General features: G+C 62.2%; 46 protein-coding genes, 1 tRNA gene and 2 pseudogenes (1 of these 49 running past the window's edge). 34 read left to right on the forward strand and 15 right to left on the reverse strand.

The window, feature by feature from the left end; translation table 11 throughout:
* The 4 genes from DWG20_RS00005 to DWG20_RS00020 all read left to right on the forward strand — a co-directional run.
* Positions 1-855: thiamine pyrophosphate-dependent enzyme (locus DWG20_RS00005; protein WP_245944738.1), on the forward strand; the 855-nt coding region annotated here is incomplete at its 5' end.
* 108 nt (positions 856-963) lie between these two features.
* The gene (pta, locus tag DWG20_RS00010) at positions 964-1,992 is read left to right on the forward strand and encodes a phosphate acetyltransferase (RefSeq protein ID WP_115431826.1); all 1,029 of its coding nucleotides are present in this window, start codon (positions 964-966) and stop codon (positions 1,990-1,992) included.
* Positions 1,989-2,768, forward strand: a complete 780-nt coding sequence (locus DWG20_RS00015; protein WP_115431827.1) for a sulfite exporter TauE/SafE family protein — start codon at positions 1,989-1,991, stop codon at positions 2,766-2,768. Before pta ends, DWG20_RS00015 begins: the two co-directional genes overlap by 4 nt.
* A gap of 105 nt (positions 2,769-2,873) precedes the next feature.
* Positions 2,874-4,754, forward strand: a complete 1,881-nt coding sequence (locus DWG20_RS00020) for a methyl-accepting chemotaxis protein (RefSeq protein WP_115431828.1) — start codon at positions 2,874-2,876, stop codon at positions 4,752-4,754.
* A gap of 167 nt (positions 4,755-4,921) precedes the next feature.
* Here DWG20_RS00020 and DWG20_RS00025 read toward each other — a convergent pair whose 3' ends face one another.
* The 3 genes from DWG20_RS00025 to DWG20_RS00035 form a co-directional block, all read right to left on the reverse strand.
* Entirely contained in the window at positions 4,922-6,643 is a 1,722-nt protein-coding gene (locus DWG20_RS00025; RefSeq protein WP_115431829.1) for a cobaltochelatase CobT-related protein, read from the reverse strand.
* Positions 6,643-7,623 (reverse strand): AAA family ATPase, encoded by a 981-nt coding sequence (locus DWG20_RS00030; protein WP_115431830.1) that lies wholly within the window; start codon positions 7,621-7,623, stop codon positions 6,643-6,645. Before DWG20_RS00030 ends, DWG20_RS00025 begins: the two co-directional genes overlap by 1 nt.
* 165 nt (positions 7,624-7,788) lie before the next feature.
* Positions 7,789-8,613 carry an IclR family transcriptional regulator gene (locus DWG20_RS00035; RefSeq protein WP_115431831.1) on the reverse strand — a complete coding sequence of 275 codons (825 nt, stop codon included), beginning with the start codon at positions 8,611-8,613 and terminating at the stop codon, positions 7,789-7,791.
* 167 nt (positions 8,614-8,780) lie between these two features.
* Between DWG20_RS00035 and xsc the strand changes: the two genes are divergently transcribed.
* The 17 genes from xsc (at position 8,781) to DWG20_RS00120 (ending at position 27,698) form a co-directional block, all read left to right on the forward strand.
* Positions 8,781-10,601, forward strand: coding sequence for a sulfoacetaldehyde acetyltransferase (gene xsc / locus DWG20_RS00040; protein WP_115431832.1), 1,821 nt, complete (start codon positions 8,781-8,783; stop codon positions 10,599-10,601).
* Positions 10,602-10,819: 218 nt separating this feature from the next.
* A complete protein-coding gene (locus DWG20_RS00045; RefSeq protein WP_115431833.1) occupies positions 10,820-12,193 on the forward strand; it encodes an amino acid permease in 1,374 nt (457 codons plus the stop codon).
* Positions 12,194-12,465: 272 nt separating this feature from the next.
* Positions 12,466-13,503, forward strand: a complete 1,038-nt coding sequence (locus DWG20_RS00050; RefSeq protein WP_115431834.1) for a YeiH family protein — start codon at positions 12,466-12,468, stop codon at positions 13,501-13,503.
* Between the two features lie 135 nt (positions 13,504-13,638).
* Positions 13,639-15,555: a phosphomethylpyrimidine synthase ThiC gene (gene thiC / locus DWG20_RS00055; protein WP_115431835.1), complete on the forward strand. Its 1,917-nt coding sequence runs from the start codon at positions 13,639-13,641 to the stop codon at positions 15,553-15,555.
* Between the two features lie 85 nt (positions 15,556-15,640).
* Positions 15,641-15,844, forward strand: coding sequence for a sulfur carrier protein ThiS (gene thiS, locus DWG20_RS00060; RefSeq protein WP_115431836.1), 204 nt, complete (start codon positions 15,641-15,643; stop codon positions 15,842-15,844).
* Positions 15,845-15,888: 44 nt separating this feature from the next.
* Positions 15,889-16,686 (forward strand): thiazole synthase, encoded by a 798-nt coding sequence (locus DWG20_RS00065; RefSeq protein WP_115431837.1) that lies wholly within the window; start codon positions 15,889-15,891, stop codon positions 16,684-16,686.
* 49 nt (positions 16,687-16,735) lie between these two features.
* Positions 16,736-17,443 carry a thiamine phosphate synthase gene (thiE, locus tag DWG20_RS00070; RefSeq protein WP_115431838.1) on the forward strand — a complete coding sequence of 236 codons (708 nt, stop codon included), beginning with the start codon at positions 16,736-16,738 and terminating at the stop codon, positions 17,441-17,443.
* A gap of 64 nt (positions 17,444-17,507) precedes the next feature.
* Positions 17,508-17,645: a putative Na+/H+ antiporter gene (locus tag DWG20_RS16660; RefSeq protein ID WP_281269968.1), complete on the forward strand. Its 138-nt coding sequence runs from the start codon at positions 17,508-17,510 to the stop codon at positions 17,643-17,645.
* A gap of 173 nt (positions 17,646-17,818) precedes the next feature.
* Positions 17,819-19,327: a MocR-like pyridoxine biosynthesis transcription factor PdxR gene (gene pdxR / locus DWG20_RS00080; RefSeq protein WP_115431839.1), complete on the forward strand. Its 1,509-nt coding sequence runs from the start codon at positions 17,819-17,821 to the stop codon at positions 19,325-19,327.
* Positions 19,328-19,795: 468 nt separating this feature from the next.
* Positions 19,796-20,194 (forward strand): nuclear transport factor 2 family protein, encoded by a 399-nt coding sequence (locus DWG20_RS00085; protein WP_115431840.1) that lies wholly within the window; start codon positions 19,796-19,798, stop codon positions 20,192-20,194.
* A 38-nt stretch (positions 20,195-20,232) separates the two neighbouring features.
* Positions 20,233-21,672 (forward strand): NAD(P)/FAD-dependent oxidoreductase, encoded by a 1,440-nt coding sequence (locus tag DWG20_RS00090; RefSeq protein WP_115431841.1) that lies wholly within the window; start codon positions 20,233-20,235, stop codon positions 21,670-21,672.
* Positions 21,673-21,748: 76 nt separating this feature from the next.
* Entirely contained in the window at positions 21,749-22,777 is a 1,029-nt protein-coding gene (gene tauA, locus DWG20_RS00095; RefSeq protein ID WP_115431842.1) for a taurine ABC transporter substrate-binding protein, read from the forward strand.
* Between the two features lie 91 nt (positions 22,778-22,868).
* Positions 22,869-23,681, forward strand: a complete 813-nt coding sequence (locus tag DWG20_RS00100) for a taurine ABC transporter ATP-binding protein (protein WP_115431843.1) — start codon at positions 22,869-22,871, stop codon at positions 23,679-23,681.
* Positions 23,674-24,603 (forward strand): ABC transporter permease subunit, encoded by a 930-nt coding sequence (locus tag DWG20_RS00105; protein WP_115431844.1) that lies wholly within the window; start codon positions 23,674-23,676, stop codon positions 24,601-24,603. Before DWG20_RS00100 ends, DWG20_RS00105 begins: the two co-directional genes overlap by 8 nt.
* Positions 24,604-24,763: 160 nt before the next feature.
* Positions 24,764-26,218, forward strand: coding sequence for an NAD-dependent succinate-semialdehyde dehydrogenase (locus DWG20_RS00110; protein ID WP_115431845.1), 1,455 nt, complete (start codon positions 24,764-24,766; stop codon positions 26,216-26,218).
* A gap of 91 nt (positions 26,219-26,309) precedes the next feature.
* A complete protein-coding gene (locus tag DWG20_RS00115) occupies positions 26,310-26,684 on the forward strand; it encodes a COG4315 family predicted lipoprotein (protein WP_245944739.1) in 375 nt (124 codons plus the stop codon).
* 39 nt (positions 26,685-26,723) lie between these two features.
* Positions 26,724-27,698, forward strand: coding sequence for a YncE family protein (locus tag DWG20_RS00120; RefSeq protein WP_115431846.1), 975 nt, complete (start codon positions 26,724-26,726; stop codon positions 27,696-27,698).
* A gap of 196 nt (positions 27,699-27,894) precedes the next feature.
* Here DWG20_RS00120 and DWG20_RS00125 read toward each other — a convergent pair.
* The 5 genes and pseudogenes from DWG20_RS00125 to DWG20_RS00145 form a co-directional block, all read right to left on the reverse strand.
* A pseudogene (locus DWG20_RS00125) lies at positions 27,895-28,834 on the reverse strand (IS481 family transposase); the annotation flags it as partial.
* A 153-nt stretch (positions 28,835-28,987) separates the two neighbouring features.
* Entirely contained in the window at positions 28,988-31,153 is a 2,166-nt protein-coding gene (locus tag DWG20_RS00130; protein WP_115431847.1) for an adenylate/guanylate cyclase domain-containing protein, read from the reverse strand.
* A 201-nt stretch (positions 31,154-31,354) separates the two neighbouring features.
* Positions 31,355-32,386, reverse strand: coding sequence for a patatin-like phospholipase family protein (locus tag DWG20_RS00135; RefSeq protein ID WP_115431848.1), 1,032 nt, complete (start codon positions 32,384-32,386; stop codon positions 31,355-31,357).
* A gap of 126 nt (positions 32,387-32,512) precedes the next feature.
* Positions 32,513-33,118 (reverse strand): HD domain-containing protein, encoded by a 606-nt coding sequence (locus tag DWG20_RS00140; protein ID WP_220271978.1) that lies wholly within the window; start codon positions 33,116-33,118, stop codon positions 32,513-32,515.
* Between the two features lie 74 nt (positions 33,119-33,192).
* Positions 33,193-33,447, reverse strand: a pseudogene (locus DWG20_RS00145) (integrase core domain-containing protein); the annotation flags it as partial.
* 169 nt (positions 33,448-33,616) lie between these two features.
* Here DWG20_RS00145 and DWG20_RS00150 point away from each other — a divergent pair.
* Together DWG20_RS00150 and DWG20_RS00155 are read left to right on the forward strand one after the other, a co-directional pair.
* On the forward strand, positions 33,617-34,516 hold the full coding sequence (locus tag DWG20_RS00150; RefSeq protein WP_220271979.1) for an aldo/keto reductase: 900 nt from the start codon (positions 33,617-33,619) through the stop codon (positions 34,514-34,516).
* A complete protein-coding gene (locus DWG20_RS00155) occupies positions 34,516-35,202 on the forward strand; it encodes a DUF6064 family protein (protein ID WP_115431851.1) in 687 nt (228 codons plus the stop codon). Before DWG20_RS00150 ends, DWG20_RS00155 begins: the two co-directional genes overlap by 1 nt.
* Positions 35,203-35,281: 79 nt before the next feature.
* Here the strand turns inward: DWG20_RS00155 and DWG20_RS00160 are convergent, their stop codons facing one another.
* Positions 35,282-36,247, reverse strand: coding sequence for an endonuclease/exonuclease/phosphatase family protein (locus DWG20_RS00160; RefSeq protein WP_115431852.1), 966 nt, complete (start codon positions 36,245-36,247; stop codon positions 35,282-35,284).
* 307 nt (positions 36,248-36,554) lie between these two features.
* Between DWG20_RS00160 and DWG20_RS16665 the strand changes: the two genes are divergently transcribed.
* Complete coding sequence (locus DWG20_RS16665) at positions 36,555-36,821, forward strand: hypothetical protein (protein WP_425451616.1); 267 nt, start codon at positions 36,555-36,557, stop codon at positions 36,819-36,821.
* 287 nt (positions 36,822-37,108) lie between these two features.
* Here DWG20_RS16665 and DWG20_RS16045 read toward each other — a convergent pair.
* Positions 37,109-37,181 (reverse strand) — tRNA-OTHER (locus DWG20_RS16045).
* A 373-nt stretch (positions 37,182-37,554) separates the two neighbouring features.
* Between DWG20_RS16045 and DWG20_RS00170 the strand changes: the two genes are divergently transcribed.
* Positions 37,555-38,046 carry a hypothetical protein gene (locus tag DWG20_RS00170; protein ID WP_147289887.1) on the forward strand — a complete coding sequence of 164 codons (492 nt, stop codon included), beginning with the start codon at positions 37,555-37,557 and terminating at the stop codon, positions 38,044-38,046.
* Positions 38,047-38,239: 193 nt separating this feature from the next.
* On the opposite strand, the gene DWG20_RS00175 is transcribed toward DWG20_RS00170, so the two are convergent.
* The 4 genes from DWG20_RS00175 to DWG20_RS16220 all read right to left on the reverse strand — a co-directional run bounded on the left by DWG20_RS00175 (position 38,240) and on the right by DWG20_RS16220 (position 44,539).
* Entirely contained in the window at positions 38,240-38,815 is a 576-nt protein-coding gene (locus DWG20_RS00175) for a recombinase family protein (RefSeq protein ID WP_115431854.1), read from the reverse strand.
* Positions 38,816-38,963: 148 nt separating this feature from the next.
* The gene (locus DWG20_RS00180) at positions 38,964-39,296 is read right to left on the reverse strand and encodes a helix-turn-helix transcriptional regulator (RefSeq protein WP_220271981.1); all 333 of its coding nucleotides are present in this window, start codon (positions 39,294-39,296) and stop codon (positions 38,964-38,966) included.
* Positions 39,297-39,965: 669 nt separating this feature from the next.
* Positions 39,966-40,031, reverse strand: a complete 66-nt coding sequence (locus DWG20_RS16670; RefSeq protein WP_425451617.1) for a DUF4113 domain-containing protein — start codon at positions 40,029-40,031, stop codon at positions 39,966-39,968.
* 8 nt (positions 40,032-40,039) lie between these two features.
* Positions 40,040-44,539, reverse strand: coding sequence for an H-NS histone family protein (locus DWG20_RS16220; RefSeq protein WP_220271982.1), 4,500 nt, complete (start codon positions 44,537-44,539; stop codon positions 40,040-40,042).
* Positions 44,540-44,962: 423 nt separating this feature from the next.
* Here DWG20_RS16220 and DWG20_RS00195 point away from each other — a divergent pair, with 423 nt between their 5' ends.
* The 7 genes from DWG20_RS00195 to DWG20_RS00225 all read left to right on the forward strand — a co-directional run bounded on the left by DWG20_RS00195 (position 44,963) and on the right by DWG20_RS00225 (position 55,819).
* Positions 44,963-45,235 carry a helix-turn-helix transcriptional regulator gene (locus tag DWG20_RS00195; protein ID WP_115431857.1) on the forward strand — a complete coding sequence of 91 codons (273 nt, stop codon included), beginning with the start codon at positions 44,963-44,965 and terminating at the stop codon, positions 45,233-45,235.
* Positions 45,236-45,437: 202 nt separating this feature from the next.
* Complete coding sequence (locus DWG20_RS00200; protein ID WP_220271983.1) at positions 45,438-46,175, forward strand: rolling circle replication-associated protein; 738 nt, start codon at positions 45,438-45,440, stop codon at positions 46,173-46,175.
* Between the two features lie 83 nt (positions 46,176-46,258).
* Positions 46,259-47,812 carry a class I SAM-dependent DNA methyltransferase gene (locus tag DWG20_RS00205; protein WP_115431858.1) on the forward strand — a complete coding sequence of 518 codons (1,554 nt, stop codon included), beginning with the start codon at positions 46,259-46,261 and terminating at the stop codon, positions 47,810-47,812.
* The gene (locus DWG20_RS00210) at positions 47,802-49,043 is read left to right on the forward strand and encodes a restriction endonuclease subunit S (RefSeq protein ID WP_115431859.1); all 1,242 of its coding nucleotides are present in this window, start codon (positions 47,802-47,804) and stop codon (positions 49,041-49,043) included. Before DWG20_RS00205 ends, DWG20_RS00210 begins: the two co-directional genes overlap by 11 nt.
* A gap of 14 nt (positions 49,044-49,057) precedes the next feature.
* Positions 49,058-50,467 (forward strand): ATP-binding protein, encoded by a 1,410-nt coding sequence (locus DWG20_RS00215; RefSeq protein WP_115431860.1) that lies wholly within the window; start codon positions 49,058-49,060, stop codon positions 50,465-50,467.
* Positions 50,468-50,577: 110 nt separating this feature from the next.
* The gene (locus tag DWG20_RS00220) at positions 50,578-53,664 is read left to right on the forward strand and encodes a type I restriction endonuclease subunit R (RefSeq protein WP_115431861.1); all 3,087 of its coding nucleotides are present in this window, start codon (positions 50,578-50,580) and stop codon (positions 53,662-53,664) included.
* Positions 53,665-53,701: 37 nt separating this feature from the next.
* Positions 53,702-55,819: a DUF4357 domain-containing protein gene (locus DWG20_RS00225; protein ID WP_115431862.1), complete on the forward strand. Its 2,118-nt coding sequence runs from the start codon at positions 53,702-53,704 to the stop codon at positions 55,817-55,819.
* 404 nt (positions 55,820-56,223) lie between these two features.
* Here the strand turns inward: DWG20_RS00225 and DWG20_RS00230 are convergent, their stop codons facing one another.
* Entirely contained in the window at positions 56,224-56,559 is a 336-nt protein-coding gene (locus tag DWG20_RS00230) for a helix-turn-helix domain-containing protein (protein ID WP_115431863.1), read from the reverse strand.
* A gap of 157 nt (positions 56,560-56,716) precedes the next feature.
* On the opposite strand from DWG20_RS00230, the gene DWG20_RS00235 reads away from it, so the two are divergent.
* Together DWG20_RS00235 and DWG20_RS00240 are read left to right on the forward strand one after the other, a co-directional pair.
* Entirely contained in the window at positions 56,717-57,553 is an 837-nt protein-coding gene (locus DWG20_RS00235) for a hypothetical protein (protein ID WP_147289888.1), read from the forward strand.
* Between the two features lie 97 nt (positions 57,554-57,650).
* Positions 57,651-57,671 carry the beginning of an LptM family lipoprotein gene (locus DWG20_RS00240; RefSeq protein ID WP_147289889.1) on the forward strand. Its footprint extends 651 nt past the window's final position, so the window shows 21 of its 672 coding nt (coding positions 1-21); the start codon lies at positions 57,651-57,653; the stop codon falls past the right edge of the window.

A 57,671-nucleotide genomic window follows, 5' to 3' on the forward strand; every position in this document is an offset into this window, starting at 1 on the left:
GTGAAGAAGATCTCGGTCGGCATCTGCGGCGACGCCAAGGCCGCCGCGATCGCGCTGACCGCACGCCTGGCGAACCGCACGCTCGCCTGCGACGCGTCGCGCGAGCAGCGCGCCGATGCGATCGCCACCGAGAAGGCGGCCTGGGAGAAGGAGCTCGACGACTGGACCCACGAGCGCGATCCGTTCAGCCTCGACATGATCGACGAGAACGCCAATGAAAGGACCTTCAACGGCGGCGAGTATTTGCACCCGCGCCAGGTGCTGCGCGAGCTCGAGAAGGCGATGCCGGACGATGTGATGGTGTCGACCGATATCGGCAACATCAACTCGGTCGCCAACAGCTATCTGCGCTTCGACAAGCCGCGCAGCTTCTTCGCCGCGATGAGCTGGGGCAACTGCGGCTACGCGTTCCCGACCATCATCGGCGCCAAGGTCGCCGCGCCGCACCGCCCGGCCGTCTCCTACGCCGGCGACGGCGCCTGGGGCATGAGCCTGATGGAAACCATGACCTGCGTCCGGCACCAGATCCCGGTCACCGCGGTGGTGTTCCACAACCGCCAGTGGGGCGCCGAGAAGAAGAACCAGGTCGACTTCTACAACCGCCGCTTCGTCGCCGGCGAACTCGACAACCAGAGCTTCGCCGCCATCGCCCAAGCGATGGGCGCCGAAGGCATCGTGGTCGACCGGCTCGAGGACGTCGGCCCGGCGCTGAAGAAGGCGATCGACCTGCAGATGAACCACGGCAAGACCTGCATCATCGAGATCCTGTGCACCCGCGAGCTCGGCGACCCGTTCCGTCGCGACGCGCTCGCCAAACCGGTGCGCCTGCTCGACAAGTACAAGGACTACGTCTAAGCGCCAAGCGGGCCGGACATGGGGCTTCCTCCCTGTTTCCGGCCCGAGCCGCGATCGACCCGAAGAGGTCGAGCGGTCCCGCATCACGACTTCGAGGAGCGAATCACCATGAAAGCGATCAACCGCATCATCGACAGCGCCCGCGCGGCCCCCAAGCGCATCGTGCTGTGCGAAGGCGACGATGCGCGCATCCTGAAGGCGGCGCAACGCGCCACCCGCGAAGGCACTGCCCGCATCCTGCTGGTGGGGGACGCCGGCCGCATCCGCCGAATCGCCGCCGACGAAGGCGTCGACCTTGCCGGCATGGAGCTGGTCGACCCGGCCACCTCTGCGCTCACGCCGTCCTTTGCGCAGAAGCTGTTCGCGCTGCGCCAGAAGAAGGGCATGACGCTGGAGGAAGCGAAACGCGAGGTGCTCAAGCCGCTGTGCTTCGCCAACCTGATGGTGCGCCTCGACCACGCGGACGGCTCGGTCGCCGGCGCGGTCCACACCACCGCCGACGTGGTGCGCCACGCGATCCAGATCATCGGCGTCGACCCGTCGTTCAAGCTGGTTTCGAGCTTCTTTTTAATGATGCTCTGCGAGCCCTTCCACACGCTGAAGGGCGGGCTGATCTTTTCCGACTGCGGACTGGTGGTCGACCCCGACGCACACGAACTGTCCGAGATCGCGATGGCTGCGGCCGACAGCGCCCGCAGCCTGCTGATGGACGAGCCGCGCGTCGCGATGCTGTCGTTCTCGACCAGCGGCAGCGCCAAGCACGCGGCGGTCGACAAGGTGGTCGAGGCGGCGCGCCGGGTCAGGGAACTGCGCCCCGGCCTCGCGATCGACGGCGACGTGCAGCTCGACGCGGCGATCGTCGCGGAGATCGCGAACCGCAAGGTCGATAACTCGGCGGTGAAGGGCCGCGCCAACGTGCTCGTTTTTCCCAGCCTCGAGGCCGGCAATATCGGCTACAAGTTGGCCGAGCGCGTCGGCGGCGCGAAGGCGATCGGTCCTCTGCTGCAGGGCCTGCAAAAACCGGCCAACGACCTGTCGCGCGGCTGTAGCGCCGACGACGTCTTCTACGTCATCGCCGTGACCGTGGTCCAGGCGCAGACCGCCGCCGAACGACTGCCGGACGAAAAGCGATCATGACCGGCGAGATGCTGCTGCCCTTTCTCGCGCTGATGGGCGTCGCGAGCTACTTCCAGACCGTCACCGGCTTTGGCCTCGGCATGATCGTGATGGGCGCGACCAGCGGCCTAAACCTCGCGCCGGTGGCCTCGGTCGCGGCCGTCGTCAGCCTGGTGACGCTGGCCAACAGCGCGGTCGCGCTGCCCGGCAAGCTGCACCACATCGACTGGCGCGCGGTGCGCGCGGCCACCTTCGGCATCCTGCCGTCCATCGTCGCCGGCGTCCTGTTGCTCGACTACCTCTCCAGCGCCGCCTCCGACCTGCTGCAGCTCTTGCTCGGCGCGGTGATCCTGTACGGCGGGCTCGGCTCCGCGCTGCGCCCCGCGCCGCTCAAAGAGCGCTCGGGCGACGGCAGCTTCTTCGTCAGCGGCGTGTTCGGCGGGCTGCTCAGCGGAATGTTCGGCGTCTCCGGCCCGCCGCTGATCTTCCAGTTCTACCGCCAGCCGATGACCCTGGTCGAGATCCGATGCGTGCTGATCCTGGTCTTCACGGTGACCTCGAGCACCCGCACGCTGTTCACCGCCTACCAGGGACAGCTGACCGCCGACATCTGGATGCAAAGCGCGCTCGCCGTGCCGGTGGTCGCGCTGGCGACGATCGCCGCGCGGCGCTACCCGCCGCCGCTCTCTGCGACGACGACGCGACGCGTCGCGTTCATCGTTTTGATGCTGATCGGGTGTCACCTCATGTTTCCTGCCTTGCTCCAATTGATAGGCGAAGCCACGGGAGGCAGATGACAACACCTAAACCCTGAGAACGTCCCCTACAGGGGAAGGCAATCACCGAACGATGCCCCCACGACCTCAGGGCGATTTCGCATGACTCGGGAGGCAACGATAAAAATGAAAATTTCGCACAAGGTTGGTTTTGCCGCCGCGGCGGTCCTGCTCGTGACGACCGGCCTCTTGTCGCTGCTACAGGTTCACCAGGTGCGCGACAGCCTTCGCAGTCAGGCAGAGTCGAACATCAAGGAGACCAGCAACGCGCTGGCGCGACAGATAGAAAACTGGCTGAACGCCAAGCTGCGGCTGATCGACATGGTGTCGCAACACATCGACGGCGATTTCGGCGCCGCGCAGATCCAGCGGGCTTTCGACCGGCCGCTACTCAAGAACGAGTTTCTGCTCGTCTTCGGCGGGCTGGACAGCGATGGCGCGAGGATCACCAACAACCCGGACTGGAATCCCCCGGGCTGGGATGCGCGGACACGCCCATGGTTTCGGCTGGCCAAAAACGCCGAGCACGCCGTGTTGGCCGAGCCCTACCGCGACGTCGCCAGCGGCGAAGTGCTGATTTCCGCCGTCGGGAAACTCAGCGACAAGGGGCGCTTCATGGGGGCATTTGGCGGCGACCTGAGCCTGAAGACCATCTCCGACGCGGTCAATACCTTGAATTTCAACGGCGCCGGCTATGCGTTCCTGATGACGCGCTCCGGCAACATCATCGCCCACCCGGATGCCAAACTGGTTGGCAAACCCTACAGCCAGCTATTCGGCGGCCAAAGCCCCGCCTTGGAAAGCGCGCTGCGACCGGCAGACGACGGCGATCGATCGCTGCTGGTCTCGTTCGTGCCGCTTGCCGGGATCGAGGGCGTCGATTGGTATATCGGCGTGGTACTTAAAGACGACGCGGTGATGCGGGAAGCCGACGCGCTCAGTTTGCGCGCGGTCATCGGCACCGTTGCCGGCGTCCTGGTCAGCCTGCTGATTCTGGTGACGCTCGTGTCCCGCCTGCTCAAGCCCTTGTCGCGACTCTATGATTCGCTGCAGGACATCAACCGGGGCGAGGGCGATTTGACCCAGCGCCTGCCCGTCGAGGGCAAGGATGAAATCGCCTTGCTGTCCCGTGAGTTCAACAGGCTATTGCAGACGCTGCAGTCGCTGATCGGTGACATTGTGGAACGCTCGTACCAGGTTCGCGAGACCAGCGAACTGACATCGCAGCACGCCAGCCATGCGGCCAGCCGGCTTCATCGCCAGATGATCGAGCTGGACCGACTGGCCAACGCCATGGGCGCCATGACCGTGACCGCCGAGGACGTCGCGCAACACGCCCAGTCGGCAGCGGACGCGGCCATCTCGGCCAACGTTGAAACTGCAAAAGGCGTCGGCGTCGTTTCGCGCTCGACCAAGGCCATCAAGCAGCTGGCGGCTGACATGGATGAAACCCGCCATTCGATCATCCTGTTGGCCAAGCAGAGTCAGGGCATCGAATCGATCCTGTCCGTCATCACGAGCATCGCCGACCAGACCAATCTGCTCGCCCTGAACGCGTCGATCGAAGCCGCGCGGGCCGGCGACGCCGGCCGTGGCTTCGCGGTGGTCGCCGACGAAGTCCGCGCGCTGGCGTCGCTCACTCAGGAATCGACCCACGAGATCCGCGCGATGATCGAGCAGCTGCAGAACGGGGTCAAACTGGCGGAAACGCGCATGCAGGAAAACAGCGACGCGGCCAGCAGGACCGCGGCGGAGGCGAGCTCGGCCAAGGACATCCTCGGCCGGACCCGTCAGGCGATGACCCGGATCAACGATATGAATTTGCACATCGCCGACGTCGCCAGACGGCAAAGCACGGCCACCTGCGAGATCAACCTCAATACGAAGCTCATTCGCGACATCAGCCATGAAGTGGCGGAAGGGGCGGAACTGCAAGCCGGTCATTGCGCATCGGTGGCGGAACAGTTGTGCCAGCAGGACGAACGGCTCCGGCACTTCAAAGTGTGACCCCGAACCGGGGCGATCGAGACCGAAGAGCGCATCCGACGAAACGCAGATCGCCGACCGGCTGGCTGACACCAACCGGTCGGCGATCTCTTTGCCGCGTCTGGCCTACCACCCCAGGAAAGCCGCGCCCCGCTGCGACTTCTGCACGCAAACAGTCTTGCCCCGGATCAGCGCCGACCGCGACCGCCGATCAATTGCACGATCTCGGAGAACAGCGGCGTATCGAGCGGTCGGGACAGGTCCGTCGCCAGACAGCGGCGGTAATAGGGGCTGAGGTCGAGCCCGACGCCGATGCCGAGCACCTCGACGTCGCGCATGGCCTCGTGACGCGCGACCACTTCCTTCAGGTGATTGTCGAGATAATAAGGATCGTTGGCCTGGCCGGTCGCGCCGTCCATCGGGCTGCCGTCGGAGACGACGATCAATATCCGCCGCGCCTCGCCGCGGGCGAGCAGTCGCGAGCAAGCCCAGTCGACCGCCTCACCGTCCACCCCCTCGCGGAACAGGTCGGCCTTGAAGAGCGCCGCGATGTCGGCACGTGCGCGCCGCCAGCTCCGGTCCGCATCCTTGAACACCATGTGGCAGACTTCGTTGAGCCGCCCCGGATTTCTGGGACGGCCACGGGCCAGCCAGTCGAGCCGGGCGCGGCCGCCGTTCCAGGCGCCGGTGGTGAAGCCCAGCACCTCGGTCGCCACACCGGCCATTTCGAGCGCGCGCACCAGGATGTCGATCATCATGGTCACCGCTTCGATATGCGCCTTCATCGAGCCCGAACAGTCGACGAGGAAACTCACGACGCAGTCGGCCTCCATCTTGTACTGCTCGAGACGAAACAGCCGCCGCTCCGCCGGCGAACTGATCAATTGCGCCAGGCGACGGCCGTCGATCCGCCCCTGCTCTTCGCCGAAGGACCAGCCGTCCCGCCGCGGCACCGCGAGGACCGCCGTCAACTGATGCGCCAGCCTACCCAGGTTGACGCCTTGCTCGGCGATGCGCCTGTCGAGACGTTCGCGGTACTCGCGTAACAAGGCCTTGCGAACCAGCGTGCCGGCGTCGACCTTTCTGTCGTAGCGCGTGGTATAGACGCGGTAGCCGTGGCCGGATTCCTCCAGCACACGGCTGCGGCCGGTGGGCGCCGTGGCGATCGTGTCGGGCTCCTCGTCGTCGAAGTCGAGCAGCAGCGAGAACGCCGCGCTCGCGGCGTCCTCTTCGTCGGCCCCCTCTTCCGCCGCCTGCTCCGCGCGGGCCGAGCGGATCATCCCGCCGACGAGCCGCGCCATCTCGAGCGCATGGCCGGCGAAAGCGGCCTGGTCGTCGCGGTGCCGGCGCAGGCCGGCCAGCGCAAAGCCTATCGCCGGCACGATGGCCGCGCGCGTGACCTCGATCAGGTCTTCGGTTTCCTCGAGCACCGGCCAGCCCGTCAGCCGCGACCACGAGATCTGCGCCACCGTATATAGCAGGATGCCCAGATGACCCTCGGCCAACCCCGAGCGATGAAAGGCGCGCGACCATGCCTCGAAGCGGTGGCGAAGGTTTTGCGCCACACCCGGCATGCCGGGTGGCAGCCGGGTCTCGCAGCGCAGCTGTTCCAAGAGCTCGAAGAGTAGCCGCTCGACCGGGTCGCCGGGACAAAGCCTTCGGTGCAGCCCGGCGTCGGAATGGGCCAAGCGCAAGGCCGCGCCGTCGGCGGCGCCGCGGAACGACGTGAAGTCGTCCGACGCCGGGTCGGTGCGCAGGTGCGGGGCGTGAAGCGGCAGCGGCCTGAGGTCACGGCAAAGACGGCCTTGCCGGTAATGCAGCGCGGCGTCGCCGGTCAGCGCGCGCACCGCCGCCGCGCACAACTCCTCAAGCTTCTGCTGGCGGCGGGCCTTTTGCTGGGCGGACACCATCAGCGCGGCCCCGGCTCGTCGATCGGCGAGGCTTCGAGTTCCCGGCCAAAGCATCGCTGGAAGTATTCGGCCACGATAGGCCGCTCGGCTTCGTCGCATTTGTTGACGAAGGTCAGACGGAAGGCGAGCGCGTGATCGCGGAAGATCTGGCTGTTTTCCGCCCAGGTGATCACCGTTCGCGGCGACATCAGCGTCGAGAGGTCACCCGCCGCGAAACCTTTGCGCGTGAGCTCGGCCAAGCTCACCATCGCCTCGATCAGCGCGCGACCGGCCTCGTCGGCGAGTTCGGGCACGCGGGCGAGCACGATGCCGGCCTCTTCCTCGCGCGGCAGGTAGTTGAGCGTGGCGACGACGTTCCAGCGGTCGATCTGCGCGTGATTCAGCACCTGGGTGCCGTGGTACAGGCCGTTCAGGTTGCCCAAGCCCACGGTGTTGGACGTGGCGAACAGCCGGAAGTAAGGATGCGGGTGGATCACCCGGTTCTGGTCGAGCAGGGTGAACTTGCCGTCGCGCTCGAGGATGCGCTGGATGACGAACATCACGTCCGGGCGGCCGGCGTCGTACTCGTCGAAGATCAGCGCGACCGGCCGCTGCAGCGCCCACGGCACGATGCCTTCCTGGAATTCGGTGACCTGGCGGCCGTCGCGCACGACGATGGCGTCCTTGCCGACCAGGTCGAGACGACTGATATGACCGTCGAGGTTGACCCGCACGCAGGGCCAGTTGAGCCGGGCGGCGACCTGTTCGATGTGGGTCGACTTCCCGGTTCCATGCAGCCCCTGCACCATGACCCGCCTGTCGCGGGTGAAGCCGGCCAGGATCGCCAGTGTCACTTCCGGGTTGAAGCGGTAGGCGTCGTCGATTTCCGGCACATGGTCGTCGCGCTCGCCGAACGCGGGCACCATCAGGCCGGAATCGATGCCGAAAAGGCTGCGCACCGGGACCAGTCTGTCCGGTTTGCCAAGCACGATATCTGTCACGTTCCTCTCCTCTTACATCGTCAATCGGCCGGGGCGACGCCCCGGTTTTCATTGCCTCGGCGGGTCAGCCCGCCACTGCGGCATGGCCGCGCATGAAAGAGAGCCCTGCCCGGGCTTTCTTTCAGAGGGTTCGATCGGACGAAGAAGAGGGATCGTGGCTTCGGCTTACTCTGTCTCTTCCGTGTCCCCCCGCCCTGCCGCCGCCTCGGCCTCGATCGCCGCCAGCGCCGCCGCCGCCCGCTGCAACGCCGGCAGGAAGTGCACCGCCTTGTCCGGCGTCAGACGCATGATCGGCGCCTGCAGCGCCACCCCCAGGTTCGACTTCCCGCCGTCCGGTGCCGGCACCAGCACCCCGACGCACAACAGCCCCGGCAGGAACTCCTCGTCGTCCAGCGCGTAGCCGGCGCGCTTCACCCGCTCGATCTCCGCCTCCAGCCGCTCCAGGTCGGTCAGCGTGTTCTCGGTGTAGCGCGCCAACGGCACGTGCGCCAACAGCCGCCGCCGCTGCGCCGGGCTCAGCTGCGCCAGGAACAGTTTGCCGGTCGCCGAGCAGTGCGCCGGCACCCGCGAGCCCGGGTGCAGGTAGAAGCGCAGCGGCGCCGCCGTCTCCACCCGGTCCAGGTACAGCACCTCGCTGCCCGAGAACGCGGTCAGGTTGCAGCTCTCGCCCACTTCCTCGACCAGCTGACGCAGCACCGCGTGCCGCGCGCCGTGCGCGGTGTTGTTCAGCAGCAGGTTCTCCGCCAAGCGCCGCAGCCGCACGCCGGTGCTGTAGTGACGGCCGGCGCCGTCGCGCTGCAGCATGCCGGCCGCCTCCAGTTGCTGCAGCATCCGGTGCAGCGTCGGCTTGGGCAGCCCGGTCTCGTCCACCAGCCCCTGCAGCGTGAAGAACTGGTCCTTCTCGGCGATCACTTCCAGCAGCCCGAACAGCCGCAGCGTCGGCGTGTCGCCGTCGAGTTTCGCGTCGCCCTTGGTGCGCGTGTCGTTCATGGTCGTCCCATCATAGTTCAGTTTCGTTTATAGATACAAATTGTACCGTTTATTGAAATTTGTTGTTGACCGGCGCGCGGCTTCGCCCTACATTCCAATCACAAATCACTTTTCGGAACGTTTGGTTTCGTTTTTTGTTTTTCGTCCACCCACGGAGACAGCGCACCATGAGCGATCACTCGACCCAAGCCCAAGCGGCGACCCCCAGCGGCCCGCAAGCGATGACCCCTTCGGAAGCCTTCGTCGAAACCCTGGCCGCCAACGGCGTGACCGACATGTTCGGCATCATGGGCTCGGCCTTCATGGACGCGATGGACATCTTCGCGCCGGCCGGCATCCGCCTGATCCCGGTGGTGCACGAACAGGGCGCCGGCCACATGGCCGACGGCTACGCGCGCGTGTCCGGCCGCCACGGCGTGGTGATCGGCCAGAACGGCCCCGGCATCAGCAATTGCGTGACGTCGATCGCCGCCGCCTACTGGGCGCACAGCCCGGTGGTGATCGTCACCCCGGAGGCCGGCACCATGGGCATCGGCCTCGGCGGTTTCCAGGAGGCGAAGCAGCTGCCGATGTTCCAGGAGTTCACCAAGTACCAGGGCCACGTGACCCACCCGGCGCGGATGGCCGAGTTCACCGGCCGCTGCTTCGACCGCGCGATGGCCGAGATGGGGCCGACCCAACTCAACATCCCGCGCGACTATTTCTACGGCGAGATCAAGGCCGAGATCCCGCAACCGCGCCGGCTCGACCGCGGCCCGGGCGGCGAGCAGAGCCTGAACGAGGCGGCCGAGCTGCTGGCTAACGCCAAATTCCCGGTGATCATTTCCGGCGGCGGCGTGGTGATGGCCGACGCCATCGACGAGTGCAAGGCGTTGGCCGAGCGCCTCGGCGCGCCGGTGGTCAACAGCTATCTGCACAACGATTCGTTCCCGGCCAGCCACCCGTTGTGGTGCGGCCCGCTCGGCTACCAGGGCAGCAAGGCGGCGATGAAGCTGATCTCGCGCGCCGACGTGGTGGTGGCGCTCGGCTCGCGCCTCGGCCCGTTCGGCACGCTGCCGCAGCACGGCATGGACTACTGGCCGAAGGCCGCCAAGATCATCCAGATCGACGCCGACCACAAGATGCTCGGCCTGGTGAAGAAGATCTCGGTCGGCATCTGCGGCGACGCCAAGGCCGCCGCGATCGCGCTGACCGCACGCCTGGCGAACCGCACGCTCGCCTGCGACGCGTCGCGCGAGCAGCGCGCCGATGCGATCGCCACCGAGAAGGCGGCCTGGGAGAAGGAGCTCGACGACTGGACCCACGAGCGCGATCCGTTCAGCCTCGACATGATCGACGAGAACGCCAATGAAAGGACCTTCAACGGCGGCGAGTATTTGCACCCGCGCCAGGTGCTGCGCGAGCTCGAGAAGGCGATGCCGGACGATGTGATGGTGTCGACCGATATCGGCAACATCAACTCGGTCGCCAACAGCTATCTGCGCTTCGACAAGCCGCGCAGCTTCTTCGCCGCGATGAGCTGGGGCAACTGCGGCTACGCGTTCCCGACCATCATCGGCGCCAAGGTCGCCGCGCCGCACCGCCCGGCCGTCTCCTACGCCGGCGACGGCGCCTGGGGCATGAGCCTGATGGAAACCATGACCTGCGTCCGGCACCAGATCCCGGTCACCGCGGTGGTGTTCCACAACCGCCAGTGGGGCGCCGAGAAGAAGAACCAGGTCGACTTCTACAACCGCCGCTTCGTCGCCGGCGAACTCGACAACCAGAGCTTCGCCGCCATCGCCCAAGCGATGGGCGCCGAAGGCATCGTGGTCGACCGGCTCGAGGACGTCGGCCCGGCGCTGAAGAAGGCGATCGACCTGCAGATGAACCACGGCAAGACCTGCATCATCGAGATCCTGTGCACCCGCGAGCTCGGCGACCCGTTCCGTCGCGACGCGCTCGCCAAACCGGTGCGCCTGCTCGACAAGTATAAGGACTACGTTTGAAGCATGACCCCGGCCGTCGGCGCGGTGCATAGGCGCCGACGGCCACAAAGCCGAGCCCACCCGGAACGACCACGGATCCCAGGCTGCGCACGAACGCGGCCGGCATACACAACATACAAACCGTGGCGTCTACAACCGAGAAGCACAGGAGAAACAACAAGGTGATAAGCAAACCGCAGCATTCAACCGGGCTCCAGCACAGCCTGAAGCAGCGCCACATGACCATGATCGCGCTGGGCGGCGTGATCGGCGCCGGCCTGTTCGTCGGCAGTGGCGTGGTCATCAAGTCCGCCGGCCCAGCAGCCGTCCTCTCCTTCCTCATCACCGGACTGCTCGTCGTGCTGGTGATGCGCATGCTCGGCGAAATGGCCGTCGCGCTGCCTACGGTCGGCTCCTTTTACGAATACGCCCGCGAAGCCTGGCGCGACCGTCCGGCCGTGGGCGAGCTGGCCGGTTTCCTCACCGGCTGGATGTACTGGTACTTCTGGGTCATCGTCGTCGCGCTCGAGGCCGTCGCCGGCGCCGACCTGGTTCGCTTCTGGCTACCCGACGTCCCCACCTGGGCCATCAGCCTGGTCCTGCTGGTGCTGCTGACCCTGACCAACCTGATCTCGGTGAAGTCTTTCGGCGAATTCGAGTTCTGGTTCGCCTCGATCAAGGTCGCGGCCATCGTCGTGTTCCTGTTCCTCGCCGGCCTGTACGTGCTCGGCATGTGGCCGGGCGCCAGCGTCACCGTCAACAACCTCACCGCGCACGGCGGCTTTGCGCCACACGGCTTCGTGCCGGTGCTGACCGGCGCGGTAGCGGCGACCGGCTTCTATTTCGGCGCCGAGATCGTCACCATCGCCGCGGCGGAAACGGCCGAACCGCAAAAGGCCGTCGCCAAGGCGACCAACTCGGTCATCACGCGGGTACTGGTGTTCTACGTCGGCTCGGTGCTCTTGGTCGTCTGCCTGGTGCCGTGGAACTCGACCGCGATCTCGACGCCGTACGTCAGCGCGCTCAACGCGATGGGAATCCCGGCGGCGGCGCAGATCATGAACGCGGTGGTGCTGACCGCGGTGCTGTCGGCGCTGAATTCCGGCCTGTACGCCTCGTCGCGCATGCTGTTCGCCCTGACCAAGCGCGGTGACGCGCCCAAGTCGCTGGCCAAGCTGAGCCGCAACGGCGTGCCGGTCCGCGCCATCCTGTTCGCCACGCTGTTCGGCTACGCCGCAGTGGTGATGTCCTACGTCTCGCCGGACACGGTGTTCGCCTTCCTGGTCAACTCCTACGGCACGGTCGCCATCTTCGTCTACATCCTGATCGCGATCTCACAACTGCGCCTGCGCGCCCGGCTCGAGCGCGAGGCGCCCGAACGGCTGAAGGTGAGGATGTGGGCGTACCCGTACCTGACCTACGTCGCCATCGTCGGCATGATCGGCATCGTCGTCGCGATGGCCTTCATCCCCGACCAGCGCACCCCGCTTCTGCTCGGCGTGGCCAGCCTCGGCATCCTGCTTCTCGCCTACAGGGTGCGTCAGCACTTCCGCAAGCATTCCCCCTTAGTGCCACAGGCCGAAGACCCGCAAACCTCTTGCAACGAGCTATGACACAACTTCTCGTCCCCTAAGCCCTCCACGCAGGCCGCCAAAGGAAACGCTGGCGGCCTGCGGTCTTTCTGCCTCCCCGTCAGCTTCCCCTCCACCAAAATCAATCATTAATCGATACAAAAAGTATCGATTAATGAAATTTACTATTGATGTTTGCGCCGCCAGCCGATAGAGTTGGGTTTAAATTCCATTTATCGAAATGAATTGTACCGGTATTTGTATAAGCAATCACAGCACGGCATCCCGACGACCCTGACCCGGAGACCGACCCGATGATTTCCCAAAATACCCTCGCGCAGCCCGTGATGTTCGCGCAGACCCGCGCCCTGTTCCCCGGTTTCATGCTCTGTGGCGTGATCGGCCTCGCCGCCACCTTCGTCTCGGAACACTACGGCGGCCCGCAATTCCTCTACGCCCTGCTGATCGGCATCGCCTTCCATTTCCTGACCGAGAACGCCAAGTGCCTGCCCGGCATCGAGGCCTCGGCGAAAAAGCTGGTGCGTGTTGGCGTGGCCCTGCTCGGTGTGCGCATCGCCGCCAGCGACGTCAGCGACCTGGGCGTCGCCGGTGTCGCCGCGCTGGTCGGCGCCGTGATCCTGACCATCTCGTTCGGCGTCGTGTTCGCCCGCGTGCTGAAACTGCCGCCGATGCTCGGCCTGCTCTCCGGCGGCGGTACCGGCATCTGCGGCATCTCGGCCACGCTCGCCATCTCGTCGACGCTGCCGCAGACCCATGACAACGAACGCTACACCCTGCTGACCGCCATCGGCATCGCCGCCTTCTCCACCCTGGCCATGGTGCTGTATCCGCTGATCGTCACCCACTTAGGACTCGATACGCAGGAGGCAGGACTGTTCCTCGGCGGCTCGATCCACGACGTGTCGCAGGTGGTTGGCGCCGGCTACATCCTCTCGCCGGCCGTCGGTGACGCCGCCACACTGGCGAAGATGTTCCGTGTCGCCATGCTGATGCCGGTGGTGATGATCCTGGCGCTGGGGTTCCATTCCCGCCGCAAAGAGACTGCCGGTGCCAACAGCGCCAAGACGCCGCTGGTACCGGTGTTCCTGCTGGTGTTCGCCGCCCTGGTGGTGATCAACAGCCTGGGCTGGATCCCACACGCCGTCGTCACCGGCTGCTCGGAAATCTCGCGCTGGTGCCTGGTCATCTCGATCGCCGCGCTGGGGGTGAAGACCTCGTTCCAGAAGCTGGCCGAGCTGGGCTGGAAGCCGATCATCCTGCTGTCCGGCGAAACAGTTTTCGTCGCCGTGTACATGCTGGTGGTGGTCTACCTGCTGCGTACCTTCGGCTGACCCAGCTGCCGCCACTGCCGCTGCGGCGCCGTCCGGGCGCCAGCGGGGCGGTGGCCGGCCACGACGCTCTTTCTACTGCCGTATTTGAAGTTGCTACCGCGTGCCGGCCCTATCCGGCCGCGACCAGGAGAGCCCATGAACGCCGCTACCGAACAATTCCTCGCCGCGACCGCCCACGTCGACAGCGCCGCCATCCAGCCGCTGCCGAACTCGCGCAAAGTCTATGTAGAAGGCTCGCGCCCCGACCTCCGCGTGCCGATGCGCGAGATCTCGCAGGCCGACACCCCGACCCAGTTCGGCGGCGAGCCCAACCCGCCGATCTACGTCTACGACTGCAGCGGCCCGTATACCGACCCGGCCGCCAAGATCGACGTGCGCGACGGCCTGGCCGCGATCCGCGCCGCGTGGATCGAGGAGCGCAACGACACCGAACTGCTCGACGGCCTTTCCTCCGAGTACGGCCGCGCGCGCGAAGCCGACGAAAAGCTCGACCACCTGCGCTTCAACCTGACGCGCAAGCCGCGCCGCGCCAAGCCGGGCTGTAACGTCTCGCAGATGCACTACGCACGTCAGGGCATCATCACGCCGGAGATGGAATACATCGCCATCCGCGAGAACATGAACCGCGCGGCCTACATCGAGAGCGTGAAGGCGGCCGGCGGCAAGAACGAGCGCCTGCTCGAGCTGATGATCCGCCAGCACCCGGGCGAGAACTACGGCGCCGGCATGGTCGACACCATCACGCCGGAATTCGTCCGTCAGGAAGTCGCCAGCGGCCGCGCCATCATCCCGAACAACATCAACCACCCGGAATCCGAGCCGATGATCATCGGCCGCAACTTCCTGGTGAAGATCAACGGCAACATCGGCAACTCGGCGGTGACCTCGTCGATCAGCGAAGAAGTCGACAAGATGACCTGGGGCATCCGCTGGGGCGCCGACACCATCATGGACCTGTCGACCGGCAAGAACATCCACGAGACGCGTGAGTGGATCCTGCGCAACAGCCCGGTGCCGATCGGCACGGTGCCGATCTACCAGGCGCTGGAGAAGGTCAACGGCAAGGCCGAAGACCTGACCTGGGAGATCTTCAAGGACACGCTGATCGAGCAGGCCGAACAGGGCGTCGACTACTTCACCATCCACGCCGGCGTCTTGCTGCGCTACGTGCCGATGACCGCCAACCGCATGACCGGCATCGTCAGCCGCGGCGGCTCGATCATGGCCAAGTGGTGCCTCGCGCACCATAAAGAGAACTTCCTCTACACGCACTTCGAAGACATCTGCGAAATCATGAAGGCGTACGACGTGGCCTTCAGCCTCGGCGACGGCCTGCGCCCCGGTTCGGTGTGGGACGCCAACGACGCCGCGCAGCTGGGCGAACTGAAGACGCTCGGCGAACTGACGCAGATCGCCTGGCAGCACGACGTGCAGGTGATGATCGAAGGCCCGGGCCACGTGCCGATGCAGCTGATCAAGGAGAACATGGACAAGGAACTGGAGTGGTGCCACGAAGCGCCGTTCTACACCTTGGGCCCGTTGACCACCGACATCGCCCCCGGCTACGACCACATCACCAGCGCGATCGGCGCCGCGCAGATCGGCTGGTACGGCACCGCGATGCTGTGCTACGTGACCCCGAAAGAGCACCTGGGTCTGCCGAACAAGGACGACGTGAAAGAGGGCATCATCACCTACAAGCTGGCCGCGCACGCCGCCGACCTCGCCAAGGGCCATCCGGGCGCGCAGATCCGCGACAACGCGCTCAGTAAGGCGCGCTTCGAGTTCCGCTGGGAAGACCAGTTCAACCTCGGCCTCGACCCGGACCGCGCGCGCAGCTTCCACGACGAGACGCTGCCGAAGGATTCCGCCAAGGTCGCACACTTCTGCTCGATGTGCGGCCCGCACTTCTGCTCGATGAAGATCACCCAGGACGTGCGCGAATTCGCCGCCAGCCAGGGCGTGAGCGAGCAGGGCGCGCTGGCGAAGGGCATGGAAGTGAAGGCTATCGAGTTCGTGAAGGGCGGCGCCAAGCTGTACGACAAGGTGTAAGCGCTTTGTCAAAAGGTTGGCCGAGCTTTGCAGGAAAAGGCTCGGCCAACCTAGCCCACTAAGTCATCAACCCTCAGGAGCACGCATGCATACCGTACTAGTCAACGGCGAACAGACCGAGCTGGCCGCCCGCACCTCGGTCCGCGATCTACTGGAAAAGATGGACTTGCTGGAACGAAGGGTGGCCGTCGAACGCAACGGCGGCATCGTGCCGCGCAGCCGGCACGGCGAAACCTGGCTCATCGAGGGCGACCGAATCGAAATCATCGTCGCCGTCGGCGGCGGCTGAGCCGCGACGCACCTTAATACCAATTATTTTCGCAGGGAGTCGACATGCACGATCCGCTCATCATCGCCGGCAAGACCTATTCGTCCCGTTTGCTGGTCGGTACCGGCAAGTACAAGGACTTCGCCGAGACCAAAGAAGCCGTCGACGAGGCCGGCGCCGAGATCATCACGGTCGCGATCCGGCGCACCAATATCGGCCAGAACCCGGGCGAGCCCAGCCTGCTCGACGTACTGCCGCCGTCTCGATATACGCTGCTGCCGAACACCGCCGGCTGCTACACCGCCGAGGATGCCGTCCGCACGCTGCGCCTGGCGCGCGAACTGCTGGACGGGCACAGCCTCGTGAAGCTCGAGGTGCTGGGTAACGCCGACAACCTCTACCCGAACATGCCCGAGACGCTGAAGGCGGCAGAGATACTGGTCGGAGAAGGCTTCGATGTGATGGTCTACTGCTCGGACGACCCGATCCAGGCCAAGCGGCTCGAGGAAATCGGCTGCGTCGCGGTGATGCCGCTGGCGTCGATCATCGGCTCCGGCATGGGCATCCTGAATCCGTGGAACCTGCGGCTCATCATCGACAACGCAAAAGTGCCGGTACTGGTCGACGCGGGGGTAGGCACCGCGTCGGATGCTGCCATAGCGATGGAGCTCGGCTGCGATGCGGTGTTGATGAACTCGGCGATTGCGCACGCCAAGCAGCCGGTCTTGATGGCCGGCGCGATGAAGCACGCGGTCCAGGCCGGGCGCAAGGCCTTCCTCGCCGGCCGCATGCCGAGAAAACTCTACAGTGCATCGCCGTCCTCCCCTACCAGCGGAATGATCGCCCCCTCCGGGGGACAATGAATGCGACGGCCGCCGACTATCGGCGGCCACCAATAGAAGGGCCCTCGCCATGCTCTCCATAACGTCGGCCTCGGCGTCAACGCTGGACGGCCTGTATGCCATCACTCCCGACACCCCGGACAGCGACTGGCTTATGCCTCGGGTCTCGGCGGTACTGGCCGGCGGAGCACGCATCGTGCAATACCGCAGCAAATCGCAAGATACCGGCCTGCGGCGGGAACAGGCCACAGAAACTCAAGCCCTGTGCCGAGAACACCGTGCGCTTTTCATCGTCAACGACGACGTGAGGTTGGCCGAGCGACTGGGCGCCGACGGCGTACACGTCGGGCGCAGCGACACCAGCGTTACCGAAGCGCGCCGCCTGCTCGGACCGCAAGCGATCATCGGCGCGACCTGCCATGACCGGCCCGAGCTGGCCAGACAGGCGGTGAGCGCCGGCGCCAGCTACGTGGCCTTCGGCGCCGTCTTTCCCTCGGGCACCAAACCGGACGTGGTCTCCGCCCCGCTGACCCTGTTTGCTGACATCCCCCCACTGGGCGTCCCGGTCGCCGCCATCGGCGGAATCACCGTGGAGAACGCCGGCCTCGCGTGGGAAACGGGGACAAACATGCTGGCGGTGATAGGGGGGCTTTTCGATACGGCCGACCCTGCTGCGGCCGCTCGCGCCATCCTCGCCGCACGCCGATGGCCGATGCTCTCAAGGAGACTGCCGCAGCAGCACCAGCACGACTCGCTGGCCCGGCGAGGAAAGCCGTGAAGCCAGGCCAGGCCGAACGACAAGGCTCAAGAACCGGAAAGCAAGCAAACCGGACGACTCGGAGATCGCCAATGCGCCCAACCCCGCCGGCGCGGCGATTCTGCGCGGTCATTTCGAGGATGAGGCGATCCACCCTTTCGGCCTGCTGCTCGCCGCCCTGCCGCCCACGATCATCGCGATACTGGCTTTTCGACTGCTCTGAAATACACCGCTGAATGGACCGCTCGTCGAGGGACAGAGCGCAGCTTCCACGACGGCGCCTTGGTAAAGGCCCGGGACAGCCATTCTGCGGGAGGACCTGCATACCAATACGCCCGACAGATCGGTTAATCTGAAACAGCGTTTTGAACCGGCATTCGACACGGAAAGTGAGCAATGAGTACCAAGTTGATCGGCACGATGTGGGGCCAGCTTTTCCAGCAACACACCCAAAGCGGAATGAGCCTGCAGGGAAAGATTCGCCAGATGCTCGTTTCGGCCATCCTCGACGGGCAACTACCGGTGGGCGTCCCGCTGCCGTCCAGCCGCGAACTGTCCGGTCAGCTCGGTGTGGCCCGCAACACCGTGGTGCTCGCCTATCAACAGCTGGTCGACGAAGGCTATCTCGTCTCGCGCGAGCGCAGCGGCTACTTCGTCAACGCAGACATCCTCGCCGGTCGCATGGCGCCCAAAGTCGTACCGCAAGACAAACCCCATACCAACGAGCCCGACTGGGAAAGACGCTTCGTCTTCCGCCCCACCCGGCAACGCAACATCGTCAAGCGCGCAAACTGGCAGGACTATCCCTACCCCTTCATCTACGGACAGTACGACCCCATCCTGTTTCCCACCGCCGACTGGCGCGAATGCAGCCTGAAGGCGCTCAGCGTCCTCGACATCCACGAGTGGGCGCAGGACATGATCCTGCGCGACGACGAATCGCTGGTTCAGCAGATCCGCACCCGGGTGCTGCCGCGGCGCGGGGTGTGGGCGTCGGCCGACGAAATCGTCGTGACGGTGGGCGCCCAACAGGCGCTGTATCTATTGGCCGACCTGCTGGTCAGCCCCGACACCCCGGTCGGGATCGAGGACCCGGGCTACCCGGACGCCCGCCACATCTTCGGCAGCCGCACCTCGCATCTGCTGCCGCTGCCTGTCGACGAGGAAGGCCTCAAGGTCACCGGTGCATTGCATAACTGCGACTACGTCTACGTGACCCCCAGCCACCAATGCCCGACCACGGTGACGATGCCGCTCGCGCGGCGCGAAGCGCTGCTGCAGATGGCCGAAGACGCTGACTTCATCCTGATCGAGGACGACTACGAAAGCGAGAACCGCTTCGAGGGCGACCCGACGCCGACGCTCAAGAGTCTCGACCGCAACAACCGGGTGATCTACGTCGGCAGCCTGTCCAAGAGCCTTGCACCGGGTCTGCGTATCGGCTACATCGTCGGGCCGGCGGAATTGATCGCCGAACTGCGCGGGGTACGTCGTCTGATGCTGCGCCACCCGTCCGCCTACATCCAGCGCGCCTTCGCGCTGTTTCTCTCGCTCGGCCACTATGATTCGCACCTCAGGCGGCTGTCCGCCGCGCATCGGGAGCGGGCACAAGCCCTATCCGACGCGCTGGCCAGGCACCTGCCCGAAGTCCGCCCCGTTCCGATTACCGGTGGCGCGTCGTGCTGGATCGTCGGACCGGAATGGCTGGACGCCGAGGAGCTGAGCCAGCGCGCCGAAGAAAACGGCGTGCTGATCGAGCCGGGCAGCGTCTTTTTCATGTCGACCGCGATGCCGCGCAACGGCTTCCGCCTCGGTTATTCGTCGATTCCGCTGGAAAAAATCGAACCCGGCATCCAGAAATTGGCCGAGGTGATGCGCACATTAAAACCCTCGGCGTCTTCATAAGCGCCGTCCGGGTTCGCGCGCCGGCGAATGATCCCGACGCCCCCTGTCCCGATTTTCCCCTCTAACATCGCCAGCACGACGGCGGTGACGATCGGGCGGTTTCCTTAATCAGCGCCAGACCGTTTTGCAGTGTGTCCACGATGGAATCGGCGCGGCCCCTGATCGACCCTCGCATTCCTTGCCGGCCACGAGGCTCACACTCGCATTTTTTCCCTTGATGCCCCGCCCCCGGCTGCATATCCGGATTGAAATTCTTCAGTCGGATTATTCCTATCCGCAAACGTTTCTCCGGATTTACGCCCATCCAAACTCGTTATCTGGCCCAAACGATTTAAGGGAACTGGTCCTACAGCGCTGTTCTCCGGCTCACTAATCTGATGTCGTAAATCGAATGGACCTGAGCCAAAAGCCGTTTTGCCGGCTGGTCGGCGCAGACCATCAACAACATCGAACGGCAAGGATAACGAGATGGCAAATACACAAGCGACCGTGGAATTTCTGCAGGCTTTCAGCGAAGCGTGGAACCGGCACGACATCGAAGCGCTGATGGACTTCATGGCCGAGGATTGCGTCTTCCATGGCGCAGCCGGCACCGAACTCTTCGGCCGGAGCTTCGTCGGCCGCGACGCGGTGCGCGAGGGCTTCCAGCTCGCGTGGCAGACCTTCCCGGACGCCGCCTGGCTCGACGGCGAGCATTTCGTGTGCGGAGACCGCGGCGTCAGCGAATCGACCTTCTGCGGGACGAAATCCGACGGCTCGCGCATCGAGGCGCGCATGGTCGACGTGTTTACCTTCCGCAGCGGCAAGATCGCGGTGAAGAATGCCTACCGCAAGGACCGTCCGCCCGTCGCCAAGGGCGGCAACTGAGTCCGGGCTCCCACCGAGCGCAAACGAGGAGTCCTGACATGGATGCCATTGCCGAAAAGCGGATCGTGACCGAAGACCACGCCACCGCACCTTCCAAGCCTTATGACCCGGCGTACGACCCGCTGGTCGCCGCGACGCCGGGCCAGGGCCGGGATTACGCACCGACCTATTGGATCGGCACCGCCGGCGACCCGCCGCCCGACGATGGCCCGATCACCCACGATATCGACGTCGACGTCGCGATCATCGGCTCGGGCTTCACCGGACTGACGTGCGCGATCTTCCTCGCGCAGGAGTATGGCATCAAGGCCACCGTGCTCGAGGCCAACCGCGTCAGTTGGGGTTGCAGCACCCGCAACGGAGGCCAGGCGCAATGTGCGTCGGGCCGGCTCAAGCGCTCGCAGTGGATACAGCGCTACGGCCTCGACACCGCCTTGCGCCTGCACGCCGAGGTCTGCGAAGGCATGGAGACCTTCAAGGGACTGATCAAGGACATCGACTGCGACCCGCAGCCTGGAGGTCATCTTTATATTGCGCACCGCCCGAAGGTCATGCCGGCGCTCGAGAAAGAGGCGAAGATCCTGCGCGACGTGTTCAAGTACGACGCCCGCATCCTTGACGCCGACACCGTGAAGCGCGACTACGTCGACGACAAGGAAGCGGCCGGCGCGATGCACGAGCCGGAAGGCATCGGCATCCACGCGGGCAAGCTGGCCTTTGGCTACCTGAAGAAGGCTCGGGCGCTCGGCGCCACCGTCCATCCGTCCAGCCCGGTTCAGGGCTGGGAAACGCGCGACGGCGTCCACTACCTCAAGACCCCCGGCGGCACGGTACGCGCGCGCGCCGTGGGCGTGGCGACCGGCGGCTACACCTCGCAAGGCCTGCATCCGCAACTGAAGAACCGCCTGCTGCCCATCCTTTCCAATTCCATCGTCACCCGCCCGCTGACCTTGGCCGAGCGCGACGCCTGCAACTTCCGCACCACGCAGGTGATCACCGACACGAGGATACTCAGGCACTACTACCGCCAGATGCCAGACGGACGCGTACAGATCGGCAGCCGCAGCGCGATCACCGGCACCGACGCCCCTCAGAAAAAATACGAACAGAAGCTGATCGACGACCTCCACCGCAAGTTCCCTGCGCTGGAAGGCATCGAGATCGACTACTCATGGTGGGGCTGGGTCGACGTCAGCCACGACATGATGCCGCGCATCTTCCAGCCGGACCCCAGGCAGACGATCTACTACGCGGTGGGCTACGGCGGCAACGGCGTGATGTACTCGGCGCAGGCCGGGCGCCGCCTGGCCGCGCTGATCGCCGGCAAGAGCGCGGGGCCGGAGCTGCCGATCTTCCGCTCGGCGCTCCCCTTCCCGAATGTGCGCGAGATGGTCGAATCGCAGGCGTTCGCGCCTTTCCGTCGGGTCGGACAGCGGTTCCTATACCGCTGGTATCACCTCAAGGACGAAGTCCTCTAGTTCATCCCGCAGCGCCCAAGCGCCGCCCGCAGCACAGCAGAAACCGGCAACACAATAACTATTCAAGGAGACTCAAATGAACAGCACGCGCTTTCTCAAAAAGGTTCTCACCCTGTCGGCAACACTCTCGGCGCTGGCGGCAAGCGGCCTGGCACACGCGGAACAGAAGGAAGTCACCATCGCCTACCAGCAGATCGCCGGCCCGCTGTTGACGGTGATCGCCAACGGCGCGGCGGAAAAGGCGACCGGCTACAAGATCCATTGGCGGCAGTTCGAATCGGGCGCCAAGGTGAGCACCGCGATGGCGTCCGGTGACGTGCAGGTCGGCGTGATCGGCTCCAGTCCGCTGACCGCCGCCGTCAGCCGCGGCGTGCCGCTGCAGCTGTTCTGGATCCTCGACGACATCAACGAGGCCGAGGCCATGGTCGTGCGCAACGGCTCGGGGATCAACAAGCCGGCAGACCTCAAGGGCAAGAAGCTCGGCGTGCCCTTCGTCTCCACCACCCACTTCCACACCATGTACGCGCTGAGCCTCTGGGGCATCAAGCCGAGCGACGTCGAAATCCTCAACATGCAGCCCAACCAGATCGCCGCGGCCTGGGGACGCGGCGACATCGACGCGGCCTTTGTCTGGGACCCGGCGCTCGCGCGCATCAAGCAGACCGGCAAGGTGCTCATCACCTCGGGCCAACTGTCCAAGAAGGGCAACGCCACCTTTGACGGCATGGCCGTCAGCCGCCCGTGGGCCGAAGCCAATCCGGCCTTCATGGCGAGCTTCACCAAGGTGGTCGCCGACGCGGACGCCGCCTATCGCGCCAACCCGCAGGCCTGGGGCCCGGATTCCGCCCAGGTGAAGAAGATGTCCAAGATGCTGGGCGGCGACCCCAAGGACGTGGCCAACGCCATCAAGCTCTACGCTTATCCGAGCATCGAACAGCAGGTTTCCGCCAGTTGGCTGGGTGGCAAGAACGGCGGCGCGGTCAGGGCGCTCAAGGCGACCGCCGAATTCCTGAAGAGCCAGAAACGGATCGACGCGCTCGCCCCGGATTACGGCGCCTTCGTCACGCCGAAATATGCGGAAGCCGCGCTGAAACTAAAACAATAAGCGACGACCGTCGTAATGGACTCCCGGTCAGGACCTCGGTCTCGGCCGTGGCAAGATCCAATGGAGCAGCACCAGATCGGAGGGAACTCTCATGGAAGAACTTAACGTCAGAGGTGTCAGCGTTCTCTACCCGGGCCGGCGCCCGGGGGAGCGGGTCCACGCCCTCGACAACGTCAACCTGTCCATCAAGAGCGGCGACTTCGTCGTGGCCCTGGGCGCCTCGGGTTGTGGCAAGACGACCTTGCTGAGCCTGATGGCCGGCTTCATCTCGCCGTCCGAGGGCAGCATCACCCTCGGCGGCAACAAGGTGCTCGGCCCGGGCTCCGACCGCGGCGTAGTGTTCCAGAAGCACGCGCTCCTGCCCTGGCTCAGCGTGATGGAAAACACCGAGTTCGGCCTGAAGCTGCAGGGCGTGAGAAAGGACAAGCGGCGCGCGCTGGCAGCAAAGAACTTAGAGCTCGTCGGCCTGCAGGACTTTCACAACCACATGATCTACCAGCTATCAGGCGGCATGCAGCAGCGCGTCGGCATCGCACGGGCGCTGACCTGCAACCCGGCCATGCTGCTGATGGACGAGCCGATGGCGGCGCTCGACGCGCTAACCCGCGAAACCATCCAGGAATTGCTGCTCGACGTGTGGCAGGAAACGCAGAAGATGTTCTTCTTCATCACGCACAGCGTCGAGGAGGCCCTGTTCCTCGCCAGCCGCCTGATCGTGATGTCGCCCCGCCCGGGGCGCATCACCCATACCTACGAGCTCGATTTCAACCGGCGGTTCCTGGAATGCCGCGACGCGAGGGCGATCAAGTCCAGCTCCGACTTCATCAAGATGCGCGAAACCGTCCTCGGCATCATTTATGGCGACGAGCGCGCCGCGGAAGCGAAAGAGGTGTCCCATGGCTGATTCGAAACACGACCTGAATGCATCCCCTCGCAGTCAACGCGGCTCCATCTCGCTGAGTGGCCACCTCGCCAAACCCCAGCCCCCCACGCCGGGTGTGCTCTCGCGGCTGTTCGCGAAGAAATCGGTCCGGCCCGGCGAGCAGTTCGGCGCGCCGGGGCAAGGCCGCAGCGGACTCATCAGCTTCGCCACGATCTCCCTGCTCTTCTCGCTCTGGGTGCTCGTCACCGCCACCGGCTGGGTGCCGCCGCTGTTCCTGCCGTCCCCACAGGCCGTGTTCGACAAGTTCATCCTGGTGTCGACCGAGGGCTTCGCCAACGCGACGCTGTTCGAACACACCCAGACCAGTCTTTTCCGCGTGTTCGGCGCCTTCGCGCTCGCCTGCGTCACCGCGATCCCGATCGGGGTGCTGATGGGCGTGAGCCGCGTCGCGCGCGGCGTGTTCGACCCGCCGATCGAGTTCTACCGCCCGCTGCCGCCGCTCGCCTACCTGCCGATGGTCATCATCTGGTTCGGCATCGGCGAGTTCTCGAAGGTCTACCTGATCTTCCTCGCGATCTTCGCGCCGATGGCGATCTCGGCGCGCTCGGGCGTGCGCTCGGTGTCGATCGAACAGATCCACGCCGCCTACTCGATGGGCGCGACACGCATGCAGGTCATCCGCCACGTGATCCTCAAGTCGGCGCTGCCGGAGATCTTCACCGGCATGCGCATCGGCATCGGCGTGGGCTGGACCACCCTGGTCGCCGGAGAAATGGTCGCCTCGACGCGCGGGCTCGGCTTCATGGTACTCAACGCGGCCGAGTTCCTCGCCAGCGACGTGGTGATCATGGGCGTGATCGTGATCGGCCTGTTCGCCTTTACCTTCGACCTCCTGATGCGCTACCTGGAGCGCGTGCTGGTGCCCTGGAAGGGCAAGGTCTGACGACCGGGGGCGGGGCTGCCGCCGCCCGCCCCTTCATCAGTTCGGACCATCCCCGCGTCGCCCCCGATTTCGAACCGCTACAGCCCCCACGGCGGTCGCCGTACAGGACGGCGCCGCTCCCTACACACGCCCGCCGCACCCCGGCCGGCAAGGAGACACCATGCTGCATTTGAAACGCCCCGACCTGTTGCGTAACCAGGCCTTCGTCGCCGGCCGCTGGGTCAGCGCCCCCGAAACCATCGCCGTCACCAACCCGGCCACCGGCGAGACTTTGGCCGAGGTGCCCAAGCTCGGCGCGGCCGAGACGCGCGAGGCGGTCGCCGCCGCCAAGCAGGCGATGAAGGAATGGAAGACGCGCCCGGCCAAGGCGCGCGCCGCGGTGCTGCGCCGCTGGTACGAACTGTTGATGGCCAACCAGGAGGATCTCGCGCAGATCCTGACCGCCGAGCAGGGCAAGCCGCTGTCCGAGTCGCGCGGCGAGATCGCCTACGGCGCGTCGTACATCGAATGGTTCGCCGAGGAGGCCAAGCGCGTGTACGGCGACACCATCCCGGCGCCGCAGGCCGACCGGCGCCTGGTGGTGATCAAGCAGCCGATCGGCGTCGCCGCCGCGATCACGCCGTGGAACTTCCCGAACGCGATGATCACGCGCAAGGCCGCGCCGGCCTTCGCCGCCGGCTGCGCGATGGTGCTGCGCCCCGCGTCGCAGACGCCGCTGTCGGCGCTGGCGCTCGCGGTGCTGGCCGAAGAGGCCGGCATCCCGGCCGGGCTGTTTTCCGTGCTGACCGGCGGTTCTACCGAGATCGGCGGCGAGCTGACGTCCAATCCGGATGTCGCCAAGCTGTCGTTCACCGGCTCGACCGAGGTCGGGCGGCTGCTGATGGCGCAGTGCGCCGGCACGATCAAGAAGCTGTCGCTCGAACTCGGCGGCAACGCGCCGTTCGTCGTGTTCGACGACGCCGACCTCGACGCCGCGGTAGAGGGCGCGATCGCGTCCAAGTACCGCAACGCCGGCCAGACCTGCGTGTGCGCGAACCGGCTGTACGTGCAGGCCGGCGTCTACGACGCGTTCGTCGACAAACTCGCCGCCGCGGTCGCCAAGCTGAAGGTTGGCCGAGGCGACGAGGAAGGCGTGACGCAGGGCCCGCTGATCGACGAGAAGGCGGTGCGCCAGGTCGAGGCGCACATCGCCGACGCGCTCGAGAACGGTGCGACGCTTGTTACCGGCGGCAAGCGTCACGCGCTGGGCGGCAGCTTCTTCGAACCGACCATCCTATCCGGCGTGACCGCCAAGATGAAGGTGGCGCGCGAAGAGACCTTCGGCCCGATGGCGCCAGTGTTCAAGTTCGACACCGAGGAGGAGCTGATCGCGGCCGCCAACGACACCGAGTTCGGCCTCGCGAGCTACTTCTACAGCCGCGACATCGGCCGCATCTGGCGCGTCGCCGAGGCGCTCGAATACGGCATGGTCGGCATCAACACCGGGCTGATCTCTAACGAGGCGGCGCCGTTCGGCGGCGTGAAGCAGTCCGGTCTCGGCCGCGAGGGCTCGAAGTACGGCCTCGACGACTATCTGGAGATCAAGTACCTGTGCTTCGCCGGGCTCGACCGCTGAGTTTCATTCGGCACTAAAAAGCTCGGCCAACCTTCAAAGGTTGGCCGAGCCCTCGCCTTCTTTTTGACCAACGTCTCAACGAGAGGTAGCTATGAAATTCCGAAACGTGACTGTGGTTTGTTTGGCCCTGCTGACTGCGGGCATGGCCTGGGCCGGTGGTGCCCCCGTCGGCAAGACGCAGGGCGTGATGACCGACGCGCGCGGGATGTCGCTCTATACCTTCGACAAGGACGTGGCCGGCAGCGGCAAGAGCGCCTGCGGCGGCGAATGTCTTGCCATCTGGCCGCCGCTGTACGCTGAAACGAGCGCGAAGGCAGACGGCGACTTTTCCGTCATCACCCGGGACGACGGCAAGACGCAATGGGCGTACAAGGGAAAACCGCTTTACTACTTCGCGAAGGACATGACGCCGGGTGACACCCTGGGGGACAACGTAAAAAACGTCTGGCATCTGATCAGGGATTGAACCGCACCAGCACTTTTCACCCGCAAAGGGAAAACATATATGCGGCAAAAAAAACGTTTCGTTCTAACCACCACCGCTCTTGTCGCAGGCCTCGCCCATGCAGCACCGGCTTTTGACGGTCAGATCCGCAACAACACCCTCGCCGTCGATCCCGCAGAAACGCTGGCCCTCGTCGCCAAGAGCGACAGCGAGAAAGTCCACGTTTACGACCTCCGCCACGGCAAGCTGTTGCGTACCCTCGAAGGATTCATCTCGCCGCGCAACATCCTGTTTTCGCCGGATGGCAAGCATTTCTACGTATCGGACAGCACCAAGGGCGTCGTTGAAAAATGGGACAGCCCATCGCTGAAACGATCCGCGTCGATGGCCGTTGGACCGGGTGCTTTCGGTACGGCGCTGAGCCGCGATGGCTCTCGACTCTTCGTCAACAACCAGGCCAGCAGCACCGTCACCACTTTCGACCCGAATACGCTGCAGCCGCTGTCCGTCATGACCGGATTTGCCCAGCCCAGACAGGGTATAAAACTCTCACCAGACGACAAGGCGCTGTTCGTCACCAACTTCCTTGGCGACAAAATCACGGTCATCGACCCAGCCAGCTTCAAAACGCTGGCCGAGGTCGGTGGATTCAACAAGATCCGCGCGATCTCCATTTCCCGCGACGGCAAAATGCTGTACGCCGCCAACAGTGGAACGGACACCCTTTCAGAAGTCGACGTCGAGGCTCGACGGGTGCTGCGAAGCGTCAAGGTCGGGAGTGACCCTTACGGCGCGGCGCTGAGGCCGGATGGGAATTTCCTGTATAGCGGCAATCTGAAGGGCAACTCGATGACGATCGTTTCACTTCCCGACTTCAAGGCCACGGGTGAAATCACCGGGCTGAAAGGCCCCCGTCAGGCGATCACGTTCAGCAAGGACAGCAGGAAAGCCTGGGTTCTCAACGAGGACTTGAGCGTGGCGGAAGTCGACCTCGATACACGGCAGGTTATCAGGACGCTTTCGGCAGGAACTTAACCCTAGCCCACTGCCGGACGACCGCGCACACGCGAGGCATGCGTGCCTGACACGTTCTCAGAAAGCATTTGCTAGCAGAGCAGAAGATGAGCACCGATTGTGCGAACTGACTTGTTGCCATGATCTGCGATCAGGTAAATGAGGCTTGGACTTGGTAGGTGACCTGCCCGGAATTTGGATGACTGGCTGCTCTGGTGTCCAGTCCCGGACGATTGGTTACGCGTTTGACGAATAGCTCGGGCCGTTTTTTTCGCCAATCCTTCATCGCTTGAAGCGGCGTTCGGTGCTGCAGCGCCAGCTGCGGCAGATGCTGGTTGTAGAGCCACACATACCGTTCCAGGGTCTGCGCCAAGTCCTCACCGGAGTGGAAATGATGCGTGGCCAGTACCTCGGCAATGCGGCCGTTGAAACGCTCGACCATGCCGTTGGTTTGCGGGTGACGCGGCTTGGTCAGCCGGTGCTCGATGTTCAGCGCCGCACACAGCCGGTCGAACTCGTGCTCGCCGCTGGCTTGTTTCTGCTGGTTGAACAGCCGGTCGGTGAACTCGCTGCCGTTTGAACGGTGCCGCCTTGGCCAGCGCCGCCAGGAAGGCTTTCGCCGCCGTCGCGGTCTTGTGCGGCTTGATCTGGACGAACACCCAGCGGGTGGCCCGATCAATGGCGACGAACAGATAACGGCGCGCCGTTTCGTCGGGCATCTGCGGCAGGTATTTGACATCGACGTGGACGAAACCCGGCGCGTAGTCCTTGAACGGCTGGCTGCGCGGGGAAGGCGTAGCCGGTTCGAGATCGCGCAGCTTGCCGACGCCGTGTCGCGCCAGACAGCGGCCGAGGCCGGCGCGGGACACGGCGGGATTGAGAAACTCGCGCACGACCACCAGCAAGTCATCCAGCCCCAGCTTGAGCAGTTTGCGCAGTTCGACCGCGATCCGCTCCTGGGCCGGCGTCAGCGTGGTTTGCAGCCGGTGGGCGGTATGCGAGCGGTCTTCGACCGACTGGCGGCGGCGCCATTTGGCGATGGTCGAGACACTGACGTTGTAACGGGCGGCCAGTTCGACGTTGGTGCCGGTGGCGGCCTGGATCTCGGCGCGAATGGCCGGGGTGGTGCGGGCTTGTTTATGGAGTCGGACGGTCATGATTGGGACGCTCGAAGGGCAGCCAGCAGCTTAACCATCCCTTCGCGGGCGGTGGCAATTTTCCCGCTGCGCGGGCTGAGATAATCATCCGAGATGCGACATGGCTGGCGGCCGTCAAGAAGTACCTGGGCCTATGAGCGTCTGTACGCCTGGCTACTTCAATCCGAGCAGTTCATACACTTCCACCGGTTTCTGCCGGCCTTTCACCTGGATCACAGTCGCCGGCCGCACGATGACCTGATCCTGCACGCGGCCGTAGATGGCGGCGCTGATCAGGATCTGGTCGACACCGGCATGCTCCTGGATGCGCTTGGCGATGTTCACATCGTCGCCGATCGCGGTGTATTCCATGCGCTGCTTGCCGCCGACCAGCCCCAGCACTGCCTCGCCGACATGCAGGCCGGTGCCGCAAGAGAGGTGGAACAGCGGTGAGATCTCTTGGTGCAGGGCCTGGATGGCCTCGCGGATGCCGAGCGCGGCGCGGAGTGCGCGCATGACATGGTCGGGCTGGGGGAAGGGGGCATTGAACCAAGCCATCACGGCATCGCCCAGGAACTTGTCGATCGTCCCCTCCTGCGCCAGCACGGCGTCCGCCATCACACCGAGATAGCGGTTGAGCAAGCCGAACAGATCGTCCGGATTCAGCTGCTCGCTGATGCTGGTGAAGCCGTGGATATCGGTGAACAGGGTGGTGATCTCGGTGCGCTTGCCCGCCGGCTGCAAATGCTCGGTATCGATCTGCGCCAGGATAGCCGGCGACACCATGTGCTGCAGCAATTGCTGCTGTGCCTCCATCAGCCTCTTTTCCGTCACGTCATCGAGCACGATCGCGATGCCCTGCGGCTGCTGCAAGCCTTTGAGCGTGGAGAGGTTGAAGCGCAGATAGACAGTACCGCGCCCTGCGACGGTGGGAGTGAGCTCAAGGCCGATTACCGGCTTGTCCGTGTGGGCGGTGCTCAGCACGTGCGGCAGCAGGGTCATCCCCAACGGCGGCTGGAGTTCGACGATATTGCGTCCGACCAGTTCTTTGGCTTCCCGATACCCCAGGATATGCAAGGCGGCCAGGTTGCATAGCATGATTTTGCCTTGCAGATCGGTGGTGATCACTCCGCTGACGATGGAGGCGAACACATTGTCGAGCAGATCCTTCAGCTCGGTGGTCTCGGCCAGCGCATGGCGCAGTTGGGCCTGGTGTTCCTGCAGCCGCTCGGCCATCCGGTCGAAGGAGCCGGCCAATTGGCTCAATTCCCCATGCCCCGGCAACAGCCCGGTGCGCGCTTGAAGATCGCCTTCCTCAAGCCGTTCGGTGGCCGCGAGCAGGGCGCGTGCCGGACGCAGGATAAAGACCGCGCCGAACCACCAGGCCATGGCCAGAGCGAGCGAGGCGACTGCGCTGAAGAACAGCAGGCGGTAGGCGAAGGCGCGGTTCACCTGTGCGAACGCCACCGAGGTCGGGATGCCGACCGCGAGGTACCCCTGATTGGTGATGACCACCCCGCGCGTGCTGCGCAGCGGCGCGAACGCGAACAGGCTGGTCACGCCTTCCAGGTTGGGGAGCTCAACTGTGCCTTCCTCCTGGCGGGAGAGAATGGTTTCGACCAGCGGGTTGCCCTCCGCGGCAACCCCCATCCAGCGTCGCCAATCCGGATGCTCGAAGAGGACGGTGCCGTGGCGGTCGAACACGATGAGCACGGCATCGGGCGGCAGACGCGCCTCGATGGCCAACTGCTCGAGCCACCTCAGGTCGAGTGCGGCGTACACCACGCCTTTGGGGAAGCCGGTCTCATCGAGGATCGGATAGCCGAAGTTCACGCTAGCTTTGCCGGTGATGCGGCCGATCTGGTAATCCCCGATCGCCAGGCCTTTATACTGCAGCGCGCGCTGGAAATAGCCACGGTCGGCGAGATTCACCGGTTCGGCCAGGCGCAGCCCGCTGCAGTACACATTGCCTTCCAGGTCCGCAGCGCCCAGATTGGCGTAGAAGGGATATTGCTTGAGAAAATTACCAAACAGGGTACTGCAGGCCGCCTCGGAACGATCGCGCACCACCGGAATCTGGGCCAGCGCGATGAGCAATTGTCGTGACCCCTCGATGAGACGCTCGTGCTGGCTGATCGTCAGGTGGAGCAAGCGTACGGTATCTTCCTGGACGCGCTGCTCCGCTGCATGCCGCTCCTCGAGGTTCGTGGCGAGGATCAGCAGGAGCATCGGCAGAATGGCCAACAGCACCAAGAGGAGCAGACGAACCCGCAGGCTTCCCGTCTTTGCACTGACGAGTGCCGGCGCGTGGAAGAGTCTTTTGAGGCGCGTTGCGGACATGAAATCACCCCATCCGGCTTGGGCTGCAGCAATGCCGGAGCCATTCCAGTGCTTGTGTCACGGCGAACACCGTTTGGTAGGCCTGCTGCTGGGCTTGCCCGACTATGCTCGATGACGCCCCGAGACATCCTGGGATGCGGGGGCGGCACTGGGAGATCGGCTGGGTTGCGGTGACATCCCGCATGGCATCCTCGCCCCTGCTCACATGAAGGTGTCGGCGATGTCTATCGACGAGCGCCGTCCCAGCGCATCGAAGTTCACGGTCAGCCAGGCATCGGCGCGCTCGCGCCCCAGCGCGAAGACTTCACGCAGGAAGCCCCAGTCGGCGTTGAACTTGCTCGATACCCCCAGTCGGGTCATCTCAGCTTCGGCATCGATGCTGTGGATCAGCACGCGCCGGTAGCTCGCCGGGTCGAGCGCGCCTTCGTCGATCAGTCGGGTGATGAAAGCGATCGCGCGCATCTCGCGCATCAATGACGAGTTGAAGCTTAGCGTGTTAATGCGATCGAGGATCTGGCGCGCCGTGGTCGGCACATCGGGGATGCGGATCGGGTTGATGCGGATGATCAGCACATCGCTGCTGTCAGTGTCATAGATCAGCGGATAGATCGGCGGATTGCCCATGTAGCCGCCGTCCCAGTAATACTCGTTGTCGATTTCTACTGCCTGAAACAGGAACGGCAGGCAGGCCGAGGCCAGTACCGCCTTCACGCAGATCTCGCTGGTGGTGAACACGCGGATGCGCCCACTCAGCACATTGGTGGCGCACAGGAACAGCTTGACGCTCCGGCTGTTCTGCAACACTTCGAAATCGACTACCGAGACCAGCACATCGCGTAGCGGGCTCAGGTTGCACGGGTTCAGTTGGTAGGGCGAGAAGAAGCGGGTGAGATAGTCGAACGCCAGCCACGCCGGCGACAGGTCCATATTGCCGCTGCCCATCATCCTGTCCAGCCAGGAGGGTTGCAGCGGACTCAACCGCGCCGATTCGGAAATCTTTCCCCAGAGCGTTTCAAGCGCCCGGCGTGCCCCCGCGCCCCCGCCGCTGGCGAGGCCGTAGGCCAGCACGGTGGCATTGATCGCGCCGGCACTGGTGCCGCAGATGCCGTCTATCTCGATGCGACCGTCTTCGAGCAGGCGGTCGAGTACACCCCAACTGAAGGCCCCGTGGGAGCCGCCCCCCTGCAGCGCTATATTGATGCGGCGAATCGCGGGCGATGGCTTCGCTTTCATGGTGGGCCTCCTCAGTGTGCAGTCTAGCCGACGTCAACCGCCAGGCCAGTGCACCGGGCCCTGCTCGTTGATGCGATGGGATCGCGGCACATGAGGCTGCTCCTCGATTGATTGCGTCTGAAGGGGTTAGCGCGGCGCAGGCTGGGCGAGCCGCCACGCCAGATTGACGCGGGCGCGGGCTTCGCAGCGGGTACGGAAGAAATCCGTATAGTAGATGTAGGGGCGAGCCAGCAGAGCGCCCAGGAAGGCCCGTTCTCTGGCGTCGTAAGCGACATCGTCCAAGTCGGGTCGCTCGGCCCGCAGGCGCGCTTCGTCGCGGCGAAAGTGGGCGCGGTCATCTCCCAGGTTCACCAGGTCGATGTCGACGGTAAAGCGGCCATCGAGATCGGCCGGCGCAACGTCATGCGTCGTCGCCAGGATCATTCCGGCGATGCGTCCGGCTGCGGCGATGCGGCCCTCGGCGCAGCGCTCGAACCACTCGGCGCTGCGCCGCTCGTTGTCTTCCGCACCGGGAATGTAGATCACATCATGGCACCACAACGCGAGTTCCACGGCATCAGGATCGTGGATCGCTGCGCGCGCGCAATCCAGATCGCGCATGCAGCGGCGGATGTGGTCCAGGGTGTGATAGCGGCGCATCGGCTCGGCGTAATGTCGCACCAGGTCGGCGTAGACAGCTTCACCATGTACACCGCCGCAGCGCGACCACAGCGCCAGGAAGCGCGCTTCCATTCGGTTCATCCTGACTCCTCTGTCCCACAGAGCGCGTGCCGAACGTTCTGAGGTGTCCTGACAATCCCGGACACTCATGTTTCAAGCGGCCTGCTGCTGGCTGAATCTTTGGGCAAAGAAGCAGGAGCCAGATTGCCAAGGCGTGAATGACGCTGCTGGTGGTTGTAAAAGACTTCGATGTACTCCCGAATCGAGGATTCAGCCTCCGTGCGGGTCGCGTAACGGCGATGATGAACCAACTCGTTCTTCAAATTACCCCATAAGCTTTCCATTGGCGCGTTGTCATAGCAGTTCCCCTTGCGTGACATGGAGGCGCGCAACCCGAACTGTCCTAATTGGTCTGTCTCGGGCTCAGTGGACACTAACTTAAGGTGGATGGACTACCCCGGGTATCGTGGACACCTCGGGCCTATGATTGGACTACCCCGGGTATCGTGGACTGTCGGGTTTTATGGAGAGCGTTCGATGCTTCCATCATCACATCTGGATCGCCGTTGTGTGCTCCGCACCCTGCTGGCCATGGGGGTAGGCAGCCTGCTCTCGCCCCTGGTCCGGGCCGCGCCGCAAGGCGCCATCCTGACCCGGCCCATCCCCTCCAGCGGCGAAGCCTTGCCCCTGATCGGCCTGGGTAGCTGGATCACCTTCAATGTGGGCAACGACCGCGTCGCGCGCGATGCCTGCGCGGAGGTGATGCGCCACTTCTTCGGGGCTGGCGGCAGGCTAATCGACTCTTCGCCGATGTATGGCTCTTCCCAGGAGGTCATCGGTTATGGTCTGAAGAAGCTGGGCAAACCGCCACGCCTTTTCTCGGCCGACAAGGTGTGGATCTCCTCGGGCACACGAGGCGAGGGCCAGATCGAATCGTCCCGACGCTATTGGAATGTAGCGCGCTTCGATCTGCTCCAGGTCCACAATCTGGTGTCCTGGCAGGAGCATCTGAAAACGCTGTTCGCGATGAAGGCGGCCGGTCAGTTGCGTTATGTCGGCATCACCACCTCGGAGGGCCGCAGACATCGGGAGTTCGAGAAGATCATGCGCAGCCAGCCGCTCGATTTCGTGCAGGTCTCCTACAACCTGTTCGACCGCGAAGTCGAAGCGCGCATCCTGCCGCTGGCGCGCGAGCGCGGCATCGCGGTCATCATCAACCGGCCGTTTCGGCAGGGAGCGCTGCTCGAGGCGCTGGCGCGTTATCCGCTGCCTGCCTGGGCGGCTGAAATCGACTGCGCCAACTGGGCTCAGTTCGCGCTCAAGTTCATCGTTTCGCACCCGGCCGTCACCTGTGCCATTCCGGCAACCAGTAGCGTCGCGCACGTTCGCGAGAACATGGGCGCTGCCTATGGCCGCCTGCCGGACGAGGCGATGCGGCGCCGCATGATCGCGCATATGGAGAGGCTCTGATGTCCGAGTTGTGGACCTATACGCCGTCGGATTTCCTGATGTTCTCGGCGCGGACCTACTACCGCCTGTTCGAGCTCTACAACAGCGAAATATGGCCGGCGCAGATCCTGGCCTTGACGTTCGGCGTCGTGATCCTGGTGTGCCTGTTTCGTGCCAGAGCTAGGCAGGGGCAGATCATCTCGGTGCTGCTCGCGGCATGCTGGTTTTGGGTCGCCTGGGCGTTTCATGCCCAGCGCTACGCTACCATCAACTGGGTTGCGACCTATTTTGCGGCCGGCTTTGTGATCGAGGCGCTGCTGCTGATCTGGACTGGTCTGGTTCGCGACCAGTTACGGCTCCGGCCGACGGACCACCCGGTCAACCTCGCCGGCCTGGGCCTGTTCCTCTTCGCGCTGTTCGTTCAGCCTCTGCTTGGGCCGCTGATGGGGCGGCCATGGCTGCAAGTCGAGTTCTTCGGCATTGCGCCAGACCCTATGGTAACAGCAACGCTTGGCATACTCTTGCTCGCAGCCAATCGAAGCCACTGGCTGCTCCTGCTTGTTCCGACTCTGTGGTGTGCAATCAGTGGCACGACACTGTGGACGATGGGATCGCCCGATGCCTTGATGATGCCGCTTGCGGCGCTGCTGGTAATGGTCCTGGCGCTGAAGAAGACGCTGTCACCGTCTGCGCGGCACCTTCCTTGAACGACCCACGCCACCTCGCCGAATAGTCGGTTGCCGAGCCACGAGTGAACACTCAGAACTGATTACATAGGCCGGCGATTCACTCCTTCTGCAACAGCACGCTCACGGGGAAGTGATCGCTAAACCCCGATTTGTCCCGTTGATTGGGCTTAATACCAAAGCGGTGTGGTTCACCCTTCTCCCCTTTCGCCATAATGTCACGCGCCTCTATGCGGGCCTCACCTGCTAACTTCCAGCCGCTCTTGCCGGTTGCGATGCCACGACTCACCATGATCTGGTCGAGCGTGTTCCAGCCCTCGTAGTAGTGCGTACCCTGACCGGTGCCCAGCAAGGGCCACATCAGGTTCAGGAGGTAATCATTCTGGTTTCTGGTAGAAGAGACCCGCTTCACATCGTTCAACGCCAGGGCATATTCGGTGATAGAGCGGTTGAAGGGCTCGTCGTTGAAGTCGCCCACCACGACAATCCCGACGTCGTCTCCTTGCTTTTCATGAATACGCTTTATCCAGTAGGCCAGGGTCTCCCCCGCTGTCATCCGATAAGGCTCTGATTCGTACTGACCGGCCGTGCGCGACGGCCAGTGGTTGCCTACGCAGACTAGCTTGCGCTCGCCCAAGGTAAAGTTCACTTGGAACAGCTCCCGAGTGGCGTAGCGCTTCACCACCCAGTGCTGGAACATGTCGTCCTTAGAGGTCTTTGCCACATCGCCGTCATACAGGAAGGCCACATCGATACCCCGATTGTCACTAGTGTCGGCGTGCGCCACCTTGTACTTCCGACCACCATCCGACTCGATTCGGCCAACCAATTGTTGCAGGACCGGCTCGTTTTCCACTTCGCAGACGCCAAGAATGTCCGGCCCCTTCCCTTTATTCATCGACCGGATGACCATGGAAAGCTGGCGAAGCTTGGCATCGAGCAGTTCAGCATTCCAGCCAACTAGGTCCTTTCCGACGATGGCCTGGATTTTTGGTAGCCGCACAGCAGTTTCAACGTCAAACAAGTTCTCAACATTCCAGAAGGCGATATGCAGAGGGGTTGGCATGGCTGATTCCTTTCTAGGGCTGAACAACACCATGAGCTCTACGGATTAGGCGAAGCGAAACGTCTGACATCAGGGCTGTTTGTCGGAATTGATATCACGTTGACGCACAATGCCTTCAAAATTGCGTGCCGCGCCTCACATTCAGCATGGCATATAGCTATGTAGAAAAGTTGACAATTGACTTTTTTGCAAGAGCAATTTGCTTGAATGGCATGGCGAAGAGCGTGGTCATCACGTCGCTCGCTTGCATCTGGCGTGGGCTGCCAAAGAGTCCTGTCCTGGCCATAGGCGATGAACCAGGGCCAAAATCGCCCACGAGCTCACCGCCAATTTGCGCGGCGATAGTACGGTGAACCGGCAGAATCGAGGAAGCGTGCGCGCCATGCTGCGGCTGGTGGAGAAACGCATTCTGCGCGGCTACAGATACCCCCGGACCAACAGGAAGAGGCCGTTCAACTGGCGCTACAACAGATGGAGAGGCTCGGAAAGGATTGGTGTGAGGGGGGGTTGCCTCTGGCACGAGCGAACACGTCCTACAAGCTGCGCAGAAGGCCTTCAATCGCCGATCTGTTGAACGTTATTTTTTATATTTTATGCAAATTATTTTGCATAACAGGCACTTCAGAAAATTGCAGCGTGGAGGAAGGGGGACTACCGGGAAAGATGGAAAAAAATTGTCCCCTCCCCCTTCTTTTTGACAGACTGCCCAGCAACTCAGGCAGGTACAGCAGGGGAGTTTGCATCCATTCGGCCTGACAGGCAGAAGGAGAGGCAGTCGGTGAATTTTAAATTGATGCTAGCCCAATGCTAGCCCAGCCCCAAAATGGAAGCGGCCCCCATCGCTGGGAGCCGCTATTTTTATGGTGCCGTTGAAGTGAATCGAACACTCGACCTACTGATTACGAATCCGATAAATCAGACTCAAATCAACGGCACTTTTTCAATAAAATCAACAAACTAGCTTACCCTGCATTACTTCATATTACCTGACTTTACCGGACCAACTGCAGCAAAATTGCAGCAAGCAAACGTCATAACCAAAGTCAGCCGCAGGCACACATTCCCAAGCTCCCTAGCATTTCCTCTCTGCGGCCTGGAGCATTACAACCCGTCGAGCTCTCAGCCTCAGCTCCTCCATGATGCCGCCCAAGCGTGATGGCTACCCTCGGCAGGTCTGAGGGGACACAGTCGGCTATCGGGCGACAGGCAGGACGGAACGTGGCAATTCTGCAAGCCAACAAAAATGTTGAAGTCATAAATGATAATTGGGTAAAATAAAACGTTTATGCCCGATGCTAGAGAGCACTATGACTTCGCTCGAGAAGTTGACTGACCCGAGTTGGCCGTTCCTGCAATCGCTGATGAGCCTTTACTTCACCGACAAGGTGACGCCTTACACCGGCACAAATGAAGTGAAAACGCTCCCGCCCATGGAAGCGCTCGTGCTCGGCATGATGTGCCTGACCAAGACGTACAACAGCCGCCATTTCAACAATCTGCTCTACCGCAAGTACAGAGTGTTTGATGAGCGTGAGTGCGGCATCTTCACTGAAGCCGGCATCCTTGGCTTGATTCAACGCGGCTACCTGGAGCCAGCCTGCGAAGAGGCTGAAAAAGCACTCCAGGAAAGAGATGAGAAAGTCTGGGGCCTTGGGAATGTGCCATTCGTGGTGACCGAGGAGGGCGCAAAGCGCATCGGGTATCTGGTAGCCAACCTCACGGGCGAAGACGTCAAGGACGTCGTCAAGAAGTTACAGGCCGAGTCGAAGGAAGCCGCGAAGGCTTGGGGCACCTACTGACCGGCGCAACAGCAGCCGTATCGGTTAGACGGTTGGCCAACTCAGCGGGGTGGTGCGTTTCGATGGTATCGGGCCTTGTCGGCGTAGGGCCATACGGCCCCTCAGGGCCCTCGAGTTCCAAGCCGGAACGCTTTGTATGCGGCCATAGTGAATCCGAATAGGCTAACTATGCCCGCTTCCCTTCCCGATAACGTTAGGACAATTCGGTCGATTGCCTGCTCGCGGCTTGCAGGCTGTAGAGGGTGGAACGAGACACCCCGAAGTGCCGACCAATTTCAGCGACCGACATCTCCCGGTTTTTCATCATTGCCAGTGCGGCGCGCTGCTGTTTGCTGTCCAATCGCTGCGGACGGCCGCCCTTTCGGCCACGGGCCCTGGCCGCCTCGAGGCCTGCCAGCGTCCGCTCTCGGACCAGTTCCCGTTCGAACTCTGCCAGCGCCGCGAACAGGTGAAAGACGAGCTTGCCTGCCGGACCGCTGGTATCGACCGCCTCCTTCAGCGACTTGAACTTGATGCTGCGGGCCTCCAGGTCGTTGACGATGCGGATGAGGTCCTGCAGGTTCCGCCCCAGCCGGTCCAGTCGCCATACGACCAGCGTGTCGCCATCACGCAGCGCCTTCAGGCAATGGACCAGTTCCGGCCGGTCGGCCGTTTTGCCGCTCGCCTTGTCCTCGTAGATGCAAACGGCTCCTGCCTCGTGCAAAGCATCGCGCTGCAGGTCGAGCGTCTGTTCGAAGGTGCTGACCCGCGCGTATCCAATAACTGCCATCCCATACCCTTTTCCGAACGTTGATTGTTGGAGCGGATGTTGAACATCCGAAGGGGTATAGCGCGGCATGGCGACGATGAAGTGGCGCGAGTCCAGAAATCCATCGTTTTCTGGATACTTAGAACGCGAAAGGATACGTTCAGAAGCCTCAACCCTGCTTCTTGCGCCTCGGCTTGCTGGCGCGCTGGCGTGGCTTGGCCGCCCTGGTCAGCATCAGCGGGTTGATAGTCGCTACGGGGGCGATGGTTTCTAACCATTGCTCGCGGCCGAGTGCGCGAAGCACTTGGATGAGCGTACGCAACGACGAACCGCTGCCACTTTCGAGATTCCGCAACGTACGTACGCTGATACCCGCTCGCTCTGAAAGCGTGAGCTGGTCCAAATTGCGATGCACGCGGAGCGTCTTCAGTCGGTTGCCCAAGTCCGCCTCCATCTCCTCTGGTGTTTGATTCCTTCGAGTATGGTTCTGCATTTGCATCATCTTTCCCCCGATATGGCTCTCTGAAGTCTCACACAACTACAGGCAGTATCTTGCCTCTAAAGCAACATCGGCGCATATAATAGGAAAAATAATGCCTGTAATCACAAGGATTTTTTGGGGTTGAAGACCAACGGATTGGGGTGAATTGAGGTGGTGCCGAATACAAGGCCACCAGAATTGTACGAGGCGGGGCAAGGACACAGGAATTGTCCGGTCTGACAGGGTCAGTTCAGTATGCCAAGAGAAAGGTCACCAAATTTGTACGGCAAGGTCACCAGAAATGTGCGGGGAGCACCTTCCCAAGGAAGAAAGGTCACCAGAATTGTCCTGACAGCCGTCTTTGCAGGGGGTGACACTACCGAAATCCGTGGCCTAGCGCCGGTTGCACAGCCCAATCCGGACAATTTTAGTGACCCTGCCTCCCCTGCTAACAGGGGGCACAGTCGATGCCGGACAAATTTTGTGACCTTTCCCTCGCTCAGATTTTCTCGTCCTAGCAAGCTGCATCCCACCACACCACTGTGCGCCAGCGTCGAGATGGGCGCGCATGCTGTTGCCGAAGAAGTTCGAGGAAGTGCATGCGTGGGAGTGGCAGGCGCCAACGTGGGAGCAGGCACTTCGGCTGAAATAGGCACACTTGCGCCTCACGTGGTCGATTGTTGCAACAGACTACCTTACTACTAGCAGCTCATCCCAACAGGTCGTCCATCGTGACGACCTCTTCTCTTGCCGCATTGCGGGCTTTAGCTTTCGGGATTGGTGGCAAGAAGGTCGTTGAGCGACCTCCCAGACGCCAATGCATCCTTCACCCACTTGGGTTGGCGACCACGGCCACTCCAAGTATTGCCTGCTCTATCAGCGTATTTAAGTGCAGCAGCGCCGTCAGTAGCTTTGCTTGCCTTCTTAGCAGAACGGAAGTCCTCCTTGGGCGTGGCATCGATGCCAATCACCCGCAGGTAGACAGAGCTGTCAGCAACCTCCTTCTCCCGAGCCTTACTCTTCAGGATGCTTAGGAGCTCATCAAACCCGATTGGCTTGCTGTCCGGTCCGTCCCATGTGCGCTGTTTCTGGAGCACAACAACGAAGAAGCCAATGTTCGAGTCAGGCGCCTGCATGTACTGCCCCTGGAGTTGCTTCTCCAGTGCCTCAATGTAGTCCGCCAGGGTCCACCTGAACGACATCTTTAGCTCGACAGTTGCCCTTAGCGAACCGGTCTGACACAGCACATCGCGGCGCGTCCCCTCTGGGAGGATGGACTCGAGCGTCACTACGTAGCGGCTACCCGCGGCGTGGTTTAGCTCACTCCCCAGCAGCGCCTGGAAGTCCTCTTCGAGCGCGAGTCCGTCGTTGTCGGTCTTGATACGGGTAAAATTCAGCGAATTGAAGAAACGCCGCAGGCTGAAGTCCCCTGTCTCAATCTGGCTCTTCACGGTGAGCAAGTCCGTTTCCACGGCCATAGCAAAGGCCATGTACTCAGACACACTCGACGCGAAGCTCCTCTCGAACTCGTGGTAGTCGGTCTGCGCAATTGGTTTCCTGGTGTACTGCTCCTCGCGCATCATGAACTGCACGTAGCGCAGATACTTGGCGCTAGGGCCAGCTGCTCGCTGCCGAAGCTCCTCGAGAACCACGTAGGCCAGCTCGGACTTGGCGTGCGAGATGGCCGGGACCAAGGCATCGCGCAGGCACTGAGCATGGTCTCGCTCACCCGGTGAATAAACGCGGCCGTCCTCGCGCTTTATGTCGTCTTCCTCCCTAACCACTGAGCATACCCACTCGTAGAGCATCTTGATGGTGTTGAGGCCAACACTCCCCTTCTCGACCACCTGCTTGAGGCCAGCGCCATGGTCTTCGCCTAGGTCTGCCGCCAGCGCAAGCATGAAGCCCTCCGCCGCCCGTGGGTTGCACGCTCGCCATGATTCCCACCGCTGGCTAAAAGTGCCTGGGCTGGACCACAACCAGAAGCCCCCCCAGACCACTGCGTTGGAACGCTGGTGCCTAAGTTCATGAACCCGCTTCTCGAGCTTCTGCCGCACCTTCTGAGCCTCGGCGTCCTTCACGTCCGGCGTGTCGCCGAGCGAAGGAATCTCCTCATCGAACGCTGAGCCTATCCGGCGCCAGGCTTCCACCTCGAATGTCGCTTGGTCGATTACACCTGCCGCAACCTTCAGAGCAGCCTTGGATGTGTACTCGGCGAACTGGGGGTTACTCAGGACGAAATCCCAGGCTGCGCGAGCAAGGCTCTGCTGGACGCCTATCGGCGCTTCGTGGAGATGCCGAATGAGCGTCTCGGCCTTGTCCAGCGACACCTGCCCCTTGTTGGCACTTGCCAGGATGACGCTGAGCTCCTGCGTCGCAACTTGCTCGTGGGCGCGTACCAGGCTCCAGAACCACTTGGGGTAGCCGTTTATCTCGAACTGGGCGTAGCGAATGGCTCGCCGGACGTCCTGCTCGCTGAGCGCTAGCAGCCGAGAGCCGTCGCCCAGGTCAAGGTGCAGCCCCTGCAAACCTGCGATGGTGATATTGTAGGTGGAGTTGGGCTCGTTCTCATTCCAGGTCGGGTCCTTGCTACGCCAGAGAGTGCTAAGGCCTTCGCGAGCGGCGTGGGCAATCTCGTTGCCTGCAGCCCGCACGAAAAGTTCAAAATTGCACTCGCTGTATCGGGGCTGCTGAATCGTGAGACTGAGCCATTGTGCCACCCAGGCCAAAGCGCCCTTCTCCGAAGCATCCTGAAGCCCATCGAGCATGCCTAGCAGCGACTTCTTGGACTTACCGTCGACGATGAGGCCCCGGTCGCGTCGTTTCGTTGGCTTGCGGGGTGACTCAGCGGCGCTCTTCTTCCACGTTTCAATCAGCTCTGTGAAACCAGGCTCTCCAAGCTCCACCTCGTCGCCATCGACCAGCGGGTAGATTTGGCGGAACCAAAACACCGCTCGGAAGATGGCGTCCATCGTCTTGTCGGTTGGGTGGATGAGCCCCCGCAGGAACTCCAGACGGACCTCCTTGTTGACTTGGAGCGCGGCTCGCAGCTTGACCGTGTCCGCGCTACCGTAGTGGCTCTTTTTGACGAAACGGCTGAGCACCAGACAAAGCTTAGCCGCCTTCGAGGGTTCCACCGCAGAGCGCTTGATGACCAGCGCGAGCAGGTCCATCACGAGTTCTATAAACTTCCGGTCGTCAAAATATTCCCCCGTACCGCTTCCTGGTCCGACCTTGTAGTTCACCAATCGCAGCAGCAACGAGCGAGTGAGCCGGTATAGGTCAGCATCGCTCGCCTCGACCGCGACATCACGCGTAAGCACCCAGTCAATCGAGAAGCCAACCGCCCCCCTGCGAAGCTGCTCCGCCGCAATTTCTGCCATGGACCTAGCATCAAGAGCCTTCCACGCGAGCTCAGCCACAAGACGAGCCGCACGTGACTCGGACAGACCAGATTTGCCCCGCAGAGCGGTGCCTAACTCGGTTAAGTCGTCCTCTCGCCCCAAGGACAAGATGTAGTTCAGGTCGAGTTGCTCATCCAGCAGTTTGGAATAGTCCCGACCGTGGGCATCCAGCACTATGTTGCGAAAGGCCTCCAGCCGTGCATGCCCGGCTATGTCTAGGAGCGCGTCCCTGGCGTGCAAATCAGCACCATACTTCTCGAACAGCCGCTTAAGCGCTGGCTCGATGCCAGGCTTAGCGGCCTGCCAATAGTTCTCATCCGTGAGGGTGTAGTACGAGCGCCCGAGCGAGTCTCCTTCCGAGACGAGACGCTCAATGGTGCGTTCAAGCGCAGTCGAAGCTTCGGCAAGCTGCACCTGAGGGCTCCTCAAGTCGCCGAAGAATGCGACTGCCTGAGGCTCCACGTTCAGGAGTTCCTTACGGCAGTGTACGCTGAAGGCCGCCAGCCAGCCCGCCAAGGGAAACAGCGCTCGGTAGACCCCGCACTCACCGGTGGTCGAGCGCCAGGTGAAGTTGGCGAGCAACCGGTGAGCGTGCTCTGGAGACTTCACAAGAGAGGCTAGGCGCTTGGCCGCCAAGAACGGCAAGAGCTCATCCGGGTAGAGCTTGACCTGGTGTTGACCTGAGTCAATGAAAAGGCGTGAGCCCAACACGTACGCCAGAGATTGCTCCGATAGAAGGGAGGCAATGATGGGGCGTGCTGAGAGCACACCTTCGCGAATGCGCAGTGCCTTGGGGGAAATCTCGATGTTAGGTAACTGGCACACAGCCGAGGCGCTCGCAAGGCGCTCAATCGCCTCCTCTAGGTTCTCGGGAGGCGGGCTACCCACACGGCATTCACGAGGGTCGGTGCGCTGTTGCTGCTGCACAGCCTCGACCATCCTTTCGAAAACCTGAGTGAGGTACTGGGGCGGATTCTGAACCGGGTCGATATAGGCAAGGATGTCCAGGCCCCCAGGTCCTTCGGCAAGGCGCCCGAGCCCATACTGCCTAGCAGCACTCAAAGTCTCCTTCGGTTGAGGCATACCAAGGTGACTTCCCAGGTAAAGCTCTGCTCCAGCCTTGTCCAGCGGTTGCAGCGCATACACCTTCATCTGCTCATGTGCAGGCGCTTTGTTCTCAGTCTTGCTGGCCGCGTCTGCGGACGCAACGTCGCCTATCGCGGTATCTGGCTGCTCAGCCTCAGATGCCTCCTGCTCGTCTTCGCTGTCTTTTTCGGAGGCAGCTACTGTTTCAGCAAAGGCAGAGTCAAACTCATCCTCGTCAGACGAGCTCTGTCTGTCGCCCACATAGAGCGTGGTGCGAAGTTCTGCCTGGAGCAGTTCGAGGACATCCTCAGTGAGCACGGCCGGCCGGGAAGATAGGACCCACCTGACGTCTGAATTCGGCCAGTCAAGCGCCTTACTCAACCGCCGCAACGCTTTTCGAATGCCATTCTCAGTCCCCAGGGAGGCCTCGTCTAAAGAGTCGACGAAAACTGTCAACACTCCGTCCGACTGCTTCCACTCCATCAGGGCTGCGAGGTCACATGCATCCAGTGCATCCTGGAAATCGTTCTCTCCCAGGACATTATGCAGAGCAACATAGACAGCAGAATGCCCTTGGGCGCGAAGAGCCTTGCTCTTGGCCTGGAGTTCCATGGTCTTGCCAAAGTTGGCTCGGCCCACGATGACGGAGAAGCGCCCCTCCAACACCTTGTCCCAGGTCAGGCGCTTACCCAGAACATCAGGTACGAACAGTTCGGCTGCTGTGTGCTTCGTCAGAAGACCAAAGCTTCGGTGTAGGTCAAGATATTCGCTCATACCACCCATGATATATGCGCGGCACAGCCTCTTCAAAAATGACAAGTGCCCTTTTGTACGATGGCGCCCACCGCACATAGGCAAAGTCCCCAGAATTGTGCGCGAAGTATGCTTTGGGAAGGGCAAGGCCACCAGAATTGTCCGGAGCCCCTGTGTAACGGCAACATCCATTGAGAATCAGAGGCGCTGCACCGTCACATAGCCGAATTCGTACAATCTTGGTGACTTTGCCTACCCCATCTGAATGGCCATGGGGCAGGCGGACAATTTGGTGACCTTTCACCACAGACATTTCCTTGCCTTGACCCGCTAGTCAGCCAATATCTTCTTTTGCAAGATTTTCATGGCCTATCGCAGTAGGTGGCGGTAACACGACTCTATACTGAGGGCAGTCATGTGACTGCGAACTCAGTAGCATGACTCATGGAACAACTCCTCTCGCCCAAGATGCTCGCTGCCTACCTTGGCCTTGCCGAGCAGACTATCTACAACCGTCACTCGACAGGCGGGGACCTCCCCCAAGCCATCAAGCTAGGTCACCTGCTGCGCTTCAGCCTTGCTGACGTCGAGGCCTGGCTGGAGACAAAACGCCAGGCCAACACGGCGCTGCTACCCGCTCAAGTTCAACCATCCACTCCGCGACGGCGCGGCCGGCCAACCAAAGCTGAGCAAATCGCAGCGCGACGTACGTGCTGACCCATCACTCATCGCACCCCAAGTAAAACGCCCCGGCGGGAACCGGGGCGGGGTGCGCCCAACGGCGCGTCGACACTCTCTTAACAAACGAGTATAGGCGCAGAAATGACCATCCCGCCGCTCAGCGCGGAGGACAGATATTTCGTTGCAGTACAGAGGACACAGCTAATCAGCTGACGCGGCACACGCACGAGGTGTGCCCTTGTCTCAACTCAGCTCGGTCGATAGTCGACCCATCCCGTCTGCCGCGTCCGTTACCCGGTTCGCTGAACTTGTCAAAAAGATTGAAACAAGTGCGACGCCGTCAGCCCGGAAACGGAAAACTGCCGCACGCAGGAAGCTGAGTCGTGTCATTCGGGAGCAACGACGCGACGCGAAGGCAGCCAAGCGGCGCGCCGTTGTCGTCACGCTGACCTATAGCGACCGTGCTACATACACCAAGAAACACATCAGCGCCTTCGTGGACGCTCTGCGCGGAGTCCTCCATCGTCTGGGGCATCGCTTTCCTTACGCGTGGGTGTTCGAAAAGGCCGGTCAGTTGCACTACCACCTGATGCTTTGGTTGCCACGCGGCTACAAGCTCGACTTCGCCCGCCTGGAAAAATGGTGGCCGTGGGGCAGCACCTGGGTCGAGAGCTGTCGCAGCGTCAAAGCCTGGGAGCGCTATATGGCCAAGTTCGATAGCATGGCCAAGCTCCCCAAAGGGGCCCGTTTCTGCGGCCACGGCGGGCTGGACGAGGCAGGCAAAACGGCGGTAGCGCGTGCAGGCATGCCGCGCTGGCTCACCATGTTGCTACCCGCCGGCCATCGCGCTCGCCGCTGTCCGGGTGGCGGCTGGGTGGATAGCGTGACGGGCGAAATCTACCGCTCCCCCTACGTCTGGACGCCACGGGGCGCTGTTCTCGCTGCCATCAGCCCGCCAACATGCCATCTGGGATAAAATCACTGATTATTTCTTGCTGACAATATGCTGGGCATGACGCCCGGCCACAGCGGTTCTCGTGAACGGATACCTCAACGCCGATGCTTGACGACATCAAAAAAACCCTCTGGGCCACGGCCGACAAGCTGCGCGCTAACATGGACGCGGCCGAATACAAACACCTCGTGCTCGGCCTCATCTTCCTGAAGTATATCTCCGATACCTTCGCCGCCCGCCGCGCCGAGCTGACCAAGCGTTTTGCAGACGAGGCCGACGACTACTTCCTGCACGATTGCGACGACGAACTGCTCGCCGAAGAACTGGAAGACCGCGACTACTACAAGGAGGTCAACGTCTTCTGGGTGCCCGAGACTGCCCGCTGGGAAAACCTGCGCTCAGCCGCCAAGCAGACCGACATCGGCAAGCGCATCGACGAGGCGCTGGCGGAAATCGAAGGCGAGAACCCCAAGCTCAAGGGCATCCTGGACAAGCGCTACGCCCGGGCCCAGCTACCCGACGGCAAGCTGGGGGAACTGGTGGACCTGATTTCCACCATCGGCTTTGGCGAAGACGCCAGCCAGGCCCGCGACGTGCTGGGCCAAGTCTACGAATACTTCCTCGGCCAGTTCGCCAGCGCCGAAGGCAAGAAGGGCGGACAGTTCTACACCCCGGCCTCCATCGTCAAAACCTTGGTCGCCGTCCTCGCCCCTCACCATGGCAAGGTCTACGACCCGTGCTGCGGCTCCGGCGGCATGTTCGTCCAGTCGGAGAAGTTCATCGAGGCCCACGGTGGCAAGCTGGGCGACGTGTCCATCTACGGCCAGGAGTCCAACCCCACCACCTGGCGCTTGGCAGCGATGAACCTGGCCATTCGCGGCATCGATTACAACCTAGGCCGGGAACCGGCCGACACCTTTACCCGCAACCAGCACCCGGACCTGCGCGCCGACTTCATCTTGGCCAACCCGCCGTTCAACATCAGCGACTGGTGGCACGGCAGCCTGGAGGGCGACCCGCGCTGGGCTTATGGCACCCCGCCGCAGGGCAACGCCAACTACGCCTGGCTACAGCACATGCTGCATCACCTGCGTCCCAATGGGCGGGCCGGCATCGTGCTGGCCAACGGCTCGATGAGCTCCAGCCAGAACAACGAAGGAACCATCCGCGCCGCCATGGTCGAGGCCGACGTGGTGGAGGCGATGATTGCCCTGCCGGGGCAACTGTTCTTCAATACCCAGATTCCGGCCTGCCTGTGGTTCCTGGCCAAGCAGAAGACCACCCGCCAGGGCGAGGTACTGTTCATCGACGCGCGCAAGCTGGGCTCAATGATTAGCCGCGTCCAGGCAGAACTGAGCGACGACACCATCGAGCGCATCGCCCAGACCGTAGCAGCCTGGCGTGGCGAAGCCGATGCAGGGCAGTACGAGGACATTCCCGGCTACTGCCGCAGCGTCAAGCTTGCCGAGATTGCCGAGCATGGCCATGTGCTGACTCCGGGGCGCTATGTCGGCGCTGAGGAAGTCGAGGACGACGACGAAGCCTTCAGCGAGAAAATGCAGAAGTTGACCGAAAGGTTGGCCGAGCAGATGGCCAAGGGTGCAGAACTGGACGCGTTGATTCGTCAGAAGCTGGGGGGGCTTGGATATGAGTTCTGAGTGGCCGACTGTGCAGCTTGGTGATTGCACTGAGCTAGTCACTGGTTTTCCGTTTAAAAGTGCTCAGTACTCGGAGTCCCCAGATGCAATTCGTCTCCTGCGAGGGGACAATATCGGACAAGGCGTCCTTCGCTGGGATGGTGTAAAGAGGTGGCCGCAACAAGCATCGCAGGAGTTAGGCGGTTACGACCTAAGGGAGTCGGACATCGTGCTAGCTATGGACCGTCCGTGGATTCCGGCAGGGTTAAAATTTGCTCGAGTAAGAAAAAGTGATTTGCCCTCACTTCTCGTGCAACGAGTTGCGCGCCTGCGCCCGATGGACTGTATCAGAGCGGATTACCTTTATTGTGTGATTGCGAGCCGCGAATTTACCGAGTACATCCAGAACGTAACCACTGGTACCGCAGTTCCTCACATCAGCGCCAAGCAAATACGAGAATTTAAGTTCAAGCTTCCAGACCTTGGCACACAGGTTTTAGTTGGGCAGTTCCTGGCTAACCTCGACGACCGCATCGCCCTCCTGCGCGAAACCAACGCCACCCAGGAAGCCATCGCCCAAGCGCTGTTCAAGTCCTGGTTTGTCGACTTCGACCCGGTTCGTGCCAAGCAGGAAGGCCGTGCCCCGGAAGGCATGGACGAAGCCACCGCAGCGCTGTTTCCGGATGAATTTGAGGAGTCGGAATTGGGGTTGGTGCCGAGGGGGTGGAAACCCATTCGCCTTGACTCGTTCATCGAGCTTGCTTATGGCAAAGCGCTGAAAGCAGAAAATCGAAATCCTGGAAAAGTACCTGTGTATGGGTCAGGTGGCATTACTGGCTGGCATGACACCGCGCTAGTTAGCCAAGCGTCCATAATCGTGGGACGTAAGGGTACTGTAGGCAGCATCTACTGGGAGAGCCGCCCCTTCTTTCCTATCGATACGGTGTTCTATGTCAAAGCTCAACGCCCATTGACTTACTGTCATCAGCTGCTGAAAACACTCGGCCTGCATGACATGAATACTGACGCTGCTGTACCCGGCCTGAACCGCGAAAACGTTTACCGGCTGTTAGTACCCGATGCGTCTTTATCGGTTATCAATGCCTTTGATGAAGTGGTGAAGGGCTTGCGACAAGCAATCGACCACAATGAGTACCAAGCTCAGACTCTCGCCACTCTCCGCGACACTCTGCTCCCGCGCCTGATTTCCGGCCAACTCCGCCTGCCAGAGGCTGAGTCTGAGGCCACCTAGGAGGAAGCTACCGCATGATGACGCTTGACATGTTGGACCGCTGGCTGACCTCGGCCCCTGAGAGCGAGCACCTGGAATTCAAGGAGGCCAAGCAGCAATACGACACGACCAAGCTGCTTCGCTACTGTGTTGCACTGGCCAACGAAGGCGGCGGGCATCTGGTGCTGGGTGTCACGGACAAGCGGCCCCGGAAAGTGGTTGGTACGCGAGCCTTTTTGAATACGGGCGACATCACGGCGCGGATTTTGGAGGTCTTGCGCATGCGAGTAGATGTGCAAGAGCTGCTACACCCTGATGGCCGTGTGCTCGTATTTGACATCCCGTCCAGACCAGCAGGTACGCCCCTACATCACGAAGGCGCCTATCTGATGCGCGCCGGAGAAGACCTGGTGCCCATGTCAGCAGACCAGCTCAAGCGCATCCTGGCCGAAGGTGGGCCGGACTGGTTTGAGCTGCCCGCTCGCGAGGCCGCCAGCCCGGACGATGTGGTGGCTTTGCTGGACACGCAGTCATTCTTCGAACTGATGGGTTTGCCCTACCCGACCAACCGCGACGGGGTTTTGGCCCGCTTGGCACAGGAACGCCTGATAGAAGACAAGGCTGACGGGTGGTGCATCACCAATCTAGCCGCTGTATTGCTGGCCAAGCGGCTGGACGCCTTCTCACCCGAACTGGCACGCAAAGCGCCCAGGGTGGTGATTTACGAAGGCGTGAACAAGCTGACCACCCGTGAGGACAAGCCGGGCGTACGAGGCTACGCGGTCGGCTTTGAAAGTTTGATTGATTTTGTGCACTCATCTGCTCCGCTCAACCGCTTTGTGGAACAAGTAGTGCGCGAAGAGGTCAAGATGTTCCCTCGGCAAGCCATTCGTGAATTGGTGGCTAACGCGCTGGTGCACCAAGACTTTGAAGCCACCGGCCAATCGGTCATGGTCGAGATGTACGCGGACCGGTTGGAGGTGTCCAACCCTGGCCTGCCACCCATCAAGGTGGAGCGCTTCATTGACGAGTTCCGCTCCCGCAACGAGCGACTGGCCGAGCTGATGCGGCGCATGGGTTTATGCGAGGAAAAAGGCAGCGGCATCGACAAGGTGGTGCACTTGGCTGAGGTGTACCAGTTGCCTGCGCCCGACTTTCGCACCAGTGAGACACGAACCACGGCCATCATGTTCGCCCACCAGGACTTTGCAGACATGAGCAAGGCCGACCGAATCCGGGCCTGCTACCAGCACTGCGCACTGAAATACGTCAGCAACGAGCGCATGTCCAACCAGAGCCTGCGCGAGCGATTCAAGCTGCCAGAGTCCAAAGCGGTGACGGCCTCCCAGGTCATTGGTGCCACCAAGGATGCCGGGCTTATCAAGGCGGACGAGTCGGAAACGACGTCCACCCGATATGCTCGCTACCTACCGTTCTGGGCATAGCAAGTGCTTAAACGCAAACCTTCACGGCGAAACCTGTTCAATAAAATATCAATAAATTCAACAAATTAAGTGCTTAATCGCAAATCAATAGGCAGCACCAGGAGGGGGAAATGACCGAAGACCAACTGGAGCAGGAAACACTGGGTTGGCTGACCGAAGTCGGCTACACCCAGTTGTTTGGCCCAGACCTGGCCCCTGAGGGCGCTAATCCCGAGCGGGCCGACTATCGCCAGGTGTTGTTGCTGGAGCGACTGCGCGGCGCCGTCGCCCGTCTCAATCCGACCATTCCCTTGGTGGCCCGGGAAGATGCCCTGCGTCAGGTACAGGAACTGGGCATCCCCGCCCAGCTGTCGGCCAACCGGCGCTTCCATCAACTGTTGGTCGGCGGTGTGCCGGTGGAGTACCAGAAGGACGGCGAGACCCGGGGCGACTTCGTCCGCCTGGTCAACTGGGCCAACCCTGCCGCCAACGAATGGCTGGCGGTGAACCAGTTCTCCATCAAGGGGCCGCACCACACCCGGCGCCCGGACGTCATCCTGTTCCTCAACGGCCTGCCGCTGGTGCTGCTGGAGCTGAAGAACCCGGCCGACGAGAACGCCGACATCTGGAAGGCGTACGACCAGATTCAGACCTACAAGGAACAGATTCCGGACGTTTTCCAGTACAACGAAATCCTGGTGATTGCCGACGGTTCCGAAGCGCGCATGGGCTCGCTGTCGGCCAATGGTGAGCGCTACATGCAGTGGCGCACCATCGACGGCATCACCCTCGACCCGCTCGGCCAGTTCAACGAACTGGAAACCTTGGTGCGCGGCGTGCTGGCGCCGGCCTACCTGCTCGACTATCTGCGCTTCTTCGTCCTGTTCGAGGACGATGGCACGCTGGTCAAGAAAATCGCCGGCTACCACCAGTACCATGCAGTGCGGGCCGCCATCCAGCAGGTTGTCTCGGCCTCCCGCCCTGGAGGTAGCCATAAGGGCGGCGTAGTGTGGCATACCCAGGGCAGCGGCAAGAGCATCACCATGACCTGCTTCGCCGCCCGGGTGATGCAGGAGACCGCGATGGAAAACCCCACCATCGTGGTCATCACCGACCGCAACGACCTGGACGGGCAGCTGTTCGGCGTGTTCTCGCTGGCCCAGGACCTGCTGCGAGAGCAGCCGGTGCAGGCGGCCACCCGCCAGGACCTGCGCGCCAAGCTGGCCAACCGGCCATCCGGTGGCATCGTGTTCGCCACCATCCAGAAGTTCATGCCCGGGGAGGATGAAGACACCTTCCCGATGCTGTCGGACCGGCACAACATCGTGGTCATCGCCGACGAGGCGCACCGCACCCAGTACGGCTTCGAAGCCCAGCTGAAGGGCAAGCCCGGCCAGGAGAAGTATCAGGTCGGCTACGCCCAGCACCTGCGCGACGCGCTGCCCAACGCGACCTTCGTCGCCTTTACCGGCACCCCGGTGTCGAGCGAGGACCGCGACACCCGGGCGGTATTCGGCGACTACATCCACGTCTACGACATGCAGCAGGCCAAGGAGGATGGCGCCACCGTGGCCATCTACTTCGAGTCGCGCCTGGCCAAGCTGTCGCTCAAGGCCGAGGAACTGCCCCACATCGATGCGGAAGTCGATGAGCTGGCGGAGGACGAGGAAGAAAGCCAGCAGGCCAAGCTGAAGAGCCGCTGGGCCGCGCTGGAGAAAGTGGTTGGCGCGGAGCCTCGGGTGGCGGCCGTGGCCGCCGACCTGGTGGCCCACTTAGAGGAGCGCAATAAGGCGCAGAGCGGCAAGGCGATGGTGGTCGCCATGAGCCGGGAGATTTGCGTTCACCTCTACAACGAAATCATCAAGCTGCGCCCCGACTGGCATGACGCCGACCCGGAGAAAGGCGCCATCAAGATTGTGATGACCGGCTCCGCCAGCGACAAGGCGCTGCTGCGGCCCCACATCTACAGCAATCAGGTCAAGAAGCGCCTGGAGAAGCGCTTCAAGGACCCGGCCGACCCGCTGAAGCTGGTTATCGTGCGCGACATGTGGCTGACCGGCTTCGATGCCCCCTGCGTGCACACCCTGTACGTCGACAAGCCGATGAAGGGCCACAACCTGATGCAGGCCATCGCCCGGGTGAATCGGGTGTTCAAGGACAAGCAGGGCGGCCTGGTGGTGGACTACATCGGCATCGCCAACGAGCTGAAGAGCGCCCTCAAGGAATACACCGCCAGCCAGGGCCGGGGCCGCCCCACGGTGGATGCCGCCGAGGCGTACGCCATCCTGGCGGAGAAGCTCGACATCCTGCGCGGCATGCTGCACGGCTACGACTACAGCGATTTCCTGAGCGCCGGCCACAAGCGCCTAGCGGGGGCGGCCAACCATGTGCTGGGCTTGGAGGATGGCAAGAAGCGATTTGCCGACACGGCGCTGGCCATGAGCAAAGCCTTCACTCTCTGCTGCACCCTGGACGAGGCCAAAGCAGTGCGGGAGGAAGTGGCCTTCATGCAAGCGCTGAAGGTCATCCTGACCAAGCGCGACCTCAGCCAGAAGAAGCGTACCGATGAAGAGCGGGAACTGGCCATCCGGCAAATCATCGGTTCGGCGGTGGTGTCCGACGATGTGGTGGATGTCTTCCAGGCGGTGGGCCTCGACAAGCCCAATATCGGCATCCTGGACGACGCCTTCCTGGCGGAAGTGCGCAACCTACCGGAACGGAACCTGGCTGTGGAGCTCTTGGAGCGGCTGCTGGAGGGCGAAATCAAGAGCCGCTTCGCCGGCAATGTCGTCCAGGAGAAGAAGTTCTCCGAAATGCTGGCCAACGTGGTGAAGCGTTACCAGAACCGGGCCATTGAAACCGCCCAGGTCATCGAGGAACTCATCGACATGGCCAAGAAGTTCCATGCCGCCGCCAGCCGCGGGGAGCAGTTGGGGATGACTGAGGATGAAGTCCGCTTCTACGATGCGCTAGCCAACAACGAATCCGCCGTGCGAGAACTGGCCGATGAGACCTTGAAGAAGATTGCCCATGAGCTGACGGAGAACCTGCGACAGAACATCACCGTGGACTGGTCGGCGCGCGAGAGCGTCCGGGCCAAGCTGCGCCTGATGGTGAAGCGGATTCTGCGGAAGTACAAATACCCGCCGGACCAGCAAGAAGGTGCGGTGGAGTTGGTGCTGCAGCAAGCCGAAGCGTTGGGTGAGGCTTGGGCCTGACGGAGTGCCAAATCTTGATAAAAATTAGGGGGATAGATTGACGCACACGCTCACTGCAAAAGAACAGTCGCTGGCCAAAATTTTCAGCGATGATTATGTGTTTACCATTCCTGGCTACCAGCGCCCCTATGCCTGGGGCAAGGAGCAAGCACAAGAGCTTCTGGACGATTTGCTGGGCGCATTGAATATTGCACCTGAACAACTCAGCGAGGCGGCACCGTACTTTCTGGGCAGCATCGTGCTTATCAAGGGAGAAAGCTCAGCGGAAGCAACAGTAGTTGACGGCCAGCAGCGGCTGACCACACTGACGCTGCTGCTCTCGGCCATACGGGCTTCAGTGCACGACACCGCCGTACAGACCGGCATCACCAAACGTATCTACGAGCATGGCGACGTGGTGTCGGCCACTCAGGCACGCTATCGACTCTCGCTGCGCGAACGGGACCGCGACTTTTTTCGCAAGTACGTTCAGCATGAAAACGGGTTGCCAATAGTAGTACAGCTCAACACTCCGCTCCCCGACGCACAGTCGCGCCTGCGTGCGAACGCGCAAGTTTTCATGGAAGGCTTGACCAAGCTGACACAGTTCGACTTGGTACGCCTTGTGCAATTCATCATCACGCGCTGCTACCTTGTTACAGTGGCAACACCTGACCTAGATTCGGCCTATCGCATCTTCGGCGTACTGAACAGCCGTGGCCTGGACCTGAGCGCAACCGACATCCTCAAGGCAGAAATCATCGGCGGTATTGCGCCGTCACTACGCGACGTCTACACGGAGAAGTGGGAAGACGAGGAAGAAAACCTAGGGCGGGATGAGTTTGGCGACCTATTCAGCCACATCCGCATGGTCTATCGCAAGGCCAAGCCGCAGGGCACTTTGCTCAAGGAGTTCAAGGAACATGTCACTCCAGCCAAGCAGCCGCGTGAGTTTGTCGACGAGATTCTGTTGCCGATGGCCCATGCTTTCGGCGAGTTGCGTGACGCCGACTACTCCAGCCACAAATATGCTGAACAAGTAAATGAGCACCTGCATTGGCTCAATCGACTGGAGTTCAAGGACTGGGTACCACCAGCCCTAGCTTTCTTTGTAAGACATCGAGAACAGCCGGACTTGGTGCTGACATTCTTCCGCGACCTGGAGCGTCTCGGCTATTCAATGCTGGTTCGCAAGACAGGCGTTAACGACCGGATTGAACGTTTCTCGGCCCTGACCGGAACCGTCGAAAGTGGCCAAGACCTGTTGGGCAAAACATCGCCACTTCAGCTCTCGCCACAGGAGCAACACGAAACCTATGCTGCGCTGAGTGGCCCGCTATATGACACCCATTCACCACGAGCCCTGGCCCTCCTGCTACTACGGCTGGACCGATTGATGTCCGATGGGAGCGCCAGCTACCAGCATGACGTAGTATCCGTCGAACATGTCATGCCTCAGCAACCCGCACCGAACAGTCAATGGGTGGCATGGGTGCCTGAGGCGGCGGCACATCAGCAATGGGTACATCGCCTCGGCAATCTTACATTGTTGAGCCGCAAGAAGAATAGCGCGGCAAGCAACCGCGATTTCGCATGGAAGAAATCGGCCTACTTCACCAAGGGCGGGGTATGTAGCTTCGCCCTTACAACGCAAGTGCTCCAGCATTCAGACTGGACCGTCGAGGTGATGCAGCAACGGCAGGAAGCCATGCTGAAGGCGCTTGAGTCGCACTGGCGCCTAGAAGACCGTAAGAGCAAGGTAGACATCGCCGAGGCTTTGCTGGCCGACCTGGTCCAAACCAGCGACGGTGCACTCTTTGAATTGGAAAGCGCCAAGCACGGACTTAGTGCCATAGCTCGGGAAAACGGTCAGGCTTTCACCGTGCAGACCGGCTCGCAGGCCAAACTGGATTGGACAGGGCAACCGCACTCCTATCTGCAATTGCGTGAAGAATTACGCAGTGAGGGCACTTTACAGCCGTCCGGAGATGGCACTCACTTGGTATTCACTCGGGATGTAGCCTTCAGCAGCCCCAGCGCAGCATCCGCCACGGTACTCGGGCGTACAGACAATGGCCGCAATACCTGGCGCCTCAAGGGAACGTCCATTACTTATGCCGCCTGGCAAGACAACCTGCCGGCAACTCAGCCCACCACTGGCCGTGCGGATTCCTAAATGCTCAAAAGGCCACCCCTCTGTGAGAGGTGAGCAGACAGGAGTCTTGACTAATCGTCTCCCTGACTGTTGAAGCTACACGCCGTCGTTCATCAGGGTGTGGAATGTGGCTGACCTGGTGGTCACCGCGCCCATTCCCTAATGAGTTCCGACGTATTGCTTCCCTCTGCGCTTGAGCCACCAACCAGACAAGAGCCCTCTGGGTTTGCCCTCGGGCTCTTTCTCTTTCGTGGTATTCAGGCCGCCAGCGGCTTGGGGTTAGAGCAGAGTTAGGCAGCTTTGCATGCGAGGGAGACCGCCAGTGTACGGCTGAGGATGGGAGGCGAAAAAAAAATGAAAGCAAGGATTTGCGATTATTGAAGTAAACCACCCATCCGAATTAGGTCAGGTATTATGCAGTCTCGTTACGGTTCTTTTTTGTCTGTCTGCATGGACTCAATCAGGAGTTTGATGCGCTTGCGCTCAGACCTATCCACTTGTCCCCAGGCGAGGACTACGTTGGCAAGCTCATCATCTTCGCAATAAAAATACGCAGTAGGCACGCAAAGCACTTGGGCCAGCTTCACGGCAATGCCAAACGGGGGCTCATGTGCTCCCGTCTCGTAGCGGCTCATCCGCGCGCTTGCCGTTCCCTCATCAAGACCAATCTCGACACCTAGTCGGTCCTGCGGAATAGCAGCCCGTAACCTTGCCTCACGCAGGCGACGGCCAAAGACAGTGGTTGGCTCCTTCTTTACCATCCTACGATATTCGTAGGATTCCCTTGCCCTCTCTCTACGTAATTCGTAGAATCTAATGTCATACACGGACTATCCACAGAGCGTGGTCAGCGGACTTCCGTCAGCCCTATCCTGTTTAAATTTTGGAAAGTATTGAGTGAAACGATATAGGACTGGATTGATTCTGGGGCTGATGGCCCTGAGCGCCGTTGCACAAGATGGAGTGCTGAATCACACCAAAACCGAGCAGACAGAAGTGCAGCTGCCGGAAGGCGTGACGACCGAGAAGAACCCGCTCAAGCAGGAATTCCTGGCCAAGGCGTCATCGAAGCCGGCGCTGTTCCGTCCGAGCGAGAACATGCCCGAAATCGTGAACGAGGACCTGCTGCGCGGGATGTCCGAGTCCGGCAAGAAGCCCGGCAACGTCTCCCAGTTCATTGGCTACATGCCGAAGCTGAAGGTGCTGCCGTGCGCCAAGGGCTGCGAAGGCTCGGACTACGAGCGTGCCGTGAAGGAGTTCATCAAGGGCTACCGCGGTGACGGCAAGTACTTCAAGGAGCGTGGCGAGATGATTGTCCAGGTCCGCTGGTACAACACCCGCCCGTTCCTGATGCGCCAACTTCCGTACGGCGCCGATACCTTCGGGGTGTCGTTCATTCTGGAGGGCAAGCTGGTCTCGCTCGGCAAGAAGTCTGGCGTCGGTATCTCGGTCAGTTCGTACGAACTGGCGCGTGACATCGGTGCGCGCATGGCCATGGAACTGGCCTACACGCTCGGTATGGGCGTGAAGCCGACGTACGTGTCGACGACCAACAATGCCAGCGCGGGCGTCGGTGGCGCCATCATGGCTACCGGTGCTGTCGTCGATGGGTTGCTGGGTGTTGAAGATGTGCGTCCGCGCATCGAGCCGGCCACCGAAGCCAACAGCAACCTGCTGCCGGCCATCGACGGCATCAAGCCGGGTGAAATCGAGCCCATTACCGAGATGCACTACATCAACTCTCTCTTTTTCTAAGCCGCGGTAAATCAGCTGCGTAGGCGCAAACCAGTATTCAGGACCAACTTGAATTCAATACGGCCTGGTTCGAGCTTGTGTCACAACATCATATCGCTTGCGTATCAACTGGACAGTT

The organism is Crenobacter cavernae, assembly GCF_003355495.1.
Taxonomy (GTDB): domain Bacteria; phylum Pseudomonadota; class Gammaproteobacteria; order Burkholderiales; family Chromobacteriaceae; genus Crenobacter; species Crenobacter cavernae.

Excerpts from the sequence above, each read along its gene's own strand:
- thiC (WP_115431835.1), top strand. The coding sequence starts at position 13,639 with ATGAACGCCGCTACCGAACAATTCCTCGCCGCGACCGCCCACGTCGAC.
- pta (WP_115431826.1), top strand. The coding sequence starts at position 964 with ATGAAAGCGATCAACCGCATCATCGACAGCGCCCGCGCGGCCCCCAAG.
- DWG20_RS16220 (WP_220271982.1), bottom strand. The coding sequence starts at position 44,539 with ATGAGCGAATATCTTGACCTACACCGAAGCTTTGGTCTTCTGACGAAG.
- DWG20_RS00230 (WP_115431863.1), bottom strand. The coding sequence starts at position 56,559 with ATGGTAAAGAAGGAGCCAACCACTGTCTTTGGCCGTCGCCTGCGTGAG.
- DWG20_RS00120 (WP_115431846.1), top strand. The coding sequence starts at position 26,724 with ATGCGGCAAAAAAAACGTTTCGTTCTAACCACCACCGCTCTTGTCGCA.
- DWG20_RS00210 (WP_115431859.1), top strand. The coding sequence starts at position 47,802 with ATGAGTTCTGAGTGGCCGACTGTGCAGCTTGGTGATTGCACTGAGCTA.
- DWG20_RS00100 (WP_115431843.1), top strand. The coding sequence starts at position 22,869 with ATGGAAGAACTTAACGTCAGAGGTGTCAGCGTTCTCTACCCGGGCCGG.
- DWG20_RS00195 (WP_115431857.1), top strand. The coding sequence starts at position 44,963 with ATGGAACAACTCCTCTCGCCCAAGATGCTCGCTGCCTACCTTGGCCTT.
- xsc (WP_115431832.1), top strand. The coding sequence starts at position 8,781 with ATGAGCGATCACTCGACCCAAGCCCAAGCGGCGACCCCCAGCGGCCCG.
- DWG20_RS00020 (WP_115431828.1), top strand. The coding sequence starts at position 2,874 with ATGAAAATTTCGCACAAGGTTGGTTTTGCCGCCGCGGCGGTCCTGCTC.
- DWG20_RS00085 (WP_115431840.1), top strand. The coding sequence starts at position 19,796 with ATGGCAAATACACAAGCGACCGTGGAATTTCTGCAGGCTTTCAGCGAA.
- DWG20_RS00205 (WP_115431858.1), top strand. The coding sequence starts at position 46,259 with ATGCTTGACGACATCAAAAAAACCCTCTGGGCCACGGCCGACAAGCTG.
- DWG20_RS00035 (WP_115431831.1), bottom strand. The coding sequence starts at position 8,613 with ATGAACGACACGCGCACCAAGGGCGACGCGAAACTCGACGGCGACACG.
- DWG20_RS00175 (WP_115431854.1), bottom strand. The coding sequence starts at position 38,815 with ATGGCAGTTATTGGATACGCGCGGGTCAGCACCTTCGAACAGACGCTC.
- DWG20_RS00170 (WP_147289887.1), top strand. The coding sequence starts at position 37,555 with ATGACTTCGCTCGAGAAGTTGACTGACCCGAGTTGGCCGTTCCTGCAA.
- thiE (WP_115431838.1), top strand. The coding sequence starts at position 16,736 with ATGCTCTCCATAACGTCGGCCTCGGCGTCAACGCTGGACGGCCTGTAT.
- DWG20_RS00050 (WP_115431834.1), top strand. The coding sequence starts at position 12,466 with ATGATTTCCCAAAATACCCTCGCGCAGCCCGTGATGTTCGCGCAGACC.
- DWG20_RS00160 (WP_115431852.1), bottom strand. The coding sequence starts at position 36,247 with ATGCCAACCCCTCTGCATATCGCCTTCTGGAATGTTGAGAACTTGTTT.
- DWG20_RS00110 (WP_115431845.1), top strand. The coding sequence starts at position 24,764 with ATGCTGCATTTGAAACGCCCCGACCTGTTGCGTAACCAGGCCTTCGTC.
- tauA (WP_115431842.1), top strand. The coding sequence starts at position 21,749 with ATGAACAGCACGCGCTTTCTCAAAAAGGTTCTCACCCTGTCGGCAACA.
- pdxR (WP_115431839.1), top strand. The coding sequence starts at position 17,819 with ATGAGTACCAAGTTGATCGGCACGATGTGGGGCCAGCTTTTCCAGCAA.
- thiS (WP_115431836.1), top strand. The coding sequence starts at position 15,641 with ATGCATACCGTACTAGTCAACGGCGAACAGACCGAGCTGGCCGCCCGC.
- DWG20_RS00155 (WP_115431851.1), top strand. The coding sequence starts at position 34,516 with ATGTCCGAGTTGTGGACCTATACGCCGTCGGATTTCCTGATGTTCTCG.
- DWG20_RS00135 (WP_115431848.1), bottom strand. The coding sequence starts at position 32,386 with ATGAAAGCGAAGCCATCGCCCGCGATTCGCCGCATCAATATAGCGCTG.
- DWG20_RS00015 (WP_115431827.1), top strand. The coding sequence starts at position 1,989 with ATGACCGGCGAGATGCTGCTGCCCTTTCTCGCGCTGATGGGCGTCGCG.
- DWG20_RS00105 (WP_115431844.1), top strand. The coding sequence starts at position 23,674 with ATGGCTGATTCGAAACACGACCTGAATGCATCCCCTCGCAGTCAACGC.
- DWG20_RS00090 (WP_115431841.1), top strand. The coding sequence starts at position 20,233 with ATGGATGCCATTGCCGAAAAGCGGATCGTGACCGAAGACCACGCCACC.
- DWG20_RS00045 (WP_115431833.1), top strand. The coding sequence starts at position 10,820 with ATGACCATGATCGCGCTGGGCGGCGTGATCGGCGCCGGCCTGTTCGTC.
- DWG20_RS00130 (WP_115431847.1), bottom strand. The coding sequence starts at position 31,153 with ATGTCCGCAACGCGCCTCAAAAGACTCTTCCACGCGCCGGCACTCGTC.
- DWG20_RS00115 (WP_245944739.1), top strand. The coding sequence starts at position 26,310 with ATGAAATTCCGAAACGTGACTGTGGTTTGTTTGGCCCTGCTGACTGCG.
- DWG20_RS00065 (WP_115431837.1), top strand. The coding sequence starts at position 15,889 with ATGCACGATCCGCTCATCATCGCCGGCAAGACCTATTCGTCCCGTTTG.
- DWG20_RS00180 (WP_220271981.1), bottom strand. The coding sequence starts at position 39,296 with ATGATGCAAATGCAGAACCATACTCGAAGGAATCAAACACCAGAGGAG.
- DWG20_RS00025 (WP_115431829.1), bottom strand. The coding sequence starts at position 6,643 with ATGGTGTCCGCCCAGCAAAAGGCCCGCCGCCAGCAGAAGCTTGAGGAG.
- DWG20_RS00215 (WP_115431860.1), top strand. The coding sequence starts at position 49,058 with ATGATGACGCTTGACATGTTGGACCGCTGGCTGACCTCGGCCCCTGAG.
- DWG20_RS00220 (WP_115431861.1), top strand. The coding sequence starts at position 50,578 with ATGACCGAAGACCAACTGGAGCAGGAAACACTGGGTTGGCTGACCGAA.
- DWG20_RS00140 (WP_220271978.1), bottom strand. The coding sequence starts at position 33,118 with ATGGAAGCGCGCTTCCTGGCGCTGTGGTCGCGCTGCGGCGGTGTACAT.